The sequence below is a fragment of the Pseudoxanthomonas taiwanensis genome (genome assembly GCF_010093135.1).
GTDB classification, from domain to species: Bacteria; Pseudomonadota; Gammaproteobacteria; order Xanthomonadales; family Xanthomonadaceae; genus Pseudoxanthomonas; species Pseudoxanthomonas taiwanensis.
Map to the genome: position 1 here is coordinate 55,814 of NZ_PDWK01000002.1, position 53,403 is coordinate 109,216.

Sequence of the window (53,403 nt, forward strand, 5' to 3'; positions counted from 1 at the left end):
ACCTGGAGCGTGCCGACCAGGCCATCGCCATGGCCAGCATGTTCCTGTCCGAGCACGTGGGCGTGAGCGCCATCGTGGCCATGACCGAGTCCGGCGGCACCGCCCGCTTCCTCTCGCGCTTCCGCGCCCGCGCCCCGATCTACGCCTTCTCCCGCCACGCCGGCGCGCGCCGGCGCATGGCCCTGATGCGCGACGTGTTCCCGGTGGACTACGACAGCCGGGGGCAGACCCCGGGCGAGGCCGGGCGCGGCTGCATCCGCCTGCTGGTGGAGGCCGGCCTGCTCAAGCCGGGCGAGCGGGTGATCTTCACCAGTGGCGAGCGCATGGAGACCCACGGCGCGACCAACACCCTGCGCCTGCTCGAGGTCGGCGCCGACGGCAAGGCCAGCGGCCTGGGCGAGCTGTAACCGCTTCCGGCGGCCGTGGCCGGGTGGGCGCGCGGGGGCGGCTATAATCGCCGCCCCTCTCCCCGTCCGCGTGCGCAGGAAACCATGAGCATCGAGCAGCTTGCCGAGACCGCCCAGGCGATGGTCGCCCCGGGCAAGGGCATCATCGCGATCGACGAATCCACCGCCACCATCGGCAAGCGCTTTGCCGCGGTCGGTATCGAGAACACCGAGGAGAACCGCCGCGCCTACCGCGAGCTGCTGCTGACCACGCCGAAGCTGTCCGAGCACATCTCCGGCGCCATCCTCTACGACGAGACCCTGCGCCAGTCCACCCGCGACGGCGTGCCCTTCGCCAGATACATGGCCGAGCACGGCATGATCCCCGGAATCAAGGTGGACAAGGGCACCGTGCCGCTGGCCGGTTTCCCCGGCGAGCTGGTCACCGAGGGCCTGGACGGCCTGCGCGGCCGCCTGGAGGAGTACTACCGCCTGGGCGCGCGCTTCGCCAAGTGGCGTGCGGTGATCAACATCGGCGAGGACATTCCCACCGGCACCTGCATCGACGCCAACACCCACGCCCTGGCCCGCTACGCGGCGCTTTGCCAGGAGCAGGGCCTGGTGCCGATGGTCGAGCCGGAGGTGCTGATGGACGGCGACCACGACATCGAGACCTGCTACGAGGTCACCGAGGCCGTGCTGCGCTCGCTGTTCGCCGCCCTGTACGAGCAGAACGTGCTGCTGGAAGGCACCATCCTCAAGGCCTCGATGGTCATCTCCGGCAAGGACTGTCCGGAGCAGGCCGACGTGCAGGAGGTGGCCGAGTCCACCCTGATGTGCCTCAAGAGCACCGTGCCGGCGATCCTGCCGGGCATCGTGTTCCTGTCCGGCGGGCAGAGCGACGAGGCCGCCACCGCGCACCTGGACGCGATGAACCGCCTGGGCCCGAACCCGTGGCCGCTGAGCTTCTCCTACGGCCGGGCCATGCAGCAGGCCGCGCTGAAGCTGTGGGCCCAGGACATGCAGGGCAACTGGCGCAAGGCCCAGGAAACCGTCTACGCCCGCGCCCGCGACAACGGCCTGGCCGCGCTGGGCAGGTGGGAAGGCTGAAGGGCCGCGCCCGCCGTCCCTCCGGAGACGCCGGCCTCCGCGCCGGCGTTTCCCGGTCCCGGGGAGGGCCTATTCGGTTAGCATCTCGCCGCCGGGCTTGAACACCCAGGTGCGGGTCACGTGCAGGATGTCCACGCCGTCGCCGGCATCCGGCAGCGGCGGGAACGGTTCGGCCAGGTGGACGATGCGGATCGCGCTCTCGTCCAGCAGCGGGGTGCCGCTGGAGCGCAGGATGCGCGCGCTATCCACGCTGCCGTCGCGGCGCACGCCCACGCTCAGCACCACCTGGCCGCCCAGCCGGCGCCGGCGCGCCTCGTCCGGGTAGTTGAGGTTGCCGATCCGCTCGACCCGGTCCACCCAGGCCCGCAGGTAGTTGGCGTAGTGGTATTCCCGGGTACTGGCGGAGACGAACTTGCGGGTGGGGCGCCGGGCGTACAGCTCCGAGCGAAGGTAGACCTCGGCGGCCAGGCGCGCCATCTCCGCGTCGCGGGCGGCGCGCTCGGGGCTGACCGGCGGCAGCGGCGCGTCCACCGGCTGCTCGGGCTGGGCCACCGGCACCGGATCCCCGCCGCGGCGGGTGGCCACCACCCGGGCCTGCGGCGGCGGCGCCTCCATGGCGCTGGCGCGGGCCGGCTCCGGCGCTTGGCCGGGCTCGGCCAGCGGCACGCTGCCGGCCTGCATCTCGCGCGGACGCCGGGCCTGGTCGTGCTCGCCGCCGCCGCGGTTGTTGGCCTGGGCCAGGAAGTCGGCCTGCTCGGGCGTCAGCGGGGTGCTGGTCTGGCTGAAGATCACGTCCAGGGTCGGCACCATCGGCGCCTCGTCGCCGAAGGCGAAGCCCAGGCCCAGGACCAGGATGCCGTGGACCAGCAGCGACAGCACCACCGTGGCGTTCAGTCGCTGCTGCGGGCCGATCCGCGGCGGGGTGACGGGCGCCGTGCTCATGCCGGCGGTCCGGCCTCGATGGCGTCGAACAGGCGCCCGGCGATGTTGATGCCGAACTGGGCGTCCAGCTCGCGCACGCAGGTGGGGCTGGTGACGTTGACCTCGGTCAGCCAGTCGCCGATCACGTCCAGGCCGACGAAGCGCATGCCGCGCCGGCGCATCTCCGGGCCGACCTGGGCGGCGATCCAGCGGTCGCGCTCGGACAGCGGGCGACCCTCGCCGCGGCCGCCGGCGGCCAGGTTGCCGCGGAATTCGTCGCCCTGCGGGATGCGCGCCAGGCAGTACTCCACCGGCTCGCCGTCGATCAGCAGGATGCGCTTGTCGCCGTGGACGATCTCCGGGATGTAGCGCTGGGCCAGGGCGAGCCTGCGGCCGCCCCCGGTCAGGGTCTCCAGGATCACGTTCAGGTTGGGATCGCCGGGCTGGCTGAGGAAGATCGAGCGCCCGCCCATGCCGTCCAGGGGCTTGAGCACGACCTTGCCGTGCTCGATCGCGAAGGCCTTCAGCTCGGCCGGGTCGCGGCTGATCCGGGTCGGCGGGCAGCACTGCGGGAACAGCATCGCCGCCAGCTTCTCGTTGAAGTCGCGCAGGCCGCGCGGGTCGTTGACCACCTGCGCGCCGGCCAGGCGCGCCAGGTCCAGGATCTGGGTGTCGTACAGGTATTCGGCGTCGACCGGCGGGTCCTTGCGCATCAGCACCACCTGGCCGGGGCCGAAGGCCAGTTCCGCGAACCGCCCCAGCTCGTGCCAGCCGGCCGGATCCTCGCGCACCCGCAGCGGCGCGGCCACGGCCACCGCGCGGCCGTCGCGCACGGCCAGCCCGCCGGGACGCACATAGTGCAGGCGGTGCCCGCGCCGCTGGGCCTCCAGCAGCATCGCGAAGGTGGTGTCCTTGGCGATCTTGATCGACCCGATCGGGTCCATCACGACGATGACGTCCAGGGCCATGGCGCGCGGCAGCGGGGTAGGGACCTGCGATGGTAGCCGAAGGTGGCGCCGGCCGGCGCCGGCGCGGCCGGTTATTGCGACCGCCGCCGCATCCCGGCGTGTGCCGGACTTGACAGTATCGGGCCGTGCTGGGATATAGAGGCCTTCGCAGCGGCGCCGGGAGAAGCGCCGCGCGTACGGGGAATTCAGAAGGTGATGACTGAAAACACGGCCCCGCAGGGGGCACTGGATGGGCTTCGGGTCATGGTGATCGATGACTCCAAGACCATCCGCCGCACCGCCGAGACTCTGCTCAAGCGGGAGGGATGCGAGGTCGTCACCGCCGCCGACGGCTTCGAGGCCCTGGCCAAGATCGCCGACCAGCAACCGCAGATCATCTTCGTCGACATCATGATGCCGCGCCTGGACGGCTACCAGACGTGCGCGCTCATCAAGGGCAACCAGAAGTTCAAGTCGACGCCGGTGATCATGCTGTCGTCCAAGGACGGCCTGTTCGACAAGGCGCGCGGCCGCATCGTCGGGTCGGAACAGTACCTGACCAAACCGTTCACTCGCGAAGAGCTGCTTAGCGCCATCCGTACCTACGTCAACGCCTGACCGGGGGGCAGGCAACACCATGGCTCGAATCCTGCTGATCGAAGATTCGCCGACCGATCGTGCGGTTTTCACCCAGTGGCTGGAGCGCGACGGCCACGAGGTCCTGGTGGCGAGCAACGCCGAGGACGGCCTGACGCTGGCGCGCGAGCAGCAGCCGGACCTGGTGCTGATGGATGTCGTGCTGCCGGGCATGAGCGGCTTCCAGGCCACCCGCGCGCTGACCCGCGGCGAGGCCACCAGCAGGATCCCGGTGCTGATCGTCAGCACCAAGAGCATGGAGACCGACCGCGCCTGGGGCATGCGCCAGGGGGCGGTGGACTACATCGTCAAGCCTCCCCGCCAGGAGGAGCTTCTGGAGAGGATCAAGCAGCTGGTGAACGCCTGATGCGCACGCCCTTCGACATCCTGTCCGACTACGAGCGGCGCAGCCTCGCCCACGCGGTGCAGCTGCCGGCACGCGAACTGGGCAGGGATGTGTGGCGCGGGGTCGGCTACCGCATCGGCAGGCGCCGCCTGGTGTCGCAGTTCGGCGAGGTCGTGGAGATCCTGCCGATGCCGCCGGTCACCCCGGTGCCGGGCGCCCAGCCCTGGCTGCTGGGCATCGGCAACGTGCGCGGCAACCTGTTCCCGGTCATCGACCTGAAGCTGTTCCTGGAGGGCGAGCGCACCGTGCTGCACGAGGGGCAGCGGGTGCTGATCATGCGCCAGCAGGGCGGCGACGTGGCCCTCACCATCGACGAGCTGTACGGCCAGCGCAGCTTCGGCGAGGAGCAGGCCATCGACCCGGCGCCCCTGGCGCAGGGCCGCTACGCCCACTTCATCGACCGCGCGTTCCACGGCGACGACGCCGACTGGGGCGTGTTCTCCCTGTCGCGGCTGGCCCGCACTCCCGAATTCAGGCAAGCGGCGGCGTAAGCCGGCGCATCCGCATTCCGACGAGGCCGAAGAAGCATGAGTACTGCCCTTGAAACCTCCAAGACCAGTCGCCTGGGCGGCGTCAGCACCGGGTTCTGGCTGGTCCTGCTGGCGATCTCGGTGGTGGTGTTCGGCCTCAACACCGGCGTGGCCACCTGGCAGGCCAACCGCCTGGCCGGCGGCAGCACCTCGGCCGCGGACCTGCAGGTGCTGTCGCAGCAGCTGGCCAACCAGGGCCGCGACGCGGTGGCGGGCAACGCCGCGGCGTTCAAGGAATTCCGCGCCACCCGCGCGCAGATCGCGCGCGAGGTGGACTCCCTGCAGTCGCGCTTCGCCAACGAGCCGGTGATCTCCGGTCCGCTGGAGCGGCTGATGCAGACCTGGCGGCCGATGGCCACCCACGCCGGCCAGATCGAGGCGTCCGAACAGGCGGTGCTGGCGGTGTCCGGCAACGCCGACCGCTTCGTCGCCCGCGTCCCACAGCTGCAGGCCCAGCTCAACGAGGTGGTGCGCGCGATGACCGCCGGCGGCGCGCCGGCCACCCAGGTGTTCAACGCCCTGCAGCAGGTGGTGGTGGCCGGCACCATGGCCCGCCGCGTGACCGAGATCCGCGCCGGCGGCCCGGGCGCGGCCAGCGCCGGCGACGCGCTGACCCGCGACGCGCTGGTGTTCGGCCAGGTGCTCGACGGCCTGGCCAACGGCAACGAGGAGCTGGGCGTGGCCCCGGTGCGCAACGCCGCCGCGCAGGCGGCGCTGCAGCAGTCGCAGGCGCAGTGGGCGGAGATGCGCACCGACCTGGACGCGATCCTGGGCAGCTCGCGCGACCTGTTCGCCGCGCAGGCGGCCGCCGCCGGCATCCCCGGAAACGCCGGCCGCATGCTGGAGGACAGCCGGCGCCTGTTCGAGGCCTCCGCCCCCTTCGGCTCGGCCAACGACACCCGCCTGTTCCCGAACTTCTGGCTGGGCGTGGTCTCCGGCGCGCTGGCCCTGATCTCGCTGATCGGCTACGTGTGGAGCTCGGTGCGCAACCGCGCCCGCGAGCAGGAGGCCCGACTGCAGGCCCAGGTGGAGTTCAACAGCCGCAACCAGCAGGCGATCATGCGGCTGCTGGACGAGATCAGCTCGCTCGGCGAAGGCGACCTGACGGTGCGCGCCTCGGTGACCGAGGACATGACCGGCGCCATCGCGGACGCCATCAACTACGCCGTGGACGAGCTGCGCAACCTGGTGACCACGATCAACGACACCTCGGTGCAGGTGGCGGCCTCGTCGCAGGAGACCCAGGCCACGGCCCTGCAGCTGGCCGAGGCGGCCAACCACCAGGCCGAGCAGATCGCCGCCGCGTCCGAGCGCATCCGCGAGATCGCGGCGAGCATCGAACAGGTGTCGCGCAACTCCACCGAATCGGCCGAGGTGGCGCAGCGCTCGGTGCTCATCGCCGCCGAGGGCGCCGGCGTGGTGCGCGAGACCATCAACGGCATGGACCAGATCCGCGACCAGATCCAGGAGACCTCCAAGCGCATCAAGCGCCTGGGCGAGTCTTCCCAGGAGATCGGCTCGATCGTGGAACTGATCAACGACATTTCCGAGCAGACCAACATCCTGGCGCTCAACGCGGCCGTGCAGGCCGCCTCGGCGGGCGAGGCCGGCCGAGGCTTCGCGGTGGTGGCCGACGAAGTGCAGCGCCTGGCCGAACGCACCTCCAACGCGACCCGACGCATCGAAGGTCTGGTCCAGGCGATCCAGGCCGACACCAACGAGGCGGTCAGCTCGATGGAACAGACCACCGCCGAGGTGGTGTCCGGTGCCCGCCTGGCCGAGGACGCCGGTACCGCGCTGGCCGAGATCGAGCGCGTGTCCAATGACCTGAACGAGCTCATCAAGCGCATCTCGGTGGCGGCGCAGCAGCAGGCGGTGGCCGCGGCGGACATCACGCGCACGATGGACGTGATCCGCCAGATCACCGGCCAGACCTCGCGCGGCGCGGGGCAGACGGCCGAGTCGATCGGACACCTGGCGCAGCTGGCCGCGGACCTGCGCCGCTCGGTCGCCGACTTCAAGCTGCCGGCCTGACGGGAGGGGGAATGAGCATCGGTCGGTACATGCGCACGGGCCAGCTGGCAGGGGAGCGGCGATGAGTGCGCTGCGCGACGCCATGAGCCACGCCGTCCTCGGCTGGGTCAAGCCCGAGCTGGACGAGACCCTGCGCCAGGCGCGCGGCGAGATCGAGGCGTTCGTCGAGAACCCGGCCGACACCAGCCGCATGCGCTTCTGCGCGGGCTACCTGCACCAGGTGCAGGGCACCCTGCGCATGGTCGAGCTGTACGCCCCGGCCATGGTGGCCGAGGAAATGGAGCTGCTGGCGCAGGCGCTGCAGCACGGCGAGGCCGCCGACCGCGACGAGGCCTGCGCCACGCTGATGCGCGGCACCGTGCTGCTGCCGGACTACCTGGAACGCCTGCAGAACGGCCACCGCGACATCCCGATCGTGCTGCTGCCGCTGCTCAACGAGATCCGCGCCGCACGCGGCGAGCCGGGCCTGAGCGAGAGCGTGCTGTTCGCCCCGGACCTGACCGGTCCGCTGCCCGATTCGGTTCCGGCCACCTCGGCGCTGCCCTCGACCCAGCGCCTGGACCAGGCCGTGCGCGCCCGCGAGCGTTTCGAGCAGGCGCTGGCCGCCTGGCCGGAGGACGGCGCGCCCGCCGACGCCGCGGCCCTGGCCGAGGGCGCGGCGGCGATGCTGGAGAACACCGCCCACGAGGCCACCCGGCGCATGCTGTGGGTGCTGGCCTCGGCGGCCGAGGCGCTGCGCGACGGCGCGCTGCAGCCCGGCCCGGCGCTGCACGGCGCCTTCGCCGGCATCGCCCGCGCCGTGGCCCTGGCCCAGGAGGACGACACCCTGCCGGCCGAGTCGCGCGGCGTGGTCAGCCAGGAGCCGACCCGCCAGCTGCTGTTCCTGGTGGCGCAGGCGCGCGTGCCGCACCCGGCACTGGACGCGCTGCGCCAGGCCTTCGACCTGGACGCGCACATGCCCAGCGAGGCCGAGCTGGACCATGCCCGGGGCAGCCTGGCCGGCCGCAACCGCGAGCTGCTCAACACCGTCGGCAGTGCGGTCAAGGAGGAGCTGCTGCGGGTCAAGGACGCGCTGGACCTGCACCTGCGCACCGGCGGCGATCCGGCCGCCCTGCAGCCGCAGGCCGCCGACCTGGCGCGGGTGGCCGACACCCTGGGCATGCTCGGCCTGGGCGTGGCCCGCGACGTGGTACTGCAGCAGCGCGCCGCGCTGGAGGCCATCGCCCGCGGCGAGGCGCCGGCCACCGAGGGTGCGCTGCTGGACATCGCCGGCGCACTGCTCTACGTGGACGCCTCGCTGGACGAGCAGGTCGCGCGCCTGGGCGCGCCGGCCGAGGATGCGGCCGAAGACGCGGCCGTGGCCGAGACCCGGCGCACGGTGGAGGTGCTGGCGCACGAGGCCATCGCCAACTTCGCCGCCGCGCGCGAGCACTTCGTCGCCTTCATCGAGACCAACTGGGACCACGGCCGCCTGGCCGAGGTCCCGCGCCTGCTGGAGGAGGTGGCCGGCGCGCTGCGCATCCTTGAGCTGGACCAGCCGGCCGACTATCTGGAAGGCGTGCGTCGCTACGTGGCCGAGGAACTGATCGCCCGCCGCCGCGTGCCCAGCAGCCGCCAGCTGGACACCCTGGCCGACGCCATGGCCAGCCTGGAGTACTACCTGGAGGCGCTGCGCGACCGTCGCCCCAACCGCGACGAGATCCTGGAGATCGCGCGCAGCAGCCTGGAGAACCTGCACTACTGGCCGCTGCCGCCGCAGCACGAGGCGCAGGCCGGCCCGGCCGCGGCCCCGCCGCCGGCCGTGGAGGCCGCGCCCGCCGCGGAGGTTCCGCCGGCCGCGCCCGCGAAGGCCGCGCCGCCGGTGCCCGAGGGTCTGGCCTGGGAGGTCGCCGAGCTGGAGCGCCCGAGCATCCCCACCTTGGACGACGCGGCCCTGGGCGGCACTCTCGAGGTGGCCGCCATCGGCGCGCCCGAGCCGGAGCCGCTGGCCATCCCGCCGCTGGAGGTCGAGCTGCCGCCGCTGGAGACGGAGCCAGTGCAGGCGCCGTCCACCGTCGAGTACAACCTCGGCTTCGACCCGGTCGCCGCCGAGTACGATGCGACGGCGCCGGAACCGGCCGCCGCCGCGGCCGGGCCGGCGGCCCCCGACGTCCCCGCCACACAGACTGATGCCGCCGCGGCCGATGCCGGCATCGGCCCGGTCCAGGCCGGCGGCCGGGACGTGGCCGCCACCGGCGTGCCGGGCGAAGCCGCGCCGCCGGCCGCAGCTCCGGCCGGTGCCGTGCCGCCGCCGGCCGGCGACGGCCTGTCCGGCCAGTGGCTGGACCTGACCCTCAAGGTGATCCCCACCATCGTCCGTCCGGGCGAGGCGCCGGCCGGGGCCGATGCGGCCGCCGGTGGCGATGCCATCCCGGCCGCGGACGCCGGCCCGGCCGACGCCGGCGGCACGCTGCCGGAGCCGGAGCCCGTGGCGGCTGACGGCCTGGCGGTGGATCCCGCCGGAGACGGGGACGCGGACGCCAGCGCGCTGCTGGCCGAGATCTCCGCCGCCGCCGCGGAGCTGCCCGTGGGCGGCCCGGCGCCGGCCGTTTCCGACGGGGCGGCCGCGCCCGCAGCGCCGGCGGCCCCCGCCGCACCGGCGGCTCCCGCCGCGTCCGACGCGGCCGCGGCCATGCACGGCGGCTTCGAGCACAGCGACGAGATCGATTCGGACATCCGCGAGGTGTTCCTCGAGGAGTTCGAGGAGGAGCGCGCCAACCTGGCGCGCCTGGTGCCGTACTGGCTGGCCGCGCAGGACGACCTGGAGCGCCTGCGTGCCGTGCGCCGCGTGTTCCACACCCTCAAGGGCAGCGGCCGCCTGGTGGGCGCGCGCGCCCTGGGCGAGTTCAGCTGGAAGATCGAGAGCATGCTCAACCGCGTGCTCGACGGCACCCGCCCGCCGAGCGCCGCGGTCGCGGCGATGGTGCAGCAGGCCTGCGAGGTGCTGCCGCTGCTGGACGCCGCACTGCGCGGCCAGGCCCCGCTGACCGTGGACCTGGCCGGCATGGAGGCGGTGGCCGAGCGCATCGCCGCGGGCGAGGAGGCCTTCTACGTGGCGCCGACCGCCGCCGTGGTGGCCACCGACACCGTCACCCCCGTGCCTGCCGCCGGACCCCGCGCCGAGGAGGAGGAAGGCACACCGGCCTCGGTGGACAGCGTGCTGCGCGAGATCCTCGAGGCCGAGGTCGCCCAGCACCTGGAGACCGTGGATGCCTGGCTGGCGTGCGCGCGCCCGGTGCCGCAGCCGGTGACCGAGGCGCTGCTGCGCGCCATCCACACCATGAACGGCGCGTTCGCGATGACCGACGTGCCGGAGATCACCGCCGTCACCGACGCGGCCGAGAGCTTCGTCAAGCGCTCGCTGGCCGCCGGCCGCGTGCCCGGGGCCGAGGGCGTGGACGCCATCGCCGCCGCCGCCGAGGCCATCCGCGGCTGCGTGCGCGCGCTGCAGGCCGAATCGCCGCGCATCCCGCGCCAGGCCGCGCTGGCCGCGCGCCTGGGGGCGCTGGCCGCGGCCCTGCCCGAGGCGCGCTGGCCGCAGCCGGCCCCGGACGAGCTGGACGAACTGGAGCCGCCGCTGCAGGTCCCGCCGGCCGGTTCCGCCGAACTCACCGGCGCAGAGGACCTGAGCGCCTACCTGGCGCCGGAGTTCGCCGTGGAAGAGCCCGTGCAGGGCGCCGCCACGGACGAGCCGGAAGCCGCGGCCGGAGTCTCCGCCGCCGTGCCGGAGGCCCCGCCGGAGCCGGCGGCCGCGACGCCCGCTCCGTCCGAGGCCGCCACGGCCGGCGTGGAGATGCCGGCCGCGGACACCCTCGAAGCGCCGGCCGCCGAAGAACCCGCCATCCAGGTTGCCGCCCCCGCCGATGTGGACGCGCACGCGGATGTCCCCGCTGCCGCGCAGGAGGAGGCGGCTGCCGCGGAGACCGCGGTGCAGACCGAGGAATCCGCCGCCGCTGGCGCCACGGACCAGGCCGGTCCGGCCGCCGGAGTGGCGGCCGAAGGCTTGGACGTGACGCCCGTGGAGGAGGCCGTCGCACCGGCCGCGGAGGCTCCCGCCGGATCCCCCGACTCCGCCATCGGCGTGGCCGGGGCCGCCGGAGCGGAAGCGGTTGCCCGGGAGGAGGCCGGCGTGCCGGCCACGATGGCGGAGGACCATGTCCCGGCGCAGGAACCGGCCCCGCTGGAGCCGGCTGCCGTGGCCCCGTCCGCGTCTGCCCCGTCCGTGCCCGCCGCGGCGGAAGCGGAAGCGCCCGTGGAGGCCGGGGAGGCCATGCTCGATTTCAGCGAGCTGGACCGCGACCTGGTCGACATCTTCGTCGAGGAGGGCGCGGACCTGCTCGACCACGTCGACCGCCTGCTGCAGGACCTGCGCGAGGATCCGGCCTCGCGCGAGACCATCGTCGGCCTGCAGCGCGACCTGCACACGCTCAAGGGCGGTGCGCGCATGGCCGGCATCACCACCATCGGCAACCTCGGCCACGTGATCGAGTCGCTGCTGGAAGGCGCGGCCGAGCAGCGCCTGGAGCTGGGCCGCGCCGACGTGGAGCTGCTCGAGCGCGGTTTCGACACCCTGCACCGTCTGCTGGTGCAGACCCGCGCGCACCGCGTGACCCGCATGCCGCAGGCGCTGATCGACGAGTTCGAGGCGCGCATCCGCGGCGAGGCCTATGTGCCGGCGGCCGCGCAGCGCTCGGCCGAGGCCGACTATGTCTCCCAGCTGACCAGCGCCGCCGCGCCCGCGGCGGAGGAACCGGCCGCCGCCGCGCCCGCGGAGCCGGTCCCGGCGCCGCAGCCGGCCCCGGCACAGCCGGCTGTGCCCGCGCCGCAGACCGCCTGGGTCGCCACCACGCCGCTGTCGGCGCCGATCGAGGAAGCACCCGCGCCGGCCGCCGAGGACGGCGTGGCGCGGCCGCCGCAGGAGCAGGTGCGCGTGCGCGCCGACCTGCTCGACAACCTGGTGAACTTCGCCGGCGAGGTGGCGATCTACCGCTCGCGCCTGGAGCAGCAGATGGGCGCGTTCCGCGCCGCCCTGGCCGAGCTGGAACGCACCAACACCCGCCTGCGCGACCAGCTGCGCCGCCTGGACCTGGAGACCGAGGCGCAGATCGTGGCGCGCTACCAGCGCGAGCAGGACAGCGCCGACCCGACCTTCGACCCGCTGGAGCTGGACCGCTTCTCCACGCTGCAGCAGCTCAGCCGCGCGCTGAACGAGTCGGCGGCCGACCTGTCCGGCCTGCAGGGCGTGCTCGACGAGCTGGCGCGCCAGTACGACGCCCTGCTGCAGCAGCAGTCGCGCGTGAGCGCGGAGCTGCAGGACGGCCTGATGAGCGCGCGCATGGTGCCGTTCGACAGCATCGTGCCGCGCCTGCGCCGCGTGGTGCGGCAGTCGGCGCACGACACCGGCAAGCAGGTGCAGCTGCGCCTGGACGGTACCCACGGCGAGCTGGACCGCAACGTGCTCGACCGCATGGTCGCGCCGCTGGAGCACATGCTGCGAAACGCGGTTGCCCATGGTCTGGAGCGCCCGGACGAGCGCCGCGCCGCCGGCAAGGCGGAGGAAGGCACCATCACCATCGCCCTGCGCCGCGAGGGTTCGGAAATCGTGCTGCAGGTGGGCGACGACGGCCGCGGCCTGGACCGCGCCGCGATCCGCCGCCGCGCCGAGCAGCGCGGCCTGGTCAAGCCCGACGCCGTGCTTACCGACGCCGAGCTGGATTCGCTGATCTTCGAGTCCGGCTTCACCACCTCCGAGCAGGTCAGCCAGCTGGCCGGCCGCGGCGTGGGCATGGACGTGGTGCGCAACGAGGTGCGCCAGCTCGGCGGCACCGTGGAGATCGACTCGGTGGCCGGCCGTGGCACCGTGTTCACCCTGCGCCTGCCGCAGACCCTGGCGGTGACCCAGGCGGTGTTCGTGCAGATCGGCGAGACCACCTACGCGGTGCCGGTGGCCTCGGTCAGCGGCATCGGCCGCATCTCGCGCGAGCGCTTCGAGGCGGGCGTGGGCGGTTACCGCTACGCCGGCGAGGAATACACGCTCTATGACCTGGGCCTGCTGGTCGGCCAGGGCCCGGCCAAGGCCGAGGGCCAGGCGCAGGTGCCGCTGCTGCTGGTGCGCGCCGGCGACCTGCGCGCGGCCGTGGCCATCGACCAGGTGATCGGCAACCGCGAGATCGTGGTCAAGCCGGTGGGCCTGCAGATCGCCTCGATCCCGGGCATCTACGGCGCCACCATCACCGGCGACGGCCGCGTGGTGGTGATCCTGGACGTGGCCCCGCTGGTGCGCCGCCACCTGGCGCAGCCGGAGCGCCCGGCCGCCGCGGTCCCGCCGCAGCAGCAGCGCTACGCGCCGCTGGTGATGGTGGTGGACGACTCGCTGACCATGCGCAAGGTCACCGGCCGCGTGCTGGAGCGCCACAACTTCGAGGTGGTGACCGCGCGCGACGGCGTCGAGGCGCTGGAGCGGCTGGAGGAGCGCGTCCCCGACCTGATGCTGCTGGACATCGAGATGCCGCGCATGGACGGCTACGAGCTGGCCACGGCCATGCGCGCCGACCCGCGCTTCCGCGAGGTGCCGATCATCATGATCACCTCGCGTACCGGCGACAAACACCGCCAGCGCGCCTTCGAGATCGGCGTGCAGCGCTATCTGGGCAAGCCCTACCAGGAGCTGGACCTGATGCGCAACGTCTACGACCTGCTGGGTATTGCCCGTGTCCGAGAGTGAGACCCCCAAGCCGGTGGCCCTGCTGGCCCGTCCCGGCCAGGCGCGCGAGCGCCTGCGCCAGGCGCTGGAGGCGGCCGGCGCCCGCATCGTGCTGGAAGAGGACCCCTGCGCGCTGGACCCGGCCGCGCTGCAGGCCGCCGCGCCGCAGGCGGTGCTGGTGGCCCTGGAGCCGGCGGTGGAGGACGCGCTGGAGAAGCTGGACCCGGTGCTGCAGGCGCCGGGCGTGCTGGCCATCTTCGACGAGGCCGACCTGGCCGCGCGCCGCGAGGGCTGGGAGGCGCAGCGCTGGATCCGCCACCTGGCGGCCAAGCTCAACGGCCACGACGACGTGCTGCCGCCCGGCCACGAGGCCGACCTGGTGCTGGACGTGCGGCCGCCGCCACTGCTGCGTGACGAGCCGGTGGTGGACGCGGCGCCGTTCGCGCCGCACCTGGCCGAGGCTGCCCTGCACGCCGGGCGCCTGCCGTCGGACACCCTGCCGGGCAGGCGCCAGGACGAAGGCCTGCCGCCGCCGTCGGAATGGTCCCTGGTCGATCCGGTCGAGGCGTCCGGCGGCCCGCGCAGCGTGGCTCCGCCGCCGCTGCCGGACTTCTCGCACCTGGAGCTGGTGCCGGTGGAGGAACCGGGCGCCAGCGTGGCCGGTGCGGTGCTGGTGATCGCCGGCATCGGCGGCCCGGACGCGCTGCGCAAGCTGCTGGCCGAGATGACGCCGGGATTCAGACGGCCGGTGCTGGTGCAGCTGCGCCTGGACGGCGGCCGCTACGACAACCTGGTCAAGCAGATGGCGCGCGTCTCGGTGCTGCCGGTGGCCATGGCCATGCCCGGCGACGCCGTGGCGGCCGGCACGGTGTACGTGCTGCCCGACGGCGTGGGCCTGGAGATGCGCGGGGGCGTGCTGCGCTTCGCCGACGTGGACGCGGCCCACGAGCCGCTGGCGGTGCTGCCGCCGGCCGAGAGCGCGGTGGTGGTGCTCAGCGGCGCCCTGCCGGCGCGGATGGATGCGGCGCTGGCGCTGGCCATGCGCGGCGGCCTGGCCCTGGGCCAGGCGCTGGAGGGTTGCTACGACGCCAACGCGGTCAAGCTGCTGGCCGCCGGCGGCGGCGAGCTGGGCACGCCGGCGGAGCTGGCCACGCGCCTGGCCGAGCGCTGGGGCTGAGCGGACGGAGCAGGAATACGGCATGGCATACAAGAGCGACGAGATCCGCGGCGTCATGATCCCGGTGGGGACCGAGCGCCTGCTGCTGCCCAACGCCACCGTCGCCGAGGTGCTGGCGCGGGTGGAGGTGGAGCCGGTGGCCGGGGCGCCGGAGTGGCTGGCCGGGCGCATCGCCTGGCACGGCTGGCAGGTGCCGATGATCGTGTTCTCGCGCCTGGCCGGGCTGGGCGAGGACCCGGGCGCGGGCCTGCGCCGCCGCGCGGTGGTGCTCAAGGCCCTGGGTGGCGATCCGGAACTGCCGTACTTCGCCCTGGAGACGGCGGCCCTGCCGCAGCTGGTGGCGGTGCCGCGCGACAGCCTGCTGGCCGACGCGAGCGAGGAGGACCTGCCGCGCGGCGTGCAGATGCGCGTGCTGCTGGGCGAGCAGGGCGCGCTGCTGCCGGATCTGGAAGGCGTGGAGAAGATGATCGGCCAGGCACTGGCGGCCGTGGCCGCCTGACGCCGGCCCGGCGGTTCACAGGTCGCCGAACCGGGCCTGCAGCGCGGCGATCGCCGCCAGCCCCGCCGTTTCCGTGCGCAGGATGCGCGGCCCCAGGCGCAGGCCGATGAAGCCGGCCGCCTGCAGCACGCCCAGGTCGCGCGGCGACCAGCCGCCCTCCGGGCCGATGGCGATGCACAGCCGCGTCCCGGCTTCCGGCAGCGACTGCAGGCGGGGCCCGCCCTGCGGGTCCAGCACCCGGCGCAGGCCGCCTTCGGGCAGGGCCGCCGCGGCGTCGGCCAGCCCGGCCGGTGCCGCCAGCGTGGGCACGCGCGCGCGGCCGCACTGCTCGCAGGCCGATTCCAGCACGCTGCGCCAGTGCTCCAGGCGCTTCTCCGCGCGCTGCGCGTCCAGGCGCACCTCGGTGCGCTCGGCATGCACCGGCACCACCGCGGCCACGCCCAGCTCGGTGGCCTTCTGCAGGATCAGGTCCATCTTCTCGCCGCGGGCGATGCCCTGCAGCAGGATGACGTGCAGCGGCGATTCGTTGGCCACCGGCGTGGCTTCCAGCACCCGCGCGCGCACCTCGCGCTTGCCCACCGCGGCCAGCCGCGCGGCGTAGTCGTGGCCGTCGCCGTTGAACAGCACGCAGGGCGCGCCCTCGCGCAGGCGCAGCACGCGGGTCAGGTGGGCGGCGGCGCGTTCGGGCAGGACGACCTCGCCGCCGGGCTGCAGCGGCAGGTCCACGTGGCAGCGGGTCAGGCGCATGAGGTGGACTCGGAGATGGCGGTGGCGGTGGCCTCGGCCAGCAGCTGCAGCTGGGCCTCGTCCACGCAGTAGGGTGGCATCCAGTAGAGCACGTCGCCCAGCGGGCGCAGCAGCACGCCGCGCTCCAGCGCGGCGCGGTAGGCGCGCAGGCCGATGCGCAGGGCCGGGTCGAACGGGGTGGAACGGTCGCCGTCGCGGGTCAGCTCGAAGGCCACCACCATGCCGGCCTGGCGCACGTCGGCCACGTGCCGGCTGCCGGCGCCGACCTGCGCGGCCAGCGTGGCCATGCGTGCGGCGGTGGCGCGGTTGCGCTCCAGCACCGCGTCGGTCCCGAAGATGTCCAGCGAGGCCAGCGCCGCGGCGCAGGCCAGCGGGTTGCCGGTGTAGCTGTGCGAGTGCAGGAAGGCGCGCTCGCGCGAGTCGTCCAGGAAGCCGTCGTACAGCTCCTGGGTGGCCAGCACCGCGGCCAGCGGCAGGAAGCCTCCGGTCAGGCCCTTGGACAGGCACAGCAGGTCCGGCATCACCCCGGCCTGCTCGCAGGCGAACATGGTGCCGGTGCGGCCGAAGCCGGTGGCGATCTCGTCGGCGATCATGAACGCGCCGTGGGCGTCGCACAGCTCGCGCACCCGGCGCACGTAGGAGGCGTCGTGCATGCGCATGCCGCCGGCGCACTGCAGGCGCGGCTCCAGGATCACCGCGCAGATCTCGCCCGGGTGGCGGTCGAACAGGTCGGCCAGGCGATCGGCGGCGTAGGCGGCGCGCTGCACCGGGGTTTCCCCGGGGGCGGCCAGCCAGGCGTCCGGGGAGGGCGCGAACAGGGCCTCGGCCAGCAGCGGCGCGTACACCCGCCGGTACAGCGGGATGTCGCCCACCGCCAGCGCGCCCAGGGTCTCGCCGTGGTAGCCGTTCTCCAGGGCCACGAACCTGGTGCGCTGCTCCTCGCCGCGGTTGCGGAACCAGTGGAAGGCCATCTTCAGCGCCACTTCCACCCCGGCCGAGCCGTTGTCGGCGTAGAACACCTTGGCCAGCGGCGGGCGCCCGGGCTGGCGCGGGGCGATGGCCAGCAGGCGCTCGGCCAGCTCCACCGCCGGGGCGTGCGAGAACCCGGCCAGGATCACCTGCTCCAGGGTGCGGGCCTGGCGCGCCACCGCCTCGGCGATGCGCGGCTCGGCGTGGCCGTGCAGGTTGGTCCACCAGCTGCTGACCGCGTCCAGGTAGCGGCGGCCGTCGCGGCCGACCAGCCAGGCGCCCTCGCCGCGCTCGACCGGCACCAGCGGCAGCAGGTCCGGGTGCTCGCGCATCTGCGTGCACGGGTGCCAGAGCACGGCCAGGTCGCGCGCGCGCCATGCTTCCGCGGTTCCCGCGGGCGGAGGGTCTGCTAGCATTCGGGGTTCATGGACACGTCCACCCATCCGCTCATCATATCGGCCGCCGCCCGGCGACGCCGCAGGGGTATGCGGTGAGCCGGCGCCTTCCCACGATCCACGGGGTCGAATCGGTCGAGGCCGGGCCGTTCCGGCTCGAGCGCCTGGATCTGGAGTTCTCCAACGGCGAACGCCGCCGCTTCGAACGCACCGTCAGCCACGGCCACGGCGCGGTGGTGGTGGTGCCGATGCTCGACGACGACACCGTGCTGCTGGTGCGCGAGTACGCCGCCGGCATGCACCGCTACGAGTTGGGCCTGGTGAAGGGCCGGATCGACGCCGGCGAGACCCCGGAGCAGGCGGCCGACCGCGAGCTGAAGGAGGAGGCCGGCTACGGCGCCCGGCGCCTGGACGTGCTGCGCGCGCTGACCCTGGCACCCACCTACATGAGCCACGTGTCCTGGCTGGTGGTCGCGCGCGACCTGTATCCCGAGCGTCTCCCCGGCGACGAGCCGGAGGAGCTGGAAGTCGTTCCCTGGAAACTTCAGGACCTGGACAAGCTGATGTTGCGAGAGGATTTCTCCGAAGGACGTTCCCTGGCGGCGCTGTTCATCGCCCGCGAATGGCTGGGGCGCCGCTGATGCGCATCACCGTGGACCTGCGCGAGGCGGTGATCGCGCTCGCGCGCCAGGCCGGTGCGGCCATCATGGAGGTCTACGAGAAGGAATTCGACGTAACGCACAAGGAGGATGCCAGCCCGCTGACCGCCGCCGACCTGGCCGCGCACCGGATCATCGTCGAAGGGCTGGAGAAGCTGACCCCGGGCCTGCCGGTGCTGTCCGAGGAATCGGCCGACGTGCCGTGGGAGACGCGGCGCCACTGGCCCAGCTACTGGCTGGTGGACCCGCTCGACGGCACCCGCGAATTCGTCAAGCGCAACGGCGAGTTCAGCGTCAACATCGCCCTGATCGTGCAGGGCGCGCCGACGCTGGGCGTGGTGCAGTCGCCGGTGGGCGGGCAGGTCTGGCACGCCGTGCGCGGCGAGCAGGCCTACCGCCGCGACGGCTGGCGCGACGAGCCGCTGCGCGTGCGCGCCCCGGCCACCGCGCCGCTGCGGGTGGCCGCCAGCCGTTCGCACCGCGACGCCCGCACCGAGGCGGTGCTCGGGCGCATGGGCCCGATCGAGGAGGTGGCGCTGGGCTCCTCGCTGAAGTTCTGCCGCATCGCCGAGGGCGCGCTGGACGTGTACCCGCGCTTCGGTCCGACCTCGGAGTGGGACACCGCCGCCGGGCAGTGCGTGCTGCACGCCGCCGGTGGCGCCCTGCTGGCGGTGGAGACGGGCAAGCCGTTCCGCTACAACCGCCGCGAGACGCTGGTCAACGGCGACTTCATCGCGCTGGGCGATCCCGATCTGCCCTGGCGCGACTGGGTGTGAGCGCGCGGCCGGCGCCGCGCCATCGCCTTGTCCGCGGCGACACGCTACAGTCGGCGCATGGATGACATGCGCCGACCGATCGACCGCCTGCTCGGCATCATGGCCCGCCTGCGCGACCCGCAGGGCGGCTGCCCGTGGGATCTGGAGCAGGATTTCTCCACCATCGCCCCGTACACGATCGAGGAGGCCTACGAGGTGGCCGACGCGATCGACCGCGGCGACATGCAGGCACTGAAGGACGAGCTGGGCGACCTGCTGCTGCAGGTGGTGTTCCATGCCCGCATGGCCGAGGAGCAGGGCGCGTTCGCCTTCGATGACGTGGCCACCGCGATCGCCGACAAGATGGTGCGCCGGCACCCGCACGTGTTCGGCGAGGCCAGCTTCGCCGACGCCGAGGAGCAGACCCGCAGCTGGGAGGCGATCAAGCGCGCCGAGCGCGAGGCCGCCGGCGAGGAGGACCGCTCGGCCCTGGCCGGGATCTCGCGTGGCCAGCCGGAATGGCAGCGCGCGGTGAAGCTGCAGGCGCGCGCCGCGCGGGTCGGCTTCGACTGGCCCGGCCCGGAGCCGGTGCTGGACAAGCTGCAGGAGGAGCTGGAGGAGGTGCGCGCCGAGTTCGCCCGCGGCGACGCGGCCGCCAACCGCGCGCGCCTGCAGGAGGAGATCGGCGACCTGCTGTTCGTCTGCGCCAACCTGGCCCGCCACACCGGTGTGGACGTGGGCGCGGCGTTGCGCCAGGCCAACCTCAAGTTCGAACGCCGTTTCCGCGCCATGGAGGCGCTGGCCGAGGCCGACGGCACCCCGCTGCACACCCTGGACCTGCAGGCCCAGGACGCCTACTGGGAGCGGGCCAAGCGCCGCGAGCGCGGCCAGCCCGGTTGACGGGCCGCGCCGTGGCCACCGCGCTGCTGTTCCTCGCCACCGCCCTGGCCGAGATCGGCGGCTGCTGGCTGGTGTGGGCCTGGCTGCGCGGCGGCCGCAGCGCCTGGCTGCTGCTGCCGGCGGCCGCGTCCCTGGCGCTGTTTGCCTGGCTGCTGACCCTGCACCCGACCGCCGCCGGGCGGGTGTATGCCGCCTACGGCGGGGTGTACGTGGCCGTGGCCCTGCTGTGGCTGTGGGCGGTGGACGGGGTGCGCCCGACCCGCTGGGACCTGCTGGGCGCGGTGCTGTGCCTGGCCGGCATGGCGGTGATCATGTTCGCCCCGCGCCAGCAGGGCTGAGCGCGCCTCAGCCGGCCGCGGCGGCGGCCGGGCCGTCGTAGAACATCAGGAAGGCCGCGCCGACGATCAGCACGAAGGCCGCGTAGTGGTTCCACTTCAGCGGCTGGCCGAGGAACCAGGCCGAGAAGCCGGCGAACACCACCAGGGTGATGATCTCCTGGATGGTCTTCAGCTGCACCACCGAGTACACCGAGCTGCCCAGGCGGTTGGCCGGCACCATCAGCATGTACTCGAAGAAGGCGATGCCCCAGCTCGCCAGCACCGCCAGCAGCAGCGGTGAGTGCTTGAACTTCAGGTGCCCGTACCAGGCGAAGGTCATGAACACGTTGCTGGCCAGCAGCATCAGCACCGGCAGCAGGTAGGCGGTCAGCGGGACAGGGGGCATGGCGCGGAATGCGGCGTGGAAAGGCGCGCAGCATACCCCGGCCGCGGCCGGGCGCGGCGGCTCAGGTCCCGCGCAGGGCCAGCGCCGGCGGGGTGCGCAGGATGCGGCGGGGGCCGGCCCAGCCGGCCAGCACCGCCAGCAGCACGCCGCCGGCCACGCCGGCCAGCAGCGGCGGCCAGGGCGGCGGCAGGGCCAGCTCGAACAGCTGCCGCGCCACCACCATGCCGATGGCCGCGGCGGCGCCGGCGGCCGGCAGCGCCGCCAGCAGGCCGAGCGCGGCGAACTCCACCAGCATGGCGCCGCGCAGCTGGCCGCGGCGCGCGCCAAGGGTGCGCAGCACCGCGCTGTCGTAGCGGCGCTCGGCGGCGGTGGCCTGCAGCGCGGCCAGCAGCACCAGCACGCCGGCGGCCAGGCTGAAGGCCATGACCAGCTGCACCGCCTGGGACACCCGCTCCATCACCTCGCGCACCCGCGCCAGGATGGCCTGGATGTCCAGCAGCGAGAGGTTGGGGTACTCGCGCATCAGCGGGGCCAGCCGTGCGGTCCGCCCCGGCGGCAGGTGGAAGCTGGAGACCAGGCTGTACGGTGCCTCGCCCACCGCGCCGGCGTTGAGCAGCAGGAAGAAGTTGACCCGGAAGGAGTCCCAGTCGGCCTTGCGCAGGCTGGTGACGGTGAAGGTGCGCTCCTGCTCGCCCAGCTGCAGGGTCAGGGTGTCGCCCGGGCCCACGCCGTAGCGGCGCGCCCAGCCTTCCTCCACCGAGGCCTCGGCCGCGGTGCTGTCGGGCGCCCAGAAGCGGCCCTCCAGCAGGGTGTTGGCCGGGGGGAAGGTGTGCCGCCAGGTGACGTTGACCGGCCGGTTGGCCTCGTCCGGGTCGCCGTTGCCGGCCTCCTGCACGCGCCGCGGCGGCTGGCCGTTGATCGCCAGCAGGCGGCCCGTGCCGAACGGCTGCAGGTCCGGGTCGGCCACGCCCAGGGCGCGCAGCCGCGCCTCCACCGCCTGCGCCTGGTCGCGCTGGATGTTGATCAGGAAATGGTTGGGCGTGTCCGCCGGCAGGCGCTGCCGCCACTGCGCCAGCAGCCCGGGGCCGATCACCGCCAGCAGCAGCAGCGCGCACAGCGACAGGGACAGGCCGACCAGCTGCGTCAGCACCAGCCCGCGGCGCCGGGTCAGCGCGGCCAGGCCCAGCCGCCAGGGGCCGCGCAGCCGGCGCTGCAGGCGCCGCACCAGGGCCAGCAGCAGCGCCCCGGCCATGGCGGTGGCCGCCGCCAGCACGGCCAGGCCGCCCAGCACCCACAGCGCCAGCTCCAGGTCGCCGCTGGCCCGCACCGCCAGGGCCAGGGTCGCCGCCAGCGCGGCCGGGGAGGCCGGGGCCGGGGCCGGACGCGGCCCGCCGTAGCCGCGGTTGAGCACGCGCATCGGCGGCCCGCCGCGCAGGCGCAGCAGTGGCGGCAGGCCGAAGCCGAACAGCAGCACCAGGCCGATGCCGGCTCCACCCAGCACCGGCGCGGCCTGCGGCAGCGGCAGCCGTGCCGGCAGCAGGCTGCCCATCAGTTCGACCAGGGCCAGCTGCGCCAGCACGCCCAGGCCGACGCCCAGCGCGCAGGCCGGCACGGCCAGCAGGAGCAGTTGCAGCGCCAGCGCGGCGAGGATGTCACGCTGGCGCGCGCCCAGGCAGCGCAGCACCGCGACCGTGTCGATGCGGCGGCGGGCGAAGCGGTTGCCGGCCAGGGCCATGGCCACGCCGGCCAGCAGCACCGCCATCAGCGCCGACAGCGCCAGGAAGCGGCCGGAGCGGTCGAACGCCGCGCGCAGGCCGCGCTGGGCGGCCTCCACGCCGACCAGGCGCAGGCCGTCCAGCCGCGGTTCCAGCCAGGCCCGCATCGCGGCGATGGCGGCCGGCTCGCCGGCGAACATCAGCCGGTACGCGGCGCGGCTGCCCGGGCCCAGCAGCCCGGCCGCATCCACGTCGTCGCGATGCACCAGCAGGGGCGGGGCCATCTGCAGCAGGTCGCCGGAGGCGTCCGGCTCGGCCACCAGCACACCGGTGATGCGCACCTGGCCGGCGCCCAGCTCGATGGTGTCGCCCACCGCCACGCCCAGCGCCTCGAGCAGGCGCGGGTCGGCATAGGCCTGGCCGCGGCCGGGAGCGGGTGCGGTTTCCGGGTGCAGGCCGGCGCGGTCGCGCGCCACCTTCAGCTCGCCGCGCAGCGGGTAGTGCCCGTCCACGCCGCGCACGGTGGCCATCTGGCTGGCCTGGCCGTGGAACAGCACGCTGGCGAAGGCCACGGAGCGCGCGCTGCGCAGGCCGCGCCGCGCCGCCTCGGCGGCGAATTCCGCCGGGGGTTCCACCCGGCCCTGCACGCCCAGGTCGCCGCCGATGATCTCGGCGGCGCTGCGTTCCAGCGCCAGGTTGACCCGGTCCACCAGGGTGCCGACCGCGGTCATCGCCGCCACGCCCAGCACCAGCGCGGCGGCCACGGTCAGCAGGTCGCCGCCGGCCAGCTCGCGGCGCAGCGCACGGACGGCGTGGCGTAGCGGGTTCATGCCGGGTCCCGCTCCTGCGCGTGCAGGCGGCCGCCGTCGAGGCGGAACACGCGCCGGCACTGCCGGGCCAGGGCCGGGTCGTGGGTCACCAGGACCAGGGTGGTGCCGTGGCGGCGGTTGAGCTCGAACAGCAGCGCGCTGACCTGGCGGCCGGTGGCCTGGTCCAGGTTGCCGGTGGGCTCGTCGGCGAACAGGATGCGCGGCCGGCCGACGAAGGCGCGGGCCAGGGCCACGCGCTGCTGCTCGCCGCCGGAGAGCTGGCGCGGATAGTGGCGGCGGCGCGCGCCCAGGCCCACCGCCTCCAGCGCCTCGCGCACCCGTGCCGGGTCCTCGCGCCCGGCCAGCTCCAGCGGCAGGGCCACGTTCTCCTCGGCGGTGAGCGAGGGCAGCAGGTGGAAGCCCTGGAACACGAAGCCGACCTCGCGCGCGCGCAGGGCGGCGCGGGCCTCCTCGTCCAGGGTCTCCAGGCGCTGCCCGGCCAGGGCGATGCTGCCGGCGCTGGGCAGGTCCAGGCCGGCCAGCAGGCCCAGCAGGGTGGTCTTGCCCGAGCCGGAGGCGCCGACGATGGCCACGCTCTCGCCCTCGGCCACGGCCAGGTCCACGCCGTCGAGGATGCGGATCACCCCCTCCGGTCCTTCCACGGACTTGGCCAGGCCCCGCACCTCGATGGCCGGGGTGGCTATGCTGGCGTTCGAAGCTGCACGTTCGATGGGAGACTCCAATGCCGATGGCGGGATTTCGTGGCGCATGGCAGGCTCGGATCCGCGGCTGGCTGCTGGCAGCCTGCCTGCTGGTCCCCGGCCTGGCCTGTGCCGAAGGTACGGTGCTGGTGCTGGGCGACAGCCTCAGTGCCGCCCACAACATACCGGCCGGGCAGGGCTGGGTCAGCCTGCTGGAGCAGCGCCTGCGCCGCGAGCTGCGCGATCCGCCGGCGGTGGTCAACGCCAGCATCAGTGGCGAGACCTCGGCCGGGGCGCTGGCGCGCCTGCCGGACCTGCTGCGGAAGCACCGGCCGACGGTGGTGGTGATCGCCCTGGGCGGCAACGACGCCCTGCGTGGGCTGCCGCCGGCGCAGCTGCGCGGCAACCTGGAGCGCATGGCCACCCTCAGCCGCCAGGCCGGGGCGCGGGTGCTGCTGCTCGGCATCGACGTGCCGCCCAACTACGGCCCGGCCTACCGCGAGCGCCTGCGCCGGACCTACGCCGAGGTGGCGCAGGCCCAGGGCGCGGCGCTGGTGCCGTTCATGCTGGAGGGGGTGGCCCTGGAGCCGGGGATGATGCAGGCCGACGGCCTGCACCCCACCGCCGCCGCGCAGCCGCGGGTGCTGGACAACGTCTGGCCGGCGCTGCGCCCGCTCCTGGCCCCCGCGACGGGCCGCGGCGGAGGCTGAGCAGCCTTCACATCGCCTCTACCGCCCCTGCGGCATGTTTCACAAAGCTGAAGACATGGAGGCTGGCATGCGCCAAGGCAAAGAGACTTCCGGACTGGTGCTGGTCGTCGAGGACAACCGCAACATTTCCGAGATGATCGGCGAGTACCTGGAAAGCCGCGGCTTCGAGGTCGACTACGCCGCCGACGGCCTGGACGGCTACCGGCTGGCGGCCGAGAACACCTACGACGCGGTGGTGCTGGACCTGATGCTGCCGCGCCTGGACGGCATCGAGGTCTGCCGCCGCCTGCGCACCGACGCGCGCAAGTCCACCCCCGTGCTGATGCTCACCGCCCGCGACACCCTGGACGACAAGCTCACCGGTCTGGGGCACGGCGCCGACGACTACCTGACCAAGCCGTTCGCCATCCAGGAGCTGGAGGCGCGCCTGCGCGCGCTGATCCGCCGCGAGCGCCGCCAGGTGGGTTCGGAGGTGCTGACCGTCGCTGACCTGGTGCTGGATCCGGTCAGCATGCGGGTGACCCGCGGCGGCGTGGAACTGCAGCTCTCGCCCATCGGCCTGAAGCTGCTGACCATCCTCATGCGCGAGTCCCCGCGCGTGGTCAGCCGCCAGGAGATCGAGCGCGAGATCTGGGGCAACAGCCTGCCGGATTCGGACACCCTGCGCAGCCACCTGTACAACCTGCGCAAGGTGATCGACAAGCCGTTCGACCGCCCGCTGCTGCACACCGTGCAGAGCGCGGGGTATCGTGTGGCCGACATCGCCCAGCCCGTGACCGCTTCCACCACTTCTTCCTGACGGCACGGGCGCGGGCATCAGGAACAAGGGGGGCGGGGGACCATGACGCACGCCGGACCGCGGTCGGGGCCGGCATCGTCCGCACTCACGGCGTGGCGATGCCGGGTGGCCTACAGTCAGCGGCCATCAGGTTAACCGCCCCCCCGGCCATGGCCCACGGTCTGCCCCGCAAGATCCGCATCGCCTTCATCGTGCAGATGGCGATGGCGAGCCTAGCGATCCTCCTCGCCTTCTACGTGGTGGCGCTGCTGTTCAAGTACAGCTTCGTCCAGGCCACCCTGCAGGAGGAGGCGCGGCACTACTGGTCGCTGTACGAGGCCTCGCCGGCCCAGCCGCCGCCCAACACCCATGTGGTGCGCGGCTACCTGGTCGAGCGCGGCTACTCCACGCTCAACCTGCCGCCGGCCCTGCGCGGGCTGGGGCCGGGCTTCCACGAGCTGGACGCCGAGGGCCAGATGGTCTGGGTGGACCAGCGCGAGGCCGGCACCCTGTACCTGGTGTTCCTGCGCGACCAGGCCATGCGCACCGCGGTCTGGTTCGCGGTGATCCCGGCGGTGGCCGCGCTGTTCACCATCTACGGCGCCACCTGGCTCACCTACCGCGCCTCCTCGCGCCTGGTTTCGCCGGTGGCCTGGCTGGCGCGCCACGTCTCGCGCTGGGACCCGCGCCAGCCGGACGTGGCGGCGCTGGCGCCGGACCGGCTGCCGGCCGACATCCAGGGCGAGGCCCGGCAGCTGGCCCGCGCCCTGCACGCGCTGGGCCAGCGCGTGGAGGCGCACGTGGCCCGCGAGCGCGACTTCACCCGCGACGCCAGCCACGAGCTGCGCACCCCGCTGACCGTGATCCGGGTGGCCTCGGACATCGCCCTGGCCGAGGCGGCCGAGCCGCGGGTGGTGCGCAGCCTGCAGCGCATCCAGCGCGCCGCCCGCGACATGGAGGCGGTGGTGGACGCCTTCCTGATCCTGGCCCGCGGCGAGGACGTCGAGCCGCAGAGCGAGTGGTTCGACGTGTGCGAGGTGGTCTACGGCGAGGCCGAGAACGCGCGCAGCATGCTCGGCGACAAGCCGGTGGAGCTGGCGGTGGAGGGCCGTGGCCAGCCGCGCCTGTTCGCCCCGCCGCGGGGGCTGCACGTGGTCCTGGGCAACCTGCTGCGCAATGCGGGCAGCTACACCGACCGCGGCCAGGTGCGGGTGGTGGTCGAGGACGGGGCGGTGGAGGTGAGCGACACCGGCATCGGCATGTCCGCCGACGAGCTGGCACACGCCTTCGAGCCGTTCTACCGGGGCGACCGGCCGCAGGGGCCGGGCCTGGGCCTGCCCATCGTGCGCCGCCTGTGCGACCGCTTCGGCTGGACCGTGCAGCTGGTCAGCAGCGTGGACGCCGGGACCACGGCCACGGTGCGCTTCCCGGACGCCCGTCCCCCGGACTGACCCGGTCCGCCCGCCGGCACCGGGCGTGTCAACCCGGGCCCGGCCCATGCGTTACATTGGACAGCTTTCCTTCCCTGTGCCCATCGCATGAGCCGACCCGCACGTCCGCAGTCCCGTCCCCGCCCGCGCCTGCCGCGCGCCCTGATCGCAGTGGTCGCCCTCGCCGTCATCGGCGGCGGCATCTGGTACTGGCAGCAGTACCGGGAGGCGCGCGGCGGGAGCGCGTACCGGACCGCGCCGGTCGAGCGGGGCAACATCCGCGTGGCCATCTCCTCCACCGGCACCCTCAGCGCCACCTCCACCGTCACCGTCGGCAGCCAGATCTCCGGCCAGGTGACCGAGGTGCTGGTGGACTTCAACGACCGGGTCAGCAAGGGCCAGGTCCTGGCCCGGATCGACCCCAAGACCTACGAGGCGCAGATCGAACAGGGCAACGCCCAGATCGCCGCCGCCCGCGCCTCGCTGCAGCAGGCCCGCGCGGCGCTGCGCAACGCCGAGCTGGACTGGCGCCGCAAGGCCGAGCTGGGCGAGCGCAAGCTGGTCTCCCAGGCCGACGTGGACCTGGCCCGCGCCGCCTACGAGCAGGCCCGCGCCCAGGTCGAGGCCACCGAGGCGCAGATCCGCCAGCAGACCGCCTCGACCCAGACCACCCGGGTCAACCTGGAGCGCACCGTGATCCGCTCGCCGGTGGATGGCGTGGTGCTGACTCGCAGCATCGAGCCCGGCCAGACCGTGGCCGCCAGCCTGCAGGCCCCGGAGCTGTTCACCATCGCCGAGGACCTGTCCAAGATGAAGATCGAGCTGTCGGTGGACGAGGCCGACATCGGCCAGGTCCAGCCCGGCCAGCGCGTGACCTTCACCGTGGACGCCTTCCCGGACCGCCAGTTCCGCGGCGAGGTGCAGCAGGTGCGCCTGGCGGCGACCAGCACCAACAACGTGGTGACCTACCCGGTGGTGGTGAGCGTGGACAACAGCGACGGCACCCTGCTGCCGGGCCTGACCGTCAACGCCGAGATCGAGGTCAGCCGCCGCGACGACGTGCTGAAGGTCTCCAACGCCGCGCTGCGCTACAAGCCCGCCGACCAGCCGGCCGACAACGCCTCGGCGCGCGGCCCGCGCGGCGCCGGCATGCTCGAGGACCTGGCCGCGTTCGTCGGCACCATGGAGCTGGCCCCGGTGCAGAAGGCCGCGTTCGAGACCGACCTGGCCGCCGCCCGCAGGCGCATGGAGGAGATGCGCAAGGCGATGGAGGCGGCGATGCAGGGCGCCCAGCGCGCCGGCGCCGGCGGCCCGCCGATGATGATGATGGGCGGCGCCCGCGCGCAGCAGCCCAGCGCCGGCGGACAGATGCGCCAGCGCATGCTCGAGCGCTTCCAGCAGGATTTCGCCGGCTTCTTCGCCACCCTGGACGAGGCGCAGCGCCAGGCGGTGGAGCGCGAGCTGGCCAACCTTGCCGGCGCGCGCCGGGTGACCGTCTACCGGCTGGAGAACAACCGGCCGGTCCCGGTGGTGGTCCGGGTCGGTGCCAGCGACGGCAGCAGCACCGAGATCGCCGGCGGCGTCAAGGAAGGCGACCTGCTGGTGACCGGCGAGCGGGCGGCCTCGCGATGAGCGCGCAGTCCCCGAAGGCGGCGGGCGCCGCGGTCACCCCGGTGATCGAGACCCGCGGCCTGCGCAAGGTGTACTCGCCGGGCACCGAGGCCGAGGTGGTGGCCCTGCGCGACGTGGACCTGACGGTCATGCCGGGCGAGTTCCTCGCCATCATGGGCCCCTCCGGCTCGGGCAAGTCCACGCTGATGAACCTGATCGGCTGCCTGGACACGCCCAGCGGCGGCCAGTACCTGTGCGACGGGGTGGACGTGTCCACCCTGGACGCCGAAGCGCTGGCGGTCCTGCGCCGGGAGAAGATCGGCTTCGTGTTCCAGGGCTTCCACCTGCTGCCGCGAATGACCGCGCTGGAGAACGGGGCCATGCCGCTGGGTTATGCCCGCGTGCCGCCGGCCGAGCGGCGCGAGCGCGCCCGCGCCGCGCTGGAGGCGGTGGGGCTGGGCGCGCGCCTGCACCACAGGCCCAACGAGCTGTCCGGCGGCCAGCAGCAGCGCGTGGCCATCGCCCGCGCGCTGATCAACGACCCCCCGGTGCTGCTGGCCGACGAGCCGACCGGCGCGCTGGACAGCCGCACGGGCGAGGAAATCCTGGCCCTGTTCAAGCGCCTGCGCGACGAGGGCCACACCGTGGTCCTGATCACCCATGACGCGCACGTGGCCGCGCACGCCGACCGCATCTGCGTGATGCGCGACGGCCAGCTGCACGAGGCCACCCACGAGGAGCTGAAGGCATGAGCTTCATGGACATCCTGCGCACGGCGGTGTTCGCCCTGCGCGGCAACTGGATGCGCAGCGCGCTGACTTCGCTGGGCGTGATCATCGGCATCGCCGCGGTGATCGTGATGGTGTCGGTCGGCCAGGGCACGCAGGCGGAGATCGAGCGCCAGCTGGCCGGCCTGGGCGCGCAGAAGCTGGACATCGGCCCGCAGGTGCAGCGCGCCATGGGCGGCGTGCGCATGAGCGCCAGCAGCTTCTTCACCCTCACCGAGGGCGACGCCGAGGCGATCCGCGAGGAGATCCCCGAGGTGGAGCTGGTGGCCGCCTCGCTGCGCGGCAGCAGCCAGATCGTCTACGCCGAGAACAACTGGTCCACGAGCTGGCAGGGCATCCAGCCGGACTTCCTGCAGATCAACGGCTGGCAGATCGCCAACGGTGCGGCCTTCGAGCCGCAGCACTTCAACGGCGACAAGGTGGTGCTGCTGGGCGAGACCGTGCGCCGCGAGCTGTTCGGCGCCGGCACCGGCATCGGCGAGACGGTGCGCATCGGCCGCACCAACTTCACCGTGGTCGGCACTCTCAAGCCCAAGGGCATGAGCGGCTTCGGCCGCGACCAGGACGACGTGGTGATGGTGCCGCTGGAGACCGCGCGCCGGCGCCTGATGGGCGCGATGGGCCTGCCACCGGGTGCGGTGATGGACATCTCGCTGACCGTGTCGCACCCGGACGACCTGGCCTACGTGCAGGGCGAGGTGGAGTCGCTGCTGCGCCAGCGCCACCGCATCGAGCCGGGCGCACCCGACGACTTCCAGGTGCGCAACGTCTCGCAGCTGGTGGCCACCCGCAACGAGACCACGCGGCAGATGTCCTGGCTGCTGGGCGCGGTGGCGACGATCTCGCTGATCGTCGGCGGCATCGGCATCATGAACATCATGCTGGTGTCGGTAACCGAACGCATCAAGGAGATCGGCCTGCGCCTGGCGGTGGGCGCCGGTCCTTCGGACGTGCGCCGGCAGTTCCTGGCCGAGGCCATGCTGCTGTCGCTGGGTGGCGGCGTGCTGGGCATCGTGTTCGGCATCGCCGGCGCGCTGCTGGTGGGCCACTTCAACACCGACCTGCCGATCCAGCTCAACGGCAAGGTCATCACCCTGGCCGCGGCGTTCTCGGTGGCCACCGGCCTGTTCTTCGGCTACTACCCGGCGCGCAAGGCCTCGCAGCTGGATCCGATCGAGGCGCTGCGGCAGTGAGCGGGCGCCGGCGGGCGCTCAGCCCGCCGGCATCACGTCGAAGGCCAGGCTGATGCGCGGCCGCGCGGTGCCCTGGAACGGCTCGGTGTGGTGGAAGAAGTAGGACGGGAAGAAGCAGAACCAGTCCGCCTTCGGCCCCACCGCGCAGGTGCGCGGCGCGGCCTTCACCGGCACGCTGGCCGGCGCCTGGCCGAAGGTGAGCGTGCCCACGCCCGGCGCCGGCGCATCACCGGTGTCCAGGTAGTACACGCCGCTGAGGCGGCCGGCCGGATGGATGTGCGGGGCCTGGCGCCCGCCGCAGTCCAGCACCGTGCACCAGGCCTGCAGCCGCCAGCGTGCGGGCAGGGTGCGCACCCAGGGGTGGTCACGCATGGCCGGGTCGGCGCGCAGCGCCTCCAGGCGCCGCTCCACCATGCCGCGCACCACCTCGCCGAAGCGGAAGAAGGGCGAGCCCGGCGACAGGTCCAGCATCGGGCTCTGCCGGCCGCCGAAGGTGGAGCGACCGGCCGGCTGCCACACCAGGCCCGGGTGGGCCAGCACCGCCTCGCGCAGCGCCTCGCGGTCCAGCGCCAGATCCTCCGGCCGCGGCACGTTCCACAGCAGCGTCGGGTAGTCGACCAGCCGGTCCACCTGCTCGCGCAGGCCCAGTTCGTTGGCGCACAGGTAGATGCCGGCCAGCGCGGTCTGGTCCGCGGGGTCGGCCTGCAGCGCCGCCAGCAGCGGCGCACGCGCCTCGCCGGCGCGGCCGGCGCCGAGCAGGGCCATGGCGTAGTCGGTCAGCGCGGCCGGGTCGCGCGGGGCGGCGCGCAGCACCGACTCGAACAGCGGCATGGCCTGGTCGAGGGCGCCCTGGCCGGACAGGGCGTTGGCCAGGCTGCGCCGCACCTGCAGGTGGCCGGGGGCCAGCTCCAGGGCGCGGCGCAGGTAGGGAATGGCCTCGCCATGGCGTTCCATGCGCAGCAGGACCATGCCCGCGTTGGCCCAGGACTCCGGCTTTTCCGGGCGCCGCCGCACCAGTTCGAGGAAGTCCTCCAGCGCCTCGCCCAGGCGCTCCTGGCCGGCCAGGGTCAGCGCGCGCTGGAAGCGGGCCGGGTCGGCGGCCGGGTCCAGCGCCAGCAGGCGGTCCAGGTCGGCCAGTGCGGCATCGTGCCGCTGCAGGGCCAGCAGCACGCTGGCGCGCAGGAAGCGCAGGTCGGCGCGGTCGGGTGCGGCGGTGACGGCCTCGTCCAGGCGGGGCAGCGCGCGGCCGACGTCGCCGGCGCGTGCGCAGGCCTCGACGTGTTCGTGCAGGGCGCGGATGTCGGTCATGGTGCCCGTGCCTCGGTGCGGGAAGCGGAAGCGGCCAGCCGTCCGGCCAGCGCCTCGATCGCGGCCGCGGTCCGGCGGGGGTCGAACAGCCCGGTCGCCGCCGCGGCCCGGCGCATGCGTGCGCGCAGCGCGTCCAGCCGCGCCGGGTCGTTGGCGAGGGCCGCCGCGCGTCCAATGTACTGGCCGGTGTCGGTGCAGACCAGTTCGTCCAGGCCGAGGAAACGGTTCACCGCCACCCCGAGCCGTGCCAGCGGGCGGTCGCCCTCGCGGCTGAGCAGCGGCAGGCCAGCGGCCACGGCGGACAGGGCGGTGGCGCCGGCCTGGTAGCGGAACGCGTCCAGGCACAGGTCGCAGCTGGCGGCGCGGTCGGCCTGCGCCTCGAACGGGACGTGGCCGAGCAGGTGCAGGCGCGCCGCATCGCCGCCCATCTCCTGCCAGGCGCGCAGGAAATGCGGACGGGCTTCCGCTGGCAGGTACACCGCCAGGTGCGCGCGCGGGGCCTGCTCCAGGATCCGGACCCAGGCCTGCACCAGCTCCGCGTCCAGCTTGTAGCTGTTGTTGAAGCTGGCCAGCAGCGGCACCCCTTCCGGCAGGCCGAAGCGCGCCCGGTCCGGGGTGCCGGAAGGCAGCGGGCCGCAGGGGAACAGCAGGCCGGGCAGGCGCAGCACCCGGTCCGACCACGGCCAGGGCGCGTCTTCCGGCTGCACGTGCCCGTCCAGCAGCAGGCCGTCCAGCCACGGCGCCTCGTGGCCGTCGATGAAGCCCAGCCAGCCCAGCTGCACCGGCGCCGGGCGCAGGGCCAGCACCTCCGGCCGCGCACCGGCGGTGGAGCCGCCCAGGTCGACCAGCACGTCCACCGCGTCCTCGCGGATGCGGCGGGCCACGGTTTCCGCCGGTACGCCCTGCAGGGCGTGGAAGACATCGAACTCGGCGGCCAGCGCGGCGGCCACCGGGGCGTCGTGGCGCCGCAGCGAATAGCCCAGCACCTCGACGCGGCGGCGGTCGTGCGCGGCGAACAGGCCGCGCAGCAGCAGGCCGACGGCGTGGCGGCCGAAGTCCGCGCCGATGTAGCCCAGGCGCAGGCGCGGCCCGTGGCCGGGTGGGCGGGGCGGCAGCGGCGCGGGCACGCGGCGCAGGATGCGCCGGACGTAATGCCGCACCGCCTCGCGCCGTGGCGCGGCGGCCAGCGGCAGGTGGGCCAGGGCGAACGGCTCGGGGCAGTCGTCCGGATCGCCCGGGCCCGCCTCCAGCAGCGCCGCCAGCCGCGCGGTGCTGGCCTGTGCGGCGGCGAAGTCGCAGAGCATGGCCTCCACGTGCGCCAGCCGCGCCAGGCAGTCGCGCCGCCGCGGGTACAGCGCGCACATGCGCGCGTACGCCTGCCGGGCCTGCTCCAGGCGGCCGGCGCGTTCGGCGCACAGCCCGATGTTCATGATCTCGCCCGGCTGGCTGCGCATGGCCCGGGCGTAGGCCTGCGCCGCCTCGTCCCAGCGGCCCTGGCGCTGCAGCACCTCGCCCAGGTAGTGCCAGGCCTCGTCCAGGCCCGGGGCCAGGGCCACGGCACGGCGCAGCGAGGCCTCGGCCGCATCGGCGCCCGACAGCGCCTCCAGGCGCCCGCGCAGCAGCCAGCCCAGCGGGTTGGCCGGCGCCGCCGCGGTGGCCGCGGCCGCGCTGGCCAGCGCCTCGGCGGGGTGGCCGGCGCGCTGGCGGGCCTGCGCCAGCACCAGCAGCAGGTCCGGATGGCCGGGGGCCAGGCGCAGGCCCTGTTCCGCCGTGGCGGCGGCCTGGTCGGGCCGGCCCGCCTGCAGCAGCGCCCCCGCGCAGTCATGCCAGGCCGAGGCGTCGTGCGGGTCGGCCTCCAGGGCGCGGCGGTAGGCGGCGATGGCGCGCGCCAGGTCGCCCTGCCGGTGCCAGTGCCGGGCCTGCGCCAGCTCAGCCACGCACCGCCTCCAGCGCCCAGCCGATCTTCGCCCCCGGCCGCTGCTCCAGCGGCGCGTGCCGGACCGCGTACCCGTGCGCGCGCAGGCGCACGGCCAGTGCCTCCAGGTCGGCGGCCGACAGCTGCGCGTCCTGCTGCTGGCGCAGGCGCAGGTCCTCGTCGGCCAGGTGGCGATGCAACCGCGCCAGCATGGCGTCGGCCTGCACGGGCACCTGCGCCGCCGCCTCCAGCGCGTTGCGGATCTGCGTGGCGGCGCTGCGCAGCACCTGCGCCTCGGGCAGGGCCTCGATCATGTCCATCAGCGCCTGCGCCGCCCGGTTGAATGCCAGGCGCTCGGCCTCGCCTTGCGGCGCCGGCGCGCCCGTGTGTCTGGCCCGGGCGGCGCGGTGCAGCACCGGCACCAGTGCGCGCGCGCGCTCGACCACCGGGCTGGCGCGCAGGAAGGCGCAGCCCTGGCGCTGCTGCGCGGAGACGCGGGCGATCACCGAATCGTCGCTGTGCACCACCAGCGCGATCCGTCCGCGTGGCGCGGCCACGCGCAGCATCTCCGCCAGCGCCGCCTCGCGCGGGGCGTATTCGAAGCCGAACTGCGAGCAGACCAGGTCCACCGTGCCGTCGCCGAAGGGCAGGGCGCAGGCCGAGGTGCGCGGGTGGAAGCGGACACCGGCGAACAGGCGCGCGCCGTCGGCCAGCGCGCGCGGCGGGTCGATGTCGGCGGTGTCCACGCCGTGCAGCTCCAGGGCGACGCCCCGCGCCTGCGCGCGTCCGCGCGCCAGCAGCAGCAGCGGCCCGTTGCCCGTGCCCAGGTCCACCACGCGCGCGCCGTCGCCGAGCGCGTCGAACTGGCGCTCCCAGAAGGCGCGGATGGGGCCGTCGTAGTTGCCCTGGATGCCGGTGGCGCAGGAGTGCAGCACCCCTGCCTGCCACAGGCGCGACCAGGGAGCGGCGGCCTCGTCCGGGATCATCCGCGCTCCGGGCCGGGGGTCTTCCAGCGGCACCAGGCGTTGAGCGCCACGATGATGCGCGGGCGCTGGCCGGCGTACGGGAAGACCTCGTGCAGCAGGTAGGACGGGAAGGCGATCAGCTGGCCGGCCTTGTGGTTGAGCTGCCAGCTGCCCAGGCGGTAGGGCACCTGCATGTTCTCGTTGCCCGGGTCGCGGTGCATGCTGGCCGCGGCGCGCGGGTCGTGGAAGCGCACCGCGCCGCTGTACGCGGGGCCGGGATCGCCCGGATCGACGCAGTAGATCGCCGACCAGCTGGCGTTGGGGTGGTCGTGCAGGCCCTGGAAGCCGTGGGTGCGGGTGACGTGGAACCAGGAGTGCATGTCCAGCTCCAGGTTCGCCATCTGCGCGTCGCTGTAGCGGTTCAGGCCCTGGATCAGCGTGTACAGCGCCTGGCGGATGAAGGCGAACAGCTCCTGCACCGCCGGTTCGGTGCGCCGGTGCAGGTGGAAGTTGCTCTCAAACAGGCCGTACTGGGTGTCGCGCTGGATCGGGTCGCGGTGGCGGTCGCCCTCGGCCTCCAGCGCGAGGAACAGCCCGGCCAGCTCGCGGTTGATGCGCTCGGCCCCGGGCAGGTGCGCCTCCATCAGCGGCACGGCGTACAGCGGGTGGATGGTGGCGCGGATGTCCTGTGGCGGCATGGGCTTGTCCCCTCGATCGGCACGCCGGGCATGATGCCACGCCAGGCGCCGGCCTCAGACCGTGATGCCCAGTGTGCGCAGGTGCGCGGCGGCCTCCGGCAGGAAGCGGCGCCAGGCACCGATGCTGCGGTCGTTGAGCGGGCTGCGCACCTGCGCCTCGCTGTAGGTGGCGATCTGTTCGCCGCGCCGCCAGAAGTCGAGCATGGCCGGCTCCCATTCCAGCCCGGCCGCCGCCAGCAGCGGGGCCAGGGTGCCCCTCGGGTCGGCCACCAGGTCCTCGTAGCGCAGGGTGAACACGCGCTCCGGTGCCGCTTCCCGCCAGTGCCGGGCCTGCTCCCGGATCTGCCCGGCGTAGGTGGCCAGGTCGGCAGGATCGTCGGCGTACAGGCAGCCGAACTCGAAGTCGCGCAGGTGGATGGACATGGCGCAGTCGGCCAGGTCGCGCTCCAGGTGCACGACCAGCGCGTCCGGGAACATGGCCAGGATCAGTCCAGCGTACTCGATGTTGGCCGGCAGCTTGTCCACCACCGCGCGCGCGCCGGCGGCCAGGTCGCCGGTGGCGGCGCGGTACCAGGCCTGGACGAAGGCGGCCAGCCGCGGGTCGGCGTCGTGCGGGTCGCGGCAGGCGGTGCCGGCGAGGCTGGGGACGAGGTTCTGCTCGCCCAGCCCGGCCACCTGCGGGTGCGAGCCCAGCATCCGCGTCAGCAGGGTGGTGCCGCTGCGTGGCAGGCCGACCACGAAGAGCGGGCGCGGCGCCGGGCCATCGCCGGCGGGCAGGGGGCGGCGCCGGCGGTCCAGCTCCATGCGCCGGGCCGAGGCGGCGGCGTCCCAGGGGCCCAGGCGCGCGCGCTTGAGCCGGTGCGCCTCGGCGGCCAGCAGGAAGGCGCGGCCGGGCGCCTGCGTGGCCTGGCAGGCGGCCAGCGCGAAGGCCGCCTTCTCGCGCACGTAAGGGTCGGGGCTGTCGCGGTACATGGCATCGACCCGGGCCAGCGCCTCCGCGGCCACGCGCCCGGGCCGTTCGAACTCCAGGTACTTCTGCCAGGCGTCCACCATCCCCGGATGCGCTTCCAGCAGGTGGCGGTAGCGGGCGCGCGCCTCCTCGTGCTCGCCCATCACCTGGGCGACCTGGGCGGCCAGCAGGGTCCAGGCCGGATCCACGCCGCGCTCGCGGTACGGCCAGTGGCGCGCCACCTCCCACACCGGGGCCGGGCGGTTGGACAGGAGCATGGACTGCGCCCAGGCGGCCAGCAGTTGCGGATCGTCCGGACGCAGGGCATGCAGGCGATCGAGCACGCGCAGGTGGGCGTAGCGGTCGACACGGACGGCCGGATGCCGCAGCAGGCCGAGCAGGTCCGCCGCGTCGGCGCCGGTGATCAGGGCTTCAAGCCTGGCGTCGGGGTGCGGGTGCCAGGCGACGGTGCTGCCCGCGGGCATCGAGCCTCCGAAAGCGTGTATGGGCGAATGTACGCACAAAAAAGGTGGCCCGCACGAGGCGGGCCACCCGGTTGCCACGTTTTCCGCCAGGATCAGAAGTTCTGCTCGTAGCGGATGTACGGGACGCGGCCGTACATGTTGTACAGCGAGTTGTCGTAGAACGGCGAGCCGTAGTTCACGTTGAACGGCGGCATCTTGTTGGCGACGTTGCGCACGCCCAGGGTGACGCGGCCGTTCCACGGCAGGGCCACGTTGACCTGCGCGTCAACGGTGGTCCACGACGGGATCGACGTGCCCGGGGTGCCGTCGCTGTGGTCGCCGATGTAGTTGGTGATCACGGCGGCGCCCCAGTCCCCGCGCTCCCAGGCCACGAACAGCTGGGCACGATCCTGCGGCAGGCCCAGGGTGCCAGCCTGCTCCAGGGTGTCGGCGGCGATCGGGGTGAAGTCGTCGGCCAGGATGTGGCTCCACACCAGCTTGGTGTTCATCCGGCCGGCCGCACCGATGTCGAAGCGGTAGGTCAGGTCCAGGTCCACGCCCTTGGTGCGCTGCATGGCGCCGTTGTCCACGGGCAGCAGGATGTTCTGGATCGGACCCGGCAGGATGGCGCCACCCGGAGCGACGACGTTCGGGCCGCGGGTCACGCCGTAGTTGGCACGGCCCTGCTCGCCGAAGGACAGCGCCAGCGCGCGCGGCACGGAGGCGATGATGTTCTCCAGCTTGATGTCGAAGTAGTCAACCGCGACCGACACGTTCTCGGTCGGGCTCCACACGAAGCCGGCGCCCCAGTTCGTCGCTTCTTCCGGCTTCAGGTCCGGGTTCGAGGTGACGGTGAACTGGTACTGGGCGTTGGTGCCGCAGGGATTGACCGGGTACGGCTGGTAGCTGGCGTTGCCCGAGCTGTTGCGGTACTGCGTCAGCGCCTGGCAGGCCACCGGGTCGCCGCCCGGCAGGTTGGCCGACGACAGCGGCGGGATCTCCAGGTTGGTGGTCGACGGGGCGCCGTACAGGTCACCCATGGTCGGGGCGCGGAAGCCCTTGCCCCACGAGCCGCGCAGCAGCAGCGACTCCAGCGGACGGAACTCCAGCGACACGCGCGGCGAGAACTTGCTGCCGACGTCGTTGTAGCTGTCGTAGCGGCCGGCCAGGGAGACGTTCAGGGTCTCCAGCAGCGGCAGCAGGCTCTCGAAGTACACCGCGTAGTTGGCGCGCTCGCCGCCCAGGCCGGCGCCGGCCGAACCGAACACGTTGCCCGCGGCGCTCTGCGAGTCGTACTGGAACGTCAGGCGGTCGTCGAAGTAGTCGAAGCCGAGCACGAAGCCCGACGGGCGGCCACCGATCTCGAACAGGTCGAAGCCGATGTTGCCGCCCACGTTGACGGTGCGCTGCTCGTTCTCCACGTACACGGTGTGGCCGATCTGCGGCGCGTACTCGGCCACGCTCGGGTGGTTCGGGTCGAACGGGTTGAAGTTGCCCGAGTCGATCGCCTGCTGCAGCGCCGAGGACAGGCCGTAGTTGTAGTTCACGCTGGACAGCGACACGCGGCCGTGGCCGGCGTACAGCTGCCAGGTGGAGCCGCCGAACCAGTCGTTCTGGCCTTCCAGGCCGAAGCTGTAGTCACGGTAGTAGTCGCGGCGCAGCGCGTCACGGGTGCCCAGCGGGGTGAAGCGGTAGTACAGGGTGCCGTCCACGCCGAACGGGTTGAACGGGTTGTCGGCGGCGATGGTCGGGAAGCTGTCCACCGGGGCCGCCGCGTACACGCCGAGGCTGCTGGTGTCGGTGGCGATGCCGCGGAAGAAGAACCGGGTGTTCTCGGTCAGCTCGTAGTTGGCGTTGACCAGCAGCGAGTCGCGCTTCAGCGAGGCCTCGTTGGCCGAGGTCATGTTGTGATGGAAGCGGCAGACCTGGCCGACGCGGATGCTGTTCGGGTACTGGTCGCAGTTCGGCGCGCCGACCAGGCCGGTTTCGCCGCTGTAGAAGTTGGCCGGGGCGTTGAACGCGCTCAGGAACGCGGAGGCCAGGCCGGGGGTCTCCGGGCTGAAGCCGTGCTTGGCGAGGATCGGCAGGATCTCGCGGTTGTACATCAGGTCACGCTCGGCGTGATCGATGACGAAGGTGACGTTGCCGCGGTCCGAGCTGATGCCACCGGAGATGCTGGCGTTGGAGGCATTGGGGCCCGGGCCGTCCGGGGCCTCGTGGCCGACGGTGACGTTCAGGCCCTCGTAGTCCTTGCGCAGGATCACGTTGACCACGCCGCCGATCGCGTCGGCGCCGTAGATCGCGCCCGCGCCCTCGCGCAGGATCTCGATGCGCTCGATGGCGGCGGTCGGGATCAGGTTGACGTTGGCCGCGGCGCCGTCGATCGAGGCCGACTTGGTCATGCGGCGGCCGTCCAGCAGCACCAGGGTGTAGTACGAACCCAGGCCGCGCATGCTGAAGGTGGCGTACGAGCCGGAGGCCGAGCCGGACGACTCACGCGCCGAGCCGTAGGAGTTGAAGACGTTGTTGCGCAGGAAGTCCGCGACGGACAGTTCGCCGGAGAGCTCGATCTCCTCGCGGGTGATGACGGTAACCGGGTTCGGGCCCTCGATTTCCGCACGCTTGATGCGCGAACCGGTCACTTCCACGCGGTCGAGGGTGGTCGCCTCCTGGGCGTAGGCGACGGTGGTGCCGCCGGCGCCCGCGAGAAGCGCGATCGCGATCGCGTCGCGCAGTTTGTGGGTCTTGCGATTCATCAGGTCTCTCCGAGTGAGAAATGAAGTAACGCCACAATCGTTTTTGTTTGCCTCCCCGCCATGCCGGAGGGGAGGGTGAGGCCGATACTAACGGGGAATATCCGGGAATTAAAGCCGCGTTAAGAGTTCAGGACAAACTTGTTCCTTCATGTTTCTGAATGAATACGCATGTGTATCCCTTGAAACAGTTTCCCTGGAACAAGTTTCGACGCTGATTCCCTATTCAGGAATCCCTATTCAGCTGAATGTGGTCGTGGATTCTCTTGATTTTGGTGCGAATGTCCCCGGGTGCGCACCAATATGGGGCGGCAGGCGCGCGACCGTGTCCGTGCTGCCAGGCCGGAATGGCGCTGCGGGCAGGGCTTGATGCGGGCCATCGCGATGGCCGGTCGGGGAGGCTTCCGCGCAGGCCGGGAAGCGGGCAGAGGGCAGGCGCGTTCGCGGCGGCGTGCCACGGGCAGCCCGTGGCCGGAGCGCCCGGGAAGAGCCCGCTCCGGCCCGGTGACCGGAAGCGGGTGCGGACCCGGCGGGGTCCCCCGGCGACCGGGCCTGGCGGCCGGACACGAAAAAGCCGGCGCTGGGGCCGGCTTTGCGAAACGTTGCGGGATACCGGGCCGTGCCGCAGGGGTGTGTCAGAGGCCCTGCTCGTAGCGGACGTAGGGCACGGCGCCCTCGTCGTCGCCGTGGGTCGGCGAGAACGGGTTGCGGCCGCGGGTCACCACGTTGTCGGCGCCCACGGTCAGCTGGCCGCTCCACGGGGTGCGCCAAGTCAGGCCCAGGCCCAGGCCCTCGAACTTGTCGCCGGTGCGGCCGTCGACCACCCGGCCGATGATGTTGGCGCTGAAGGGGCCGTAGCCGCCGCCGACGCTGAGGGTCTTGCTGTCCCAGCGCTCGGCCAGGCCGGGGGCCTCGGCCACCGGGATCAGGCGGGCGCGGGCATAGGTGCCGGCGAAGGACACGTAGCCCTCCGAGCCCAGCTCCTTCTGGCCAAAGATCTGCAGGTCGTTCTGCTCGACGCGACCGCTGAGCGGCAGCGAGCCGGCATCCAGCCAGGCCGGCAGGGTGGCGTCACGGGTGGTGCCGGCGGTGAAGCCGAAGCGGCTGCCCGGGCCGTCCACCGAGGGGGTGGCGGTCAGGCGCCGGCCGTTGGCGGCCGCCTCGCGCTCGCCGCCGAGGGTGGCCAGCAGGCAGCGGCTGGCCAGGCTGCTGATGCTGGCGCCGCTGGTGCCGTTGCACAGCAGACCCAGCGAGTCGCCCGAGCCCAGGCCGAAAGCGGTGTCCAGCGTGTGGTTGCCGAACTTCAGCTGCGGGGTCCCGTCCTTGGCCGGTTCCAGCAGCAGCACGGCCTCGACCTTGCCGCTGCCCTGGTCCCACACCGGCAGCACGGCGTGGCCCTTGCCGGGCCGCACCTGCTGGGCGTGCGCGCCCGCGGCCGCGGTCAGCGCGGTCACGAGGACGGCCAGCATTGGCAGGCGGAAGCGGGTCATGGTCGTGGCATTAGAGCCGAAAACGGGCCGGGAGTTCCCATTCGGAAGGGATCCCGATGGTATGGCGTTTACGAATGGTTAACAAGCTGCAGCCCTCCCCGGATGATGGAACTGTGGCTTGTGTCACCGGTTACTGGAGCAGGTCCGGTGCCGGCGAGGTCTCGGCCGGCTGGTTGAACAATAGCGCGATTTCGCCGGAAGGGAAGTGGTATTCCCGGCCGCAGAACTCGCAGCGCACGTCCACCGAGCCGGTGGCCGCGGCGGCGGCGCGGACCTCCTCCTCGCCCAGGCTGCGCAGCATCCCGGCCACCCGCTCGGCCGAGCAGGAGCAGCCGAAGCGGATCGGCCGTTCCTCCAGCAGGCGCGGCTCCTCCTGGTGGAACAGGCGGTGCACCAGCAGCTGCGGGTCGGTCTCCAGCAGCTCGGTCTCGCCCAGGGTGTCGAACAGCGCGCCGGCCCGGTCCCAGCCGTCGGCGTCGCCCGTCTCGCCGGGCAGCTTCTGCAGCATCAGGCCGGCAGCGCAGTGGCCGTCGGCAGCCAGCAGCAGCCGGGTGGGCAGCTGCTCGGACTGGCGGAAGTAGTCCTCGAAGGCCTCGGCCAGGGAATCGGCGCTGCCCAGTGCGACCAGGCTCTGGTAGCGCTGCGGTTCGCGCGGGTCCAGCCCGGGGTTCTCGATGGTCACCGCCAGCAGGGCGTCCTCGCCGAGCATGGACGGGGCGCGCGGGGCGTCGGCGCCTTCCTCCAGGCGGGCGATGCCGCGCACCGTGCCGGCCGCGGTGCATTCGGCGAACAGCGCGCGCAGCGGGCCGCTGGCGCGCAGCTGTGCCGACAGCCGTCCGTCCACCTTGGTGTGGCCGGTGAACAGGGTCACCGCGGCCACGGCCTCGCCCAGCAGCGAGGTCGCCCCGGGCGGGTAGTGCTGGTGCGCCAGCAGTTCCGACCAGGCCTGGCGCAGGCGCACGTAGACGCCACGCACGCCCGCGGCGGGAAGAAGGAAACGTCCTCGGAGATCGTCAGCCTGGTTCACGGTTCACCTGGAGCGGCCCAATGGCCGCGAAAGGAAGATTGCGGTCACTCCACCATGCGGGCGGCCGCCGGCCTTTCCAAGGCGGAGCACGGGGCGCATTCCGCGCACGGCGCCAGCCTGCGCCCGGGACCGTGCAGGCGGCGTCGGCGCGGCCGCCGCGGAGGGGTGGAAAAGGGCGCGAAAGGCTACCATCCCGCGCGAGGATCCGGCACGGGGCCGGCCGCAACCGGGGAGTCGCGCCATCGCCACCGAACCCGCCCGCCCGCGTCGCACGCGCCGCCGGCGCCTGCTGCGCCTGCTGCTGTGGCTGCCGCTGCTGTTCGTGGCCGCCAGCGTGCTGCAGGTGGCGGTGCTGCGCTTCGTGGATCCGCCCTTCTCGGCCTTCATGCTGGCCCGCCAGGCCGAGGCCTGGCGCCAGGGCGACTGGGACTTCCGGGTGGCCTACGAATGGCGCGACCTGGACGAGATCTCGCCGTGGATGCCGCTGGCGGCCATCGCCGCCGAGGACCAGAATTTCGCCCGCCACCACGGCTTCGACCTGGAGGCGATCAACAAGGCGCTGGAGCACAACGCCCGTGGCCGCCGCCTGCGCGGCGGCAGCACCATCAGCCAGCAGGTGGCCAAGAACCTGTTCCTGTGGTCCGGCCGCAGCTGGCTGCGCAAGGGGCTGGAGGCCTGGTACACGCTGCTGATCGAGGCGATGTGGCCCAAGCGCCGGATCATCGAGGTGTACGTCAACGTGGCCGAGTTCGGCGACGGCATCTACGGCGTGCAGGCGGCCGCACGCAGCTACTGGCGCACCGACGCGGCGCGTCTGGACGCGGCCCGCTGCGCGCGCCTGGCGGCGGTGCTGCCGGCGCCGCGCCGCTACGACGCGCGCAATCCCGGTCCGTACGTGCAGCGGCGCGCGGCCTGGATCCAGCGGCAGATGCGCCAGCTCGGCGGGCAGGCCCACCTGCGCCAGCTCGACTGACAGCGCACCGCCGCGCTGGCTACCATCGCCCCATGACCGAACGACACCGGCACGACCAGCTCACCGTGGTGGTGGCCGCCTGCAACGAGGCCGAGTCCCTGCCGCTGCTGCATCCGCGCATCCGCGCCGCGCTCGACGGGCTGGAGGGGCTGCGCACCCGCGTGCTGTACGTGGACGACGGCAGCCACGACGGCACCTGGGAGGTGCTGTGCCGGATCGCGGCGCAGGACCCGGAGGTTTCGCTGCTGCGGCTGAGCCGCAACTTCGGCAAGGAGGCGGCGCTGACCGCCGGTCTGGACCTGGTCGAGGAGGGCGCGGCGATGATCCTGGACGCCGATGGCCAGGACCCGCCGGAGCTGATCGGCCAGTTCGTCGCGCGCTGGCGCGAGGGTTACGACGACGTCTACGGCATCCGCGTCGCCCGCGACGGCGAAAGCTGGGTGCGGCGCGCGGCCGCGGCCGCGTTCTACCGGATCATCGGCCGGCTGTCGCACACGCCGGTGCCGGCCGACGCCGGCGACTACCGGCTGCTGTCCCCGCGCGTGCTGGCCGCGCTGCGCCAGCTGCGCGAACGCCACCGTTTCATGAAGGGCCTGTTCGGCTGGGTCGGCTTCCGCCGCATCGCGCTGCCGTACCGGCGCGCGCCGCGCCTGGCCGGGCGCAGCAAGTTCAGCCTGTGGCGGCTGTGGAACTTCGCCCTGGAGGGCATCACCAGCTTCTCCACCGCGCCCCTGCGCCTGGCCACCTACCTGGGCCTGTTCACCGCGGCGGCGGCCTTCGCCGGCGGCGTGGTGGTGGTGGCCAAGACCCTGCTCTGGGGCGACCGGGTGGCGGGCTGGCCGACGATGATGGTGGTGATCCTGTTCCTCGGCGGCGTGCAGCTGATCGCGCTGGGCCTGATCGGCGAGTACCTGGGCCGCCTCTACGAGGAGGCCAAGCAGCGCCCGCTGTACCTCGTCGACACCTGGCGGCCGGCCGCGGGAGTATGCTCGGCGCAGCATTCCGCGGAGGGAGGCGACCATGCGCACGGTGCGTCAACTGCTGGCGGAAAAGCCGGCCGGGATTTTCGCGGTGGCACCGGAGGCGCCGGTGATCCAGGCCATCGCCCTGATGGCGGAGAAGTCCATCGGCGCGGTGCTGGTGATGCGCGGTGAGGTGCTGGCGGGGATCCTGTCCGAGCGCGACTACGCCCGCAAGGTGGTGCTGCAGGGCCGGTCCTCGGCCGACACGCCGGTGGAGGCGATCATGACCACGCCGGTGGTCACGGTCGGGCCGGACACCCCGGTGGAAGCCTGCATGCAGCTGATGACCGAGCGCCGCATCCGCCACCTGCCGGTGGTGGAGCACGGTGCGGTGGCCGGCGTGATCTCCATCGGCGACCTGGTCAAGGCGGTGATCGCCGACCAGCAGATGGAGCTGGAGCAGCTGCAGCGCTACATCGTGTCCTGACCGGCGCCTAGCGCGCGTAGCGGCCGCCGCAGTCGCTGTCCTCGCCCGGGCCGGTCTCGAAGGTCGCCAGCAGCGCGGCCGGCGGGGTGATGCTGCCCAGCGCCAGGGCAAAGGCCCCGCGCAGGCCCAGCGCGGCCATGTCCGGGCGGAACGACGGGTCCTTGAACGTGCCGCCCACGCGCAGCGGCGAGCGCAGCGCCAGGATGCTGCGGTCCTTGGGGCGCGGCCGCAGCAGCAGGTCCAGCCGCTCGCGCTCCAGGTCCACCGTGCCCTCGCCGACCACCAGGGTGTCGGTGCTGTCCAGGGCCAGGGCGCGCGCGGTCATGGTCCCGTCCTCCACGCCGAAGTCGGCGAAGGCGCAGCGGATCGGCACCTGGCGATCGCCGGTGAGCATGAACTTCAGCGCCTCGGCCACGTCCAGGCCGGCCAGCTCCATGACCAGGTTGCTGATCCGGCCGCGGCCCATGCCCAGGGCGACCTGGCCGTCCGCGCCGCCGAGGATGGCGGCCACCGAATCGCCGCGGCCGCGCAGCTCGATGTTGCCGGCGATGCGTCCGGCCGTGCCCTGCGCCAGCTCCGCGCGCGGGAACAGCTTCGGCAGCTCGACTCCGCGCACGGCGATGCGGGCGTGGGTGGCGATCGGCGCGCGCCGTGCGTCCATGCGCACGTCGGCACGCACCTGGCCGCCGGCCACGGCGAAGTCCAGCGGCTGCAGGTGCAGCCGGCCGCCCTCGAGGCGCAGGTGCGCGTCCATGGCCTCGAGCATGGGCAGGCGCGGCGCGTGGATGGCCTGTGCGCGCCAGCGCACGTCCGCGTCCATCGCGTTGAGCTTGGCCAGGTCGTAGGGCGTGTCCGGCAGCAGGCGCGGGCTGGCGGCGCGGCGCGCGGCGCGGGCCTGCTGCCCGGGGCTGGCGGTCTCGCCTTCGCCGGCGGAGGGCGGTGCGCCGAGGAAACCGGCCAGGTCGTCGAGATCCAGCCGCCGCGACAGCAGCCGCGCGGTGAACAGCGGACGCTCGCCGCGGGCGTCGATGCGCACGTCGCCGGCCAGGTCGCTGTCGCCGACCCGGCCCTTGAAGCCTTCGTAGCACCACACCTGGCCGTCGCGGCGCAGGCGTCCGTCCAGGGCGTAGGGCGGCGAGGGCGGCAGGGCCAGGCCGAGCAGCGGGTACAGCTCCTCCAGGTCCTGCCCGGCCAGTGCCAGCTGCAGGTCGAAGACCTGGAAGCGGAACGGATGGGTGAGCGTCCCGGAGGCGCTGGCGCGGGTGTTGCCGGCGCGCGCCTCCAGGTCGATGCGGTAGGGTGTGGCGGCGTCGGCCAGGTCCAGCGGCGGGGCGGCGCTGCCCGGCAGCCGGCACGCGGCGCCGCGCCAGCGCCCTTTGCCGGCCAGCGCCACCGGCGCCGGGCCGTCGCCGGCCTCCACGCTGTCCAGGGTGATGTCGATGCCGGTGCGCGCGGCCGCGTCGCTGTAGCGCAGGCGGCCGTCCTGGATCCACAGCCGGTCCAGCCGCCAGCGTGGCGTGCGCTCCGCCCGGTCCCCGCCGATGAAGTCCCAGTTGCCGCCCGGACCGTCCGGGTTGGCCTCCAGCCGCATGTCCGGGCCGATCGCGCGCAGCTCCTTCATGTGCAGGCGCAGGGCCAGCAGCGGCCAGGGGGCGACGTCCACCTCCATGCGTCTGGCCGTGCCCATGTGCGGGTGGCTGGACCAGGGCGCGTTGGCCAGCGACAGGCGGTCGGCGGAGACGGTGATGGTGCGGCCCAGGTCCACGTCCAGGTCGCCGGCGATGCGGAACTGGCGGCCGGTGGCCGCGCCCACCGCGCGTTCCAGCGGCGCCTTGAACCAGTTCCAGTCGAACAGCGCCAGCAGCAGCGCGATGGCGGCGGCCAGGCCGGCCAGGACCAGCGCGGCGCGGCGCGACGGCGGCCAGCGCGGGCGCCGGGCGCGGGACCGGGAGGCGGGCGCGTTCATGCCCGCCAGCATCGGCGTGGCGGGGTGGACGCGGCGCGAACGCGGCCTCAGCCGCCGTGCATGCGCGGGGCCAGCACCTGCGCGCTGACCGCGACGAAATGGCAGACGCTGCCGGCGATCACGAACAGGTGCCAGATCGCATGCGAGTAGGGGATCGACTCGCGGTGGTAGAAGAACGTGCCCAGGGTGTAGGCCGCGCCGCCGGCCAGCAGCCAGCCCAGGGTCCAGCCGTCCAGCGAGGACAGCATGGGCTTGGCCGCCACGACCACCAGCCAGCCCATGGCAATGTAGATGGCGGTGGACAGGCGCTTGAAGCGGCCGGTGAAGAACAGCTTGAACACCACCCCGGCCACGGCCAGGGTCCAGATCGCGGCGAACAGGCTCCAGCCCCATGGCCCGCGCAGGCTGACCAGGGTGAAGGGGGTGTAGGTGCCGGCGATCAGCAGGTAGATCGCGCAGTGGTCGAACACCTTCAGCCGGCCCTTGGCCACCGGGTGCTGGATGGCGTGGTACAGGGTGGAGGCGGTGTACAGCAGCAGCAGGGCCACGCCGAAGACGATGGCCCCGGCCAGCTGCCAGGCGTCGCCCCAGATCGCCGCCAGGGTGATCAGCACCGCGCCGCCGGCCAACGCCGCCGCGGCGCCCAGGCCGTGGGTCAGGGCGTTCCACAGTTCCTGCCGCAGCGGGTGCGGGATGCCGGCCTGCGGCGCGCCGGGGTCCGGTTCGGCGGGTCGGTTCATTGGCGCCGATTATGGGCACCGCACCCGCCGCGGGGAAGGGATGCCCCGCGGTCCGGGTCAGTCCACCCCGACGCTGCAGGCGTGCTCGCGGGTGGCGAGGAATTCCACCCCCGGCGAGCGCTCCTGGGCCAGCTCCAGGTTGACCCGGGTCGGGGCCAGGTAGACCAGCTCGCCGGCCGCGTCGATGGCCAGGTTGTTGGCATGCTTCTCGCGGAACTCCTCCAGCTTCTTCGGGTCCGCGCAGCGGATCCAGCGCGCCGTGGCCACGCCCACCGGCTCGAAGCTGGCGTCCACGCCGTACTCGTCCTTGAGGCGGTAGGCCACCACGTCGAACTGCAGCATGCCCACCGCGCCCAGGATCAGGTCGTTGCTCAGCAGCGGGCGGAAGAACTGGGTGGCGCCCTCCTCGGACAGCTGCGCCAGGCCCTTCTGCAGCTGCTTGAGCTTGAGCGGGTCGCGCAGGCGCGCGCGGCGGAACAGCTCCGGGGCGAAGTTGGGGATGCCGGTGAAGGACAGCAGCTCGCCTTCGGTGAAGGTGTCGCCGATGGCGATGGTGCCGTGGTTGTGGATGCCGATCACGTCGCCCGGGTACGCCGCCTCGGCGATCTCGCGGTCGGAGGCCATGAAGGTGAGGGCGTTGGCCAGCTTGACCTCCTTGCCCGAGCGCACGTGGAAGGCCTTCATGCCGGCGGTGAAGCGGCCGGAGCACACGCGCATGAAGGCGACGCGGTCGCGGTGCTGCGGATCCATGTTGGCCTGGATCTTGAACACGAAGCCGGTCAGCTTCTCCTCCTCCGGCCGCACCTGGCGGGTGGTGGTGGCGCGCGGCTGCGGCGGCGGCGCGTGCTCGACGAAGAAGTCCAGCAGGGGCTGCACGCCGAAGTTGTTCACCGCCGAGCCGAAGAACACCGGGGTCTGCTCGCCGCGCAGGTACCGGTCCTTGTCGAACGGCGCCGAGGCGCCCTCGACCAGCTCCAGCTGCTCGCGCAGCTCGGCCAGCATGTCCGCGCCGATGCGCGCCTCCAGTCGCGGATCGTCGATGGACGGGAAGATGGTGGAGTCCTGGCGGGCGAAGTTGCGCCCGGCCTCGTACAGGTGCACCTCGCCGGTGAGCAGGTGGACCACGCCCTTCAGGCGCTGGCCCATGCCGATCGGCCAGGTCACCGGCGCGCACTGGATCTGCAGCACGCTCTCGACCTCGTCCAGCAGCTCGATCGGGTCCTTGCCCTCGCGGTCGAGCTTGTTGATGAAGGTCATGATCGGCGTGTCGCGCAGCCGGCACACCTCCATCAGCTTGATGGTGCGCTCCTCCACGCCCTTGGCCACGTCGATGACCATCAGCGCGCTGTCCACCGCGGTGAGCACGCGGTAGGTGTCCTCGCCGAAGTCGGCGTGGCCCGGGGTGTCCAGCAGGTTGACGATGCGGCCCTCGTAGGGGAACTGCATCACCGAGGAGGTCACCGAGATGCCGCGCTCCTTCTCCAGCGCCATCCAGTCGGAGGTGGCGTGGCGCGCGGCCTTGCGGCCCTTGACCGAGCCGGCCATCTGGATCGCCCCGCCGAACAGCAGCAGCTTCTCGGTGAGCGTGGTCTTGCCGGCGTCGGGGTGCGAAATGATCGCGAAGGTGCGCCGGCGCGCGGCTTCGTTGGGAACTTCGGACATGGGGGCGGGCGCCGCGGGCGGCGCGCTCTGGGGCGGGAAGCCGGCGATTATACGGGGNGGGCCCGGGGCGGCGTGGCCCGCGGGAGCGCCCTCCGGCGGGATGCATTCACGGCATGGCCGCGCCGCTCATCCGTGCAGCCAGGGATGCGGCAGGGCCTTGAGCCGTTCCTGCGCCACGCCCTGCAGCACCACGCCGGCAAGCAGGGCCGCGCTCCAGGCCGTGTGCAGCCACGCCGGCGGCTCGCCGCGCAGCGCGACCCGCATGCCGCCGACCGACAGCAGGGCGAGCAGCAGCCCCCGCGCCGCGCAGGCCCAGCGTCCGGCCTGCGAACGCAGCGACAGCAGGGTCCCGCCCGACAGCAGGAACAGGCAGGCCGCCGACGACCAGAGCAGCAGGTGGTAGTACGCGCGCGGCGCATCCACCGCCAGGCCGAAGGCGGCCATCACCGCCAGCGCCGGCAGCGCACGCGCGATCGCCTGCCGGCCCAGCTGGGCGGCCAGCGACAGCGCCGGGCGTCCCGGGAGGCCCGGCAGCAGGGCCAGTTCGTGCAGGCCCAGGGCCGGTCGCCAGAACAGCGTCTGCAGGCGGACGACCGGGGCGAAGGCCGTGCTGAGCACCATCAGCGGCGCGAACGCCAGCCCGATGTGGGGCCTGTCGCCGCCGCCGGTGCCCAGTAGCAGCCAGAACGCCGCCACGCCGACGATGGGCACCTGCGCGACGAGCACGTTCCGCAGCGAGTGCCGGCCGAAGCCCGGGCCCAGGGCGATGGCCAGGGCTTCCTGTGGCGCGCGCCGCAGCGCGCTGCCCACCGGCGTGTCCGGCGTGAGCAGGGACGTCTCCGCGTACGGCTGCCGGGCCAGGCCGGACGGGTCCAGGCCGCCGCGCGCCATGGTCAGCGACAGCGGCGTGGACCACGTGCCCGGATCGCGCGGGCGCGCGGCCATCCAGGCCCAGCATGCCGCGCAGGCGCCGAGCAACCCCGCGGCGGCCAGGGCGATGGCGCCGGGGTGCAGCGCCGCGCGCAGCAGCGCCTCGTCGACCCACCCGGGAAGCCAGCGCGCGCCGACGCCCAGGGCCAGCAGCGGCCACATCGCCCACGGCGGCATGCTCACCCAGAACAGGCCCAGCGCCAGCGCGGCGGCGAGCACCGCCGCGGCCATGGCGAAGCTGCCCGATGTGGTCGCGGCCAGCACCAGCGCCGGCACCACCACCACCATGGCCAAGGCCGCGGCGCCGCACGCCAGCGCATGCTGCCGCACCCGCGGGGTGCGCAGCTGCCAGGCCCCCAGGAACAGTGCGACCAGCCGCGCCCCGGCGAGCATGGCCCAGAACACCGTGCACACCGCGCACAGCACCAGCCCCAGCTGGAATGCGCGTCCGGGCGCGCTGGCCCATGCCAGCAGCGGACCGAGGGCCGGGCCCAGCAGCAACAGGCCGTTGGTCCAGCCGCCCGCGGCCACGGTGGTGCGCAGCGAGGCGAACGGAAGGTGCGGAGCGCGCGTCGCGGTGGCGGCGTTCATCCGGCCACCTCGACGAACAGGTCTTCCAGGCCCAGCCGGTCGGTGCGCACGCCCTCGACCAGCAGCAGCTCCTGCCAGCCCGCGCGGCCGGCCACGACCAGGCTCACGGCGCCGCCGGGCAGCGTGCGCCTCGCCAGTTCGCCGGGAAGCGCGGCCGGCAGCCGCGCTGCGGCAGCGGCGGGCAGGGGGAGGCGCACCGTCTCGTCCTTCACTTCGTCCAGGGCACGATCCAGCAGCAGGCGCCCCTGGTGCAGGAACGCCACCCGCGAGGCGACCCGTTCCAGGTCGCTGACGATGTGGCTGGAGAACAGCACCGTGGTCCCGGTGTCCATCGCCTGACCGACCAGCTCGCGCAGCAGCTCGCGGCGCGCGACCGGATCCAGCGCCGAGGCCGGCTCGTCCAGCACCAGCAGCGCCGGCCGCGGCGCCAGCGCGCGCGCCAGGGCCAGGCGCTGGGCCTCGCCGGGCGAGAGCCGGCCGATGGTGCGCCCCGGATCGATCTCCCAGCGCCGCAGCAGCGCGGTCGCATGCGCCGGGTCCCAGCCCGGATACAGCTGGCCCAGGTACTGGAAGAGCTGGCCGACCTTCATCCAGCCGAAGGCCTGCGGCTGCTGCGGCACGTAGCCCAGCCGCGCCTTGCGCGCGTCGTCCATGCGCAGCGCGGGGCCGCCGAACACCAGCGCCTGGCCGGCCTGCGGGCGCAGCAGGCCGAGCAGGCAGCCGATCAGGCTGCTCTTGCCGGCACCGTTGCGGCCGATCAGGCCCAGCACCTCGCCCTGCGGGATATCAAGGTCGACGCCGCGCAGCACCTCCCGGCGGCCGTAACCCAGGTGCAGGCCGCGCGCGGCGAGCGGGCGTTCGAGGTCCAGGTCGTGCTGCGTCGCGGGCAGGGTCAGTGCGTTCATGCGTCGTCCTCTTCGATCAGTTGCCGCAGCCGCGCCAGCACGCGGTCGGCGGGGAGTTCCAGTTCGCGGCAATGGCGCGCGGCCTGGCGCAGGGTGGGTTCCATCAGTTGCATGCGCGCGGCCATGCTCCCGCCGCGACCGCGCGCGGCCACCGCCATGCCCTTGCCGCGCAGGCGCTCGAGCACGCCCTCGGCCTCCAGCTGGCTGTAGGCGCGGGAGACCGTCATCGGGTTGATCGCGTGCACCGCGGCCACCTCGCGCACCGAGGGCAGCACCTCGCCGGGGCGCAGCTGGCCGGCGCTGGCCATGCGCCGCACCTGGTCGGCGATCTGCCGGTAGATCGGCTCGGGCAGGGAGGGGTTCACGTGCAGCAGGTGTGCATCCATGTGTATTAATACATCGATACACGTGGCGGCCGTCAAGCCCCCCGCGCACGGACGACGCTCAGCGCGCGGCGGGGCGCGGGAAGTGCAGCTCGCCCTCCGGGCCGGCCATGCGGAAGGGCAGCGATACCAGGCGCAGGCCGCGGTTGGCCTGGACCACGAAGTGCAGGTGCGGGGCGGTGCTGTAGCCGGTGTTGCCGGACAGGCCGATCCGCTCACCCTGGCGGACGTGCTGGCCGGGACGCACCAGAACGCCGCCGGGCTGCAGGTGGGCGTAGGTGGCCATGCTGCCGTCGGCGTGGAGGATGCGCACGAAGTTGGCGCGCCCGCGCAGGCGCGGCTCCGGGCCGCCCTCGCGGTACCCCGCCTCGGTCTGCATCACCACACCCTCGCGCGCGGCCAGCACCGGCGTGCCCTCGGGCAGGGCGAAGTCCACGGCGTGCAGGTTCTCGGCGTCGGCATGGCTGTAAGCGCCGCCGAAGGCCTGGTCCACGCGCACGTGCCCGTGGGCGAAGGGCAGCCGGTAGGGCACGTCCAGGGGCGTGGCGCGCGGGTCGCCCGGAACCTGGTCCAGCGCCAGGTCGGCGTGCAGCGGGCGGCGCGGGTCGAGCGGATAGGCGCGCGCCACCAGCATGCGGCCGCGCGCCGGCACCACCGCGTCCACCGGGGAGGCCGGCACCAGCCGCACCCCGTCGCCCCGGCGCGGGCGCAGCCGCACCTGCACCGGGCCGTGCAGGCCGTTGTCCACCCACGCCTCGTGGTGGCCGCTGCGCGGCACCAGGCGCAAGTGTACGCGGCCATCGGCCGGCGCCGCCCGGCCGGCATCGGCGGGCGCCGGCGCCGGGCGCGGCCAGAAACGCTGCTGCGCGGGGGCAGGGGCGGTGGCGGCCACCGCCAGCAGCAGGAGCAGTGCGCAGGCCCCGCCGCGCGCCGCGCGCCTCAGCCGCCGCAGCGCGGCGACAGCCGCAGGCTGCGGGCGACCTCGCCCAGGTCGAAGGCCGCCACCGCGCGGTCGTCGTGCAGGGCGAACAGGATGCCGCCGGGGAAACGCGGCGTGGGGCCGGCGAACACCGCGATGCCGTCGGTGCGCGCGGTCCGGCTGCCGGTGAACACGCCGGCGCTGCGCAGGGTGTCGCGCTCGAGCACGTGGAAGCGGGTCGGACGCAGCTGCTCGACCGCGATCCAGTAACCCTCGCCACCCTCGCACTCCCACAGCGCCACGCCCTCGGCCTCGCCGCGCAGCGGCGGCAGGCTGCGGCCCAGGTAGCGGCCGTCCAGGGCGTACTCGCGCAGGGTGGAGCCCACGCGCCGGTCCTCCTCGGCGATCAGCAGGCGCCCGCCGGCCGGGTCGCCGGCGATGGACTCGACCATGAACAGCGCGCCCTCGCCGGTGTCCCCGAAGGCGCCGTCGTAGCGGGCACGCAGGACGCCGTCCTCGTCCACCGCCACGCGGAAGCGCTTGACCCGCTCGGCCAGCTGCTCGCGCGGCGGCGGCACGGCGTTGGCGAAATCCTGCATGAAGCTGTCGGTCACCAGCACCGTCACCTCGCCCGGGGCGTGCTCGTACACCCACAGGCCGTAGGGCAGGCGCAACTGCTCCTGGCCGAAGCTGCCCAGCGGCTCGAACGCGGGCAGGGACAGCACCTGCACGCGGTGGTTGTCGCGTTCGACCACGAACAGCAGGTCGCCGAACACGGCGATGCCGTTGGGCCGGGCGAACTGGCCCGGGCCCTGGCCGGGGCCGCCGAAGGTGCGCAGCCGCGCGCCGCTGGCGGCATCGAACACGGACAGGCGGTGGCTGGACTTGGCGGTGGCCACCACCAGCACGCGGCCGTCCTCGTCCTGCCAGGCGGCCAGCGAATCCAGTTCCTCGCCTTCCAGAGGCGGTGAGATCCACGCCTCGTCCACCACCGGATCGGCCGCGGGCAGCCCGGCGGCCGATCCGGTGGTGGACGAGGCGTGGA

At 73.6% G+C, this 53,403-nt stretch carries 44 protein-coding genes and 2 pseudogenes (1 of these 46 running past the window's edge); 23 read left to right on the forward strand and 23 right to left on the reverse strand.

All coding sequences use genetic code 11. From position 1 onward, the window contains the following. Both pyk and CR938_RS00845 read left to right on the forward strand, forming a co-directional pair. Nucleotides 1-407, forward strand: the final stretch of a protein-coding gene (gene pyk / locus CR938_RS00840; protein ID WP_162123186.1) for a pyruvate kinase. Its footprint begins 1,060 nt before the window's first position; 407 of the gene's 1,467 nt are visible here — the last part of the coding sequence; its start codon lies off the left edge, out of view; it ends in the stop codon at nt 405-407. Between the two features lie 84 nt (nt 408-491). After that, nucleotides 492-1,496 carry a class I fructose-bisphosphate aldolase gene (locus CR938_RS00845; protein ID WP_162123187.1) on the forward strand — a complete coding sequence of 335 codons (1,005 nt, stop codon included), beginning with the start codon at nt 492-494 and terminating at the stop codon, nt 1,494-1,496. A gap of 69 nt (nt 1,497-1,565) precedes the next feature. Here the strand turns inward: CR938_RS00845 and CR938_RS00850 are convergent, their stop codons facing one another. Next, complete coding sequence (locus CR938_RS00850; protein ID WP_162123188.1) at nt 1,566-2,438, reverse strand: energy transducer TonB family protein; 873 nt, start codon at nt 2,436-2,438, stop codon at nt 1,566-1,568. After that, on the reverse strand, nt 2,435-3,385 hold the full coding sequence (gene gshB, locus CR938_RS00855) for a glutathione synthase (RefSeq protein WP_162123189.1): 951 nt from the start codon (nt 3,383-3,385) through the stop codon (nt 2,435-2,437). The genes CR938_RS00850 and gshB overlap by 4 nt, the downstream gene beginning before the upstream one ends. Nucleotides 3,386-3,580: 195 nt before the next feature. On the opposite strand from gshB, the gene pilG reads away from it, so the two are divergent. The 8 genes and pseudogenes from pilG (at nt 3,581) to CR938_RS00890 (ending at nt 15,388) form a co-directional block, all read left to right on the forward strand. Next, nucleotides 3,581-3,982: a twitching motility response regulator PilG gene (pilG, locus tag CR938_RS00860; protein WP_162123190.1), complete on the forward strand. Its 402-nt coding sequence runs from the start codon at nt 3,581-3,583 to the stop codon at nt 3,980-3,982. Between the two features lie 19 nt (nt 3,983-4,001). Next, complete coding sequence (locus CR938_RS00865; protein WP_162123191.1) at nt 4,002-4,367, forward strand: response regulator; 366 nt, start codon at nt 4,002-4,004, stop codon at nt 4,365-4,367. Continuing rightward, nucleotides 4,367-4,897 (forward strand): chemotaxis protein CheW, encoded by a 531-nt coding sequence (locus CR938_RS00870; protein ID WP_162123192.1) that lies wholly within the window; start codon nt 4,367-4,369, stop codon nt 4,895-4,897. Before CR938_RS00865 ends, CR938_RS00870 begins: the two co-directional genes overlap by 1 nt. Before the next feature lie 36 nt (nt 4,898-4,933). Continuing rightward, nucleotides 4,934-6,970 carry a methyl-accepting chemotaxis protein gene (locus CR938_RS00875; RefSeq protein WP_162123193.1) on the forward strand — a complete coding sequence of 679 codons (2,037 nt, stop codon included), beginning with the start codon at nt 4,934-4,936 and terminating at the stop codon, nt 6,968-6,970. A gap of 61 nt (nt 6,971-7,031) precedes the next feature. Beyond that, nucleotides 7,032-8,753: pseudogene (locus CR938_RS14985) on the forward strand (FimL-related protein); the annotation flags it as partial. Nucleotides 8,754-9,581: 828 nt separating this feature from the next. Beyond that, nucleotides 9,582-13,733: pseudogene (locus CR938_RS00880) on the forward strand (Hpt domain-containing protein); the annotation flags it as partial. Beyond that, entirely contained in the window at nt 13,720-14,889 is a 1,170-nt protein-coding gene (locus tag CR938_RS00885; RefSeq protein ID WP_246190924.1) for a chemotaxis protein CheB, read from the forward strand. The pseudogene CR938_RS00880 and the gene CR938_RS00885, both read left to right, overlap by 14 nt. Before the next feature lie 22 nt (nt 14,890-14,911). Next, on the forward strand, nt 14,912-15,388 hold the full coding sequence (locus CR938_RS00890; RefSeq protein WP_162123195.1) for a chemotaxis protein CheW: 477 nt from the start codon (nt 14,912-14,914) through the stop codon (nt 15,386-15,388). Between the two features lie 15 nt (nt 15,389-15,403). On the opposite strand, the gene CR938_RS00895 is transcribed toward CR938_RS00890, so the two are convergent. Continuing rightward, complete coding sequence (locus CR938_RS00895) at nt 15,404-16,135, reverse strand: 16S rRNA (uracil(1498)-N(3))-methyltransferase (RefSeq protein WP_162123196.1); 732 nt, start codon at nt 16,133-16,135, stop codon at nt 15,404-15,406. Beyond that, on the reverse strand, nt 16,126-17,547 hold the full coding sequence (gene bioA, locus CR938_RS00900) for an adenosylmethionine--8-amino-7-oxononanoate transaminase (protein WP_162123197.1): 1,422 nt from the start codon (nt 17,545-17,547) through the stop codon (nt 16,126-16,128). The genes CR938_RS00895 and bioA overlap by 10 nt, the downstream gene beginning before the upstream one ends. Nucleotides 17,548-17,594: 47 nt before the next feature. Here bioA and nudE point away from each other — a divergent pair, with 47 nt between their 5' ends. The 4 genes from nudE to CR938_RS00920 all read left to right on the forward strand — a co-directional run bounded on the left by nudE (nt 17,595) and on the right by CR938_RS00920 (nt 20,151). Further along, nucleotides 17,595-18,140, forward strand: a complete 546-nt coding sequence (gene nudE / locus CR938_RS00905) for an ADP compounds hydrolase NudE (protein WP_170296509.1) — start codon at nt 17,595-17,597, stop codon at nt 18,138-18,140. Further along, nucleotides 18,140-18,934 (forward strand): 3'(2'),5'-bisphosphate nucleotidase CysQ, encoded by a 795-nt coding sequence (gene cysQ, locus CR938_RS00910; RefSeq protein WP_425502390.1) that lies wholly within the window; start codon nt 18,140-18,142, stop codon nt 18,932-18,934. The genes nudE and cysQ overlap by 1 nt, the downstream gene beginning before the upstream one ends. A 66-nt stretch (nt 18,935-19,000) precedes the next feature. Beyond that, nucleotides 19,001-19,813, forward strand: a complete 813-nt coding sequence (mazG, locus tag CR938_RS00915; RefSeq protein ID WP_162123199.1) for a nucleoside triphosphate pyrophosphohydrolase — start codon at nt 19,001-19,003, stop codon at nt 19,811-19,813. 11 nt (nt 19,814-19,824) lie between these two features. Next, a complete protein-coding gene (locus CR938_RS00920; protein WP_162123200.1) occupies nt 19,825-20,151 on the forward strand; it encodes a YnfA family protein in 327 nt (108 codons plus the stop codon). Nucleotides 20,152-20,158: 7 nt separating this feature from the next. Here the strand turns inward: CR938_RS00920 and CR938_RS00925 are convergent, their stop codons facing one another. From CR938_RS00925 to CR938_RS00935, 3 genes are all read right to left on the reverse strand, one after another. After that, a complete protein-coding gene (locus CR938_RS00925) occupies nt 20,159-20,536 on the reverse strand; it encodes a DMT family protein (RefSeq protein WP_162123201.1) in 378 nt (125 codons plus the stop codon). A gap of 61 nt (nt 20,537-20,597) precedes the next feature. Continuing rightward, a complete protein-coding gene (locus CR938_RS00930) occupies nt 20,598-23,081 on the reverse strand; it encodes an ABC transporter permease (RefSeq protein WP_162123202.1) in 2,484 nt (827 codons plus the stop codon). Next, nucleotides 23,078-23,683 (reverse strand): ABC transporter ATP-binding protein, encoded by a 606-nt coding sequence (locus CR938_RS00935; RefSeq protein ID WP_343038547.1) that lies wholly within the window; start codon nt 23,681-23,683, stop codon nt 23,078-23,080. Before CR938_RS00935 ends, CR938_RS00930 begins: the two co-directional genes overlap by 4 nt. Before the next feature lie 119 nt (nt 23,684-23,802). Here CR938_RS00935 and CR938_RS00940 point away from each other — a divergent pair, with 119 nt between their 5' ends. From CR938_RS00940 to CR938_RS00965, 6 genes are all read left to right on the forward strand, one after another. Beyond that, nucleotides 23,803-24,471: an arylesterase gene (locus CR938_RS00940; protein WP_162123203.1), complete on the forward strand. Its 669-nt coding sequence runs from the start codon at nt 23,803-23,805 to the stop codon at nt 24,469-24,471. A gap of 67 nt (nt 24,472-24,538) precedes the next feature. Beyond that, entirely contained in the window at nt 24,539-25,270 is a 732-nt protein-coding gene (locus tag CR938_RS00945) for a response regulator transcription factor (RefSeq protein WP_162123204.1), read from the forward strand. 149 nt (nt 25,271-25,419) lie between these two features. Next, on the forward strand, nt 25,420-26,700 hold the full coding sequence (locus CR938_RS00950; protein WP_162123205.1) for a sensor histidine kinase: 1,281 nt from the start codon (nt 25,420-25,422) through the stop codon (nt 26,698-26,700). A gap of 87 nt (nt 26,701-26,787) precedes the next feature. Next, on the forward strand, nt 26,788-28,311 hold the full coding sequence (locus CR938_RS00955; protein ID WP_162123206.1) for an efflux RND transporter periplasmic adaptor subunit: 1,524 nt from the start codon (nt 26,788-26,790) through the stop codon (nt 28,309-28,311). Further along, a complete protein-coding gene (locus tag CR938_RS00960; RefSeq protein WP_162123207.1) occupies nt 28,308-29,042 on the forward strand; it encodes an ABC transporter ATP-binding protein in 735 nt (244 codons plus the stop codon). The genes CR938_RS00955 and CR938_RS00960 overlap by 4 nt, the downstream gene beginning before the upstream one ends. Continuing rightward, nucleotides 29,039-30,271: an ABC transporter permease gene (locus CR938_RS00965; protein WP_162123208.1), complete on the forward strand. Its 1,233-nt coding sequence runs from the start codon at nt 29,039-29,041 to the stop codon at nt 30,269-30,271. Before CR938_RS00960 ends, CR938_RS00965 begins: the two co-directional genes overlap by 4 nt. An 18-nt stretch (nt 30,272-30,289) precedes the next feature. Here the strand turns inward: CR938_RS00965 and CR938_RS00970 are convergent, their stop codons facing one another. From CR938_RS00970 to hslO, 8 genes are all read right to left on the reverse strand, one after another. Further along, nucleotides 30,290-31,579 (reverse strand): tetratricopeptide repeat protein, encoded by a 1,290-nt coding sequence (locus CR938_RS00970; RefSeq protein ID WP_162123209.1) that lies wholly within the window; start codon nt 31,577-31,579, stop codon nt 30,290-30,292. Beyond that, entirely contained in the window at nt 31,576-33,516 is a 1,941-nt protein-coding gene (locus CR938_RS00975; protein WP_162123210.1) for an O-linked N-acetylglucosamine transferase, SPINDLY family protein, read from the reverse strand. Before CR938_RS00975 ends, CR938_RS00970 begins: the two co-directional genes overlap by 4 nt. Beyond that, complete coding sequence (locus tag CR938_RS00980) at nt 33,509-34,480, reverse strand: class I SAM-dependent methyltransferase (RefSeq protein ID WP_162123211.1); 972 nt, start codon at nt 34,478-34,480, stop codon at nt 33,509-33,511. The genes CR938_RS00975 and CR938_RS00980 overlap by 8 nt, the downstream gene beginning before the upstream one ends. Next, nucleotides 34,477-35,157 carry a putative 2OG-Fe(II) oxygenase gene (locus CR938_RS00985; RefSeq protein WP_162123212.1) on the reverse strand — a complete coding sequence of 227 codons (681 nt, stop codon included), beginning with the start codon at nt 35,155-35,157 and terminating at the stop codon, nt 34,477-34,479. Before CR938_RS00985 ends, CR938_RS00980 begins: the two co-directional genes overlap by 4 nt. A 54-nt stretch (nt 35,158-35,211) precedes the next feature. After that, nucleotides 35,212-36,591 (reverse strand): tetratricopeptide repeat-containing sulfotransferase family protein, encoded by a 1,380-nt coding sequence (locus CR938_RS00990; RefSeq protein WP_162123213.1) that lies wholly within the window; start codon nt 36,589-36,591, stop codon nt 35,212-35,214. Between the two features lie 92 nt (nt 36,592-36,683). After that, nucleotides 36,684-39,326 carry a TonB-dependent receptor plug domain-containing protein gene (locus tag CR938_RS00995; RefSeq protein ID WP_162123214.1) on the reverse strand — a complete coding sequence of 881 codons (2,643 nt, stop codon included), beginning with the start codon at nt 39,324-39,326 and terminating at the stop codon, nt 36,684-36,686. Between the two features lie 632 nt (nt 39,327-39,958). Continuing rightward, nucleotides 39,959-40,777: an XOO1806 family protein gene (locus CR938_RS01000; RefSeq protein WP_211365146.1), complete on the reverse strand. Its 819-nt coding sequence runs from the start codon at nt 40,775-40,777 to the stop codon at nt 39,959-39,961. 166 nt (nt 40,778-40,943) lie between these two features. Then, nucleotides 40,944-41,840 carry an Hsp33 family molecular chaperone HslO gene (gene hslO, locus CR938_RS01005; protein WP_162123216.1) on the reverse strand — a complete coding sequence of 299 codons (897 nt, stop codon included), beginning with the start codon at nt 41,838-41,840 and terminating at the stop codon, nt 40,944-40,946. A gap of 241 nt (nt 41,841-42,081) precedes the next feature. On the opposite strand from hslO, the gene mtgA reads away from it, so the two are divergent. The 3 genes from mtgA to CR938_RS01020 are packed head-to-tail and all read left to right on the forward strand — an operon-like array spanning nt 42,082 to nt 44,262. Next, complete coding sequence (mtgA, locus tag CR938_RS01010; protein WP_162123232.1) at nt 42,082-42,813, forward strand: monofunctional biosynthetic peptidoglycan transglycosylase; 732 nt, start codon at nt 42,082-42,084, stop codon at nt 42,811-42,813. Nucleotides 42,814-42,845: 32 nt separating this feature from the next. Then, nucleotides 42,846-43,967, forward strand: a complete 1,122-nt coding sequence (locus CR938_RS01015; RefSeq protein ID WP_162123217.1) for a glycosyltransferase family 2 protein — start codon at nt 42,846-42,848, stop codon at nt 43,965-43,967. Then, the gene (locus CR938_RS01020) at nt 43,885-44,262 is read left to right on the forward strand and encodes a CBS domain-containing protein (RefSeq protein WP_246190926.1); all 378 of its coding nucleotides are present in this window, start codon (nt 43,885-43,887) and stop codon (nt 44,260-44,262) included. The genes CR938_RS01015 and CR938_RS01020 overlap by 83 nt, the downstream gene beginning before the upstream one ends. A 7-nt stretch (nt 44,263-44,269) precedes the next feature. On the opposite strand, the gene CR938_RS01025 is transcribed toward CR938_RS01020, so the two are convergent. The 8 genes from CR938_RS01025 to CR938_RS01060 all read right to left on the reverse strand — a co-directional run. After that, nucleotides 44,270-46,228 (reverse strand): AsmA family protein, encoded by a 1,959-nt coding sequence (locus CR938_RS01025; protein WP_246190927.1) that lies wholly within the window; start codon nt 46,226-46,228, stop codon nt 44,270-44,272. Between the two features lie 47 nt (nt 46,229-46,275). Further along, the gene (gene trhA / locus CR938_RS01030; protein ID WP_162123219.1) at nt 46,276-46,968 is read right to left on the reverse strand and encodes a PAQR family membrane homeostasis protein TrhA; all 693 of its coding nucleotides are present in this window, start codon (nt 46,966-46,968) and stop codon (nt 46,276-46,278) included. 57 nt (nt 46,969-47,025) lie between these two features. Continuing rightward, nucleotides 47,026-48,630, reverse strand: a complete 1,605-nt coding sequence (locus CR938_RS01035; RefSeq protein ID WP_162123220.1) for a peptide chain release factor 3 — start codon at nt 48,628-48,630, stop codon at nt 47,026-47,028. 126 nt (nt 48,631-48,756) lie between these two features. After that, nucleotides 48,757-50,151 carry a hypothetical protein gene (locus CR938_RS01040; protein ID WP_162123221.1) on the reverse strand — a complete coding sequence of 465 codons (1,395 nt, stop codon included), beginning with the start codon at nt 50,149-50,151 and terminating at the stop codon, nt 48,757-48,759. Beyond that, nucleotides 50,148-51,056: an ABC transporter ATP-binding protein gene (locus tag CR938_RS01045; protein ID WP_162123222.1), complete on the reverse strand. Its 909-nt coding sequence runs from the start codon at nt 51,054-51,056 to the stop codon at nt 50,148-50,150. Before CR938_RS01045 ends, CR938_RS01040 begins: the two co-directional genes overlap by 4 nt. Beyond that, nucleotides 51,053-51,442 carry a GntR family transcriptional regulator gene (locus CR938_RS01050; RefSeq protein ID WP_162123223.1) on the reverse strand — a complete coding sequence of 130 codons (390 nt, stop codon included), beginning with the start codon at nt 51,440-51,442 and terminating at the stop codon, nt 51,053-51,055. The genes CR938_RS01045 and CR938_RS01050 overlap by 4 nt, the downstream gene beginning before the upstream one ends. Before the next feature lie 58 nt (nt 51,443-51,500). Beyond that, a complete protein-coding gene (locus CR938_RS01055; protein ID WP_162123234.1) occupies nt 51,501-52,349 on the reverse strand; it encodes a M23 family metallopeptidase in 849 nt (282 codons plus the stop codon). Between the two features lie 29 nt (nt 52,350-52,378). Then, a partial coding sequence (locus CR938_RS01060; RefSeq protein WP_162123224.1) for a phytase occupies nt 52,379-53,403 on the reverse strand: 1,025 nt, incomplete at its 5' end.

Bases quoted from the DNA above. Each gene is read 5' to 3' on its own strand.
- gshB (WP_162123189.1), bottom strand. From the start codon at position 3,385: ATGGCCCTGGACGTCATCGTCGTGATGGACCCGATCGGGTCGATCAAG.
- CR938_RS00875 (WP_162123193.1), top strand. From the start codon at position 4,934: ATGAGTACTGCCCTTGAAACCTCCAAGACCAGTCGCCTGGGCGGCGTC.
- CR938_RS00980 (WP_162123211.1), bottom strand. From the start codon at position 34,480: ATGATCCCGGACGAGGCCGCCGCTCCCTGGTCGCGCCTGTGGCAGGCA.
- CR938_RS00930 (WP_162123202.1), bottom strand. From the start codon at position 23,081: ATGAACCCGCTACGCCACGCCGTCCGTGCGCTGCGCCGCGAGCTGGCC.
- CR938_RS00945 (WP_162123204.1), top strand. From the start codon at position 24,539: ATGCGCCAAGGCAAAGAGACTTCCGGACTGGTGCTGGTCGTCGAGGAC.
- CR938_RS00985 (WP_162123212.1), bottom strand. From the start codon at position 35,157: ATGCCGCCACAGGACATCCGCGCCACCATCCACCCGCTGTACGCCGTG.
- CR938_RS00970 (WP_162123209.1), bottom strand. From the start codon at position 31,579: ATGACCGACATCCGCGCCCTGCACGAACACGTCGAGGCCTGCGCACGC.
- CR938_RS01040 (WP_162123221.1), bottom strand. From the start codon at position 50,151: ATGAACGCCGCCACCGCGACGCGCGCTCCGCACCTTCCGTTCGCCTCG.
- CR938_RS00940 (WP_162123203.1), top strand. From the start codon at position 23,803: ATGCCGATGGCGGGATTTCGTGGCGCATGGCAGGCTCGGATCCGCGGC.
- CR938_RS00925 (WP_162123201.1), bottom strand. From the start codon at position 20,536: ATGCCCCCTGTCCCGCTGACCGCCTACCTGCTGCCGGTGCTGATGCTG.
- bioA (WP_162123197.1), bottom strand. From the start codon at position 17,547: ATGGGTGGACGTGTCCATGAACCCCGAATGCTAGCAGACCCTCCGCCC.
- CR938_RS00845 (WP_162123187.1), top strand. From the start codon at position 492: ATGAGCATCGAGCAGCTTGCCGAGACCGCCCAGGCGATGGTCGCCCCG.
- pilG (WP_162123190.1), top strand. From the start codon at position 3,581: ATGACTGAAAACACGGCCCCGCAGGGGGCACTGGATGGGCTTCGGGTC.
- trhA (WP_162123219.1), bottom strand. From the start codon at position 46,968: ATGAACCGACCCGCCGAACCGGACCCCGGCGCGCCGCAGGCCGGCATC.
- CR938_RS00995 (WP_162123214.1), bottom strand. From the start codon at position 39,326: ATGAATCGCAAGACCCACAAACTGCGCGACGCGATCGCGATCGCGCTT.
- cysQ (WP_425502390.1), top strand. From the start codon at position 18,140: ATGCGCATCACCGTGGACCTGCGCGAGGCGGTGATCGCGCTCGCGCGC.
- CR938_RS00865 (WP_162123191.1), top strand. From the start codon at position 4,002: ATGGCTCGAATCCTGCTGATCGAAGATTCGCCGACCGATCGTGCGGTT.
- CR938_RS00990 (WP_162123213.1), bottom strand. From the start codon at position 36,591: ATGCCCGCGGGCAGCACCGTCGCCTGGCACCCGCACCCCGACGCCAGG.
- CR938_RS01045 (WP_162123222.1), bottom strand. From the start codon at position 51,056: ATGAACGCACTGACCCTGCCCGCGACGCAGCACGACCTGGACCTCGAA.
- CR938_RS01015 (WP_162123217.1), top strand. From the start codon at position 42,846: ATGACCGAACGACACCGGCACGACCAGCTCACCGTGGTGGTGGCCGCC.
- CR938_RS00955 (WP_162123206.1), top strand. From the start codon at position 26,788: ATGAGCCGACCCGCACGTCCGCAGTCCCGTCCCCGCCCGCGCCTGCCG.
- CR938_RS01050 (WP_162123223.1), bottom strand. From the start codon at position 51,442: ATGGATGCACACCTGCTGCACGTGAACCCCTCCCTGCCCGAGCCGATC.
- CR938_RS00895 (WP_162123196.1), bottom strand. From the start codon at position 16,135: ATGCGCCTGACCCGCTGCCACGTGGACCTGCCGCTGCAGCCCGGCGGC.
- CR938_RS00850 (WP_162123188.1), bottom strand. From the start codon at position 2,438: ATGAGCACGGCGCCCGTCACCCCGCCGCGGATCGGCCCGCAGCAGCGA.
- CR938_RS01035 (WP_162123220.1), bottom strand. From the start codon at position 48,630: ATGTCCGAAGTTCCCAACGAAGCCGCGCGCCGGCGCACCTTCGCGATC.
- CR938_RS00870 (WP_162123192.1), top strand. From the start codon at position 4,367: ATGCGCACGCCCTTCGACATCCTGTCCGACTACGAGCGGCGCAGCCTC.
- mazG (WP_162123199.1), top strand. From the start codon at position 19,001: ATGCGCCGACCGATCGACCGCCTGCTCGGCATCATGGCCCGCCTGCGC.
- CR938_RS00890 (WP_162123195.1), top strand. From the start codon at position 14,912: ATGGCATACAAGAGCGACGAGATCCGCGGCGTCATGATCCCGGTGGGG.
- CR938_RS00965 (WP_162123208.1), top strand. From the start codon at position 29,039: ATGAGCTTCATGGACATCCTGCGCACGGCGGTGTTCGCCCTGCGCGGC.
- CR938_RS01025 (WP_246190927.1), bottom strand. From the start codon at position 46,228: ATGAACGCGCCCGCCTCCCGGTCCCGCGCCCGGCGCCCGCGCTGGCCG.
- CR938_RS00950 (WP_162123205.1), top strand. From the start codon at position 25,420: ATGGCCCACGGTCTGCCCCGCAAGATCCGCATCGCCTTCATCGTGCAG.
- CR938_RS00960 (WP_162123207.1), top strand. From the start codon at position 28,308: ATGAGCGCGCAGTCCCCGAAGGCGGCGGGCGCCGCGGTCACCCCGGTG.